The organism is Streptomyces sp. NPDC001056, assembly GCF_053598955.1.
Genome location: NZ_JBSFLI010000010.1, coordinates 57,258 through 113,137 on the forward strand (window position 1 = coordinate 57,258; position 55,880 = coordinate 113,137).

Annotated in this window: 52 protein-coding genes and 1 riboswitch (2 of these 53 cut by a window edge); of the genes, 22 read left to right on the plus strand and 30 right to left on the minus strand. The window is 70.9% G+C overall.

All coding sequences use genetic code 11. The annotated features are described in order from the left end of the window. From def to ACWDD7_RS14540, 3 genes are all read left to right on the plus strand, one after another. A protein-coding gene (gene def / locus ACWDD7_RS14530; RefSeq protein ID WP_351869933.1) for a peptide deformylase crosses the window boundary here: on the plus strand, positions 1 to 480 show its 3' portion. It extends 171 nt beyond the left edge of the window; 480 of the gene's 651 nt are visible here — the last part of the coding sequence; its start codon lies off the left edge, out of view; its stop codon occupies positions 478 to 480. 287 nt (positions 481 to 767) lie between these two features. Beyond that, the gene (gene cyc1, locus ACWDD7_RS14535) at positions 768 to 1,850 is read left to right on the plus strand and encodes an epi-isozizaene synthase (RefSeq protein ID WP_450457575.1); all 1,083 of its coding nucleotides are present in this window, start codon (positions 768 to 770) and stop codon (positions 1,848 to 1,850) included. Continuing rightward, the gene (locus ACWDD7_RS14540; protein ID WP_450457576.1) at positions 1,847 to 3,220 is read left to right on the plus strand and encodes a bifunctional albaflavenone monooxygenase/terpene synthase; all 1,374 of its coding nucleotides are present in this window, start codon (positions 1,847 to 1,849) and stop codon (positions 3,218 to 3,220) included. Before cyc1 ends, ACWDD7_RS14540 begins: the two co-directional genes overlap by 4 nt. 33 nt (positions 3,221 to 3,253) lie before the next feature. Here the strand turns inward: ACWDD7_RS14540 and ACWDD7_RS14545 are convergent, their stop codons facing one another. Next, entirely contained in the window at positions 3,254 to 4,216 is a 963-nt protein-coding gene (locus ACWDD7_RS14545; RefSeq protein ID WP_450457577.1) for a GlxA family transcriptional regulator, read from the minus strand. Positions 4,217 to 4,308: 92 nt separating this feature from the next. Between ACWDD7_RS14545 and ACWDD7_RS14550 the strand changes: the two genes are divergently transcribed. Beyond that, positions 4,309 to 4,569, plus strand: a complete 261-nt coding sequence (locus tag ACWDD7_RS14550) for a hypothetical protein (RefSeq protein WP_450457578.1) — start codon at positions 4,309 to 4,311, stop codon at positions 4,567 to 4,569. Here the strand turns inward: ACWDD7_RS14550 and ACWDD7_RS14555 are convergent. From ACWDD7_RS14555 to nagB, 7 genes are all read right to left on the minus strand, one after another. Beyond that, positions 4,482 to 5,492 carry a ribonucleotide-diphosphate reductase subunit beta gene (locus ACWDD7_RS14555; protein WP_450457579.1) on the minus strand — a complete coding sequence of 337 codons (1,011 nt, stop codon included), beginning with the start codon at positions 5,490 to 5,492 and terminating at the stop codon, positions 4,482 to 4,484. The two genes, ACWDD7_RS14550 and ACWDD7_RS14555, sit on opposite strands and share 88 nt — an antisense overlap. A 56-nt stretch (positions 5,493 to 5,548) precedes the next feature. Continuing rightward, positions 5,549 to 7,906: a ribonucleoside-diphosphate reductase subunit alpha gene (locus ACWDD7_RS14560; protein WP_450457580.1), complete on the minus strand. Its 2,358-nt coding sequence runs from the start codon at positions 7,904 to 7,906 to the stop codon at positions 5,549 to 5,551. Positions 7,907 to 8,032: 126 nt separating this feature from the next. Then, a riboswitch (cobalamin riboswitch) is annotated at positions 8,033 to 8,192 on the minus strand. Between the two features lie 18 nt (positions 8,193 to 8,210). Further along, entirely contained in the window at positions 8,211 to 8,717 is a 507-nt protein-coding gene (locus tag ACWDD7_RS14565) for a GNAT family N-acetyltransferase (protein WP_450457582.1), read from the minus strand. 134 nt (positions 8,718 to 8,851) lie between these two features. After that, on the minus strand, positions 8,852 to 10,480 hold the full coding sequence (gene mctP / locus ACWDD7_RS14570) for a monocarboxylate uptake permease MctP (RefSeq protein ID WP_450457583.1): 1,629 nt from the start codon (positions 10,478 to 10,480) through the stop codon (positions 8,852 to 8,854). Continuing rightward, positions 10,477 to 10,740, minus strand: coding sequence for a DUF3311 domain-containing protein (locus ACWDD7_RS14575; protein WP_351869908.1), 264 nt, complete (start codon positions 10,738 to 10,740; stop codon positions 10,477 to 10,479). Before ACWDD7_RS14575 ends, mctP begins: the two co-directional genes overlap by 4 nt. 140 nt (positions 10,741 to 10,880) lie before the next feature. Beyond that, positions 10,881 to 11,645: a GntR family transcriptional regulator gene (locus ACWDD7_RS14580; protein WP_351869905.1), complete on the minus strand. Its 765-nt coding sequence runs from the start codon at positions 11,643 to 11,645 to the stop codon at positions 10,881 to 10,883. A gap of 199 nt (positions 11,646 to 11,844) precedes the next feature. After that, on the minus strand, positions 11,845 to 12,630 hold the full coding sequence (gene nagB / locus ACWDD7_RS14585) for a glucosamine-6-phosphate deaminase (RefSeq protein ID WP_450457584.1): 786 nt from the start codon (positions 12,628 to 12,630) through the stop codon (positions 11,845 to 11,847). Between the two features lie 487 nt (positions 12,631 to 13,117). Between nagB and ACWDD7_RS14590 the strand changes: the two genes are divergently transcribed. Next, positions 13,118 to 14,593, plus strand: a complete 1,476-nt coding sequence (locus ACWDD7_RS14590; protein ID WP_351869899.1) for a sensor histidine kinase — start codon at positions 13,118 to 13,120, stop codon at positions 14,591 to 14,593. 241 nt (positions 14,594 to 14,834) lie between these two features. Here ACWDD7_RS14590 and ACWDD7_RS14595 read toward each other — a convergent pair whose 3' ends face one another. After that, on the minus strand, positions 14,835 to 15,092 hold the full coding sequence (locus ACWDD7_RS14595) for a WhiB family transcriptional regulator (RefSeq protein WP_003992873.1): 258 nt from the start codon (positions 15,090 to 15,092) through the stop codon (positions 14,835 to 14,837). A 320-nt stretch (positions 15,093 to 15,412) separates the two neighbouring features. Beyond that, positions 15,413 to 16,381: a diacylglycerol/lipid kinase family protein gene (locus ACWDD7_RS14600; protein ID WP_351869896.1), complete on the minus strand. Its 969-nt coding sequence runs from the start codon at positions 16,379 to 16,381 to the stop codon at positions 15,413 to 15,415. Positions 16,382 to 16,725: 344 nt separating this feature from the next. Between ACWDD7_RS14600 and ACWDD7_RS14605 the strand changes: the two genes are divergently transcribed. Further along, complete coding sequence (locus tag ACWDD7_RS14605) at positions 16,726 to 17,169, plus strand: hypothetical protein (protein ID WP_450457585.1); 444 nt, start codon at positions 16,726 to 16,728, stop codon at positions 17,167 to 17,169. 20 nt (positions 17,170 to 17,189) lie between these two features. Here ACWDD7_RS14605 and ACWDD7_RS14610 read toward each other — a convergent pair whose 3' ends face one another. The 3 genes from ACWDD7_RS14610 to ACWDD7_RS14620 form a co-directional block, all read right to left on the minus strand. Further along, on the minus strand, positions 17,190 to 18,302 hold the full coding sequence (locus ACWDD7_RS14610) for an RNA polymerase sigma factor SigF (RefSeq protein WP_450457586.1): 1,113 nt from the start codon (positions 18,300 to 18,302) through the stop codon (positions 17,190 to 17,192). A gap of 20 nt (positions 18,303 to 18,322) precedes the next feature. Beyond that, a complete protein-coding gene (locus ACWDD7_RS14615; protein ID WP_009190566.1) occupies positions 18,323 to 18,739 on the minus strand; it encodes an ATP-binding protein in 417 nt (138 codons plus the stop codon). A gap of 420 nt (positions 18,740 to 19,159) precedes the next feature. Then, a complete protein-coding gene (locus ACWDD7_RS14620; protein ID WP_351869888.1) occupies positions 19,160 to 19,420 on the minus strand; it encodes a UBP-type zinc finger domain-containing protein in 261 nt (86 codons plus the stop codon). A gap of 61 nt (positions 19,421 to 19,481) precedes the next feature. On the opposite strand from ACWDD7_RS14620, the gene ACWDD7_RS14625 reads away from it, so the two are divergent. After that, positions 19,482 to 21,077 (plus strand): Na+/H+ antiporter, encoded by a 1,596-nt coding sequence (locus ACWDD7_RS14625; RefSeq protein WP_450457587.1) that lies wholly within the window; start codon positions 19,482 to 19,484, stop codon positions 21,075 to 21,077. A 6-nt stretch (positions 21,078 to 21,083) separates the two neighbouring features. Here ACWDD7_RS14625 and ACWDD7_RS14630 read toward each other — a convergent pair whose 3' ends face one another. Further along, positions 21,084 to 21,986: a 1-aminocyclopropane-1-carboxylate deaminase/D-cysteine desulfhydrase gene (locus ACWDD7_RS14630; RefSeq protein ID WP_450457589.1), complete on the minus strand. Its 903-nt coding sequence runs from the start codon at positions 21,984 to 21,986 to the stop codon at positions 21,084 to 21,086. A gap of 216 nt (positions 21,987 to 22,202) precedes the next feature. Between ACWDD7_RS14630 and ACWDD7_RS14635 the strand changes: the two genes are divergently transcribed. From ACWDD7_RS14635 to ACWDD7_RS14645, 3 genes are all read left to right on the plus strand, one after another. Beyond that, entirely contained in the window at positions 22,203 to 23,609 is a 1,407-nt protein-coding gene (locus ACWDD7_RS14635; protein WP_351869879.1) for a family 2B encapsulin nanocompartment shell protein, read from the plus strand. A gap of 112 nt (positions 23,610 to 23,721) precedes the next feature. Beyond that, positions 23,722 to 24,858, plus strand: coding sequence for a family 2 encapsulin nanocompartment cargo protein polyprenyl transferase (locus ACWDD7_RS14640; protein ID WP_450457590.1), 1,137 nt, complete (start codon positions 23,722 to 23,724; stop codon positions 24,856 to 24,858). 159 nt (positions 24,859 to 25,017) lie between these two features. Continuing rightward, positions 25,018 to 25,350, plus strand: a complete 333-nt coding sequence (locus ACWDD7_RS14645) for a DUF952 domain-containing protein (RefSeq protein ID WP_450457591.1) — start codon at positions 25,018 to 25,020, stop codon at positions 25,348 to 25,350. 40 nt (positions 25,351 to 25,390) lie between these two features. Here the strand turns inward: ACWDD7_RS14645 and ACWDD7_RS14650 are convergent, their stop codons facing one another. Beyond that, positions 25,391 to 25,807 (minus strand): VOC family protein, encoded by a 417-nt coding sequence (locus ACWDD7_RS14650; protein ID WP_351869870.1) that lies wholly within the window; start codon positions 25,805 to 25,807, stop codon positions 25,391 to 25,393. A gap of 49 nt (positions 25,808 to 25,856) precedes the next feature. Further along, complete coding sequence (locus tag ACWDD7_RS14655; protein ID WP_450457592.1) at positions 25,857 to 26,255, minus strand: helix-turn-helix transcriptional regulator; 399 nt, start codon at positions 26,253 to 26,255, stop codon at positions 25,857 to 25,859. Between the two features lie 323 nt (positions 26,256 to 26,578). Between ACWDD7_RS14655 and ACWDD7_RS14660 the strand changes: the two genes are divergently transcribed. From ACWDD7_RS14660 to ACWDD7_RS14670, 3 genes are all read left to right on the plus strand, one after another. After that, positions 26,579 to 27,733 carry an inorganic phosphate transporter gene (locus ACWDD7_RS14660; RefSeq protein ID WP_351869864.1) on the plus strand — a complete coding sequence of 385 codons (1,155 nt, stop codon included), beginning with the start codon at positions 26,579 to 26,581 and terminating at the stop codon, positions 27,731 to 27,733. A 16-nt stretch (positions 27,734 to 27,749) separates the two neighbouring features. Beyond that, on the plus strand, positions 27,750 to 27,974 hold the full coding sequence (locus ACWDD7_RS14665; RefSeq protein ID WP_351869861.1) for a hypothetical protein: 225 nt from the start codon (positions 27,750 to 27,752) through the stop codon (positions 27,972 to 27,974). A 427-nt stretch (positions 27,975 to 28,401) separates the two neighbouring features. Then, complete coding sequence (locus ACWDD7_RS14670; RefSeq protein WP_450457593.1) at positions 28,402 to 29,130, plus strand: SDR family oxidoreductase; 729 nt, start codon at positions 28,402 to 28,404, stop codon at positions 29,128 to 29,130. 12 nt (positions 29,131 to 29,142) lie between these two features. Here ACWDD7_RS14670 and ACWDD7_RS14675 read toward each other — a convergent pair whose 3' ends face one another. Then, positions 29,143 to 29,604, minus strand: a complete 462-nt coding sequence (locus tag ACWDD7_RS14675) for a pyridoxamine 5'-phosphate oxidase family protein (protein ID WP_450457594.1) — start codon at positions 29,602 to 29,604, stop codon at positions 29,143 to 29,145. Positions 29,605 to 29,952: 348 nt separating this feature from the next. After that, entirely contained in the window at positions 29,953 to 30,348 is a 396-nt protein-coding gene (sodN, locus tag ACWDD7_RS14680) for a superoxide dismutase, Ni (RefSeq protein WP_046418451.1), read from the minus strand. Between the two features lie 145 nt (positions 30,349 to 30,493). Here sodN and sodX point away from each other — a divergent pair, with 145 nt between their 5' ends. Further along, on the plus strand, positions 30,494 to 30,928 hold the full coding sequence (gene sodX / locus ACWDD7_RS14685) for a nickel-type superoxide dismutase maturation protease (RefSeq protein ID WP_351869973.1): 435 nt from the start codon (positions 30,494 to 30,496) through the stop codon (positions 30,926 to 30,928). Here sodX and ACWDD7_RS14690 read toward each other — a convergent pair. Then, entirely contained in the window at positions 30,832 to 31,461 is a 630-nt protein-coding gene (locus ACWDD7_RS14690) for a CGNR zinc finger domain-containing protein (protein WP_351869854.1), read from the minus strand. The genes sodX and ACWDD7_RS14690 overlap by 97 nt on opposite strands. 100 nt (positions 31,462 to 31,561) lie before the next feature. On the opposite strand from ACWDD7_RS14690, the gene ACWDD7_RS14695 reads away from it, so the two are divergent. Then, a complete protein-coding gene (locus tag ACWDD7_RS14695; RefSeq protein WP_351869851.1) occupies positions 31,562 to 32,320 on the plus strand; it encodes a class I SAM-dependent methyltransferase in 759 nt (252 codons plus the stop codon). Between the two features lie 53 nt (positions 32,321 to 32,373). Here the strand turns inward: ACWDD7_RS14695 and ACWDD7_RS14700 are convergent, their stop codons facing one another. From ACWDD7_RS14700 to ACWDD7_RS14710, 3 genes are read right to left on the minus strand one after another with little or no spacing between them, the layout of a single operon-like run. Beyond that, on the minus strand, positions 32,374 to 33,126 hold the full coding sequence (locus ACWDD7_RS14700) for an amino acid ABC transporter ATP-binding protein (RefSeq protein ID WP_351869970.1): 753 nt from the start codon (positions 33,124 to 33,126) through the stop codon (positions 32,374 to 32,376). A 47-nt stretch (positions 33,127 to 33,173) separates the two neighbouring features. Next, positions 33,174 to 34,106 carry an amino acid ABC transporter permease gene (locus ACWDD7_RS14705; protein ID WP_351869849.1) on the minus strand — a complete coding sequence of 311 codons (933 nt, stop codon included), beginning with the start codon at positions 34,104 to 34,106 and terminating at the stop codon, positions 33,174 to 33,176. Between the two features lie 42 nt (positions 34,107 to 34,148). After that, entirely contained in the window at positions 34,149 to 35,108 is a 960-nt protein-coding gene (locus tag ACWDD7_RS14710; RefSeq protein WP_351869846.1) for an ABC transporter substrate-binding protein, read from the minus strand. A gap of 608 nt (positions 35,109 to 35,716) precedes the next feature. Here ACWDD7_RS14710 and ACWDD7_RS14715 point away from each other — a divergent pair. Continuing rightward, positions 35,717 to 36,940, plus strand: a complete 1,224-nt coding sequence (locus tag ACWDD7_RS14715) for an NAD(P)-dependent malic enzyme (protein ID WP_351869843.1) — start codon at positions 35,717 to 35,719, stop codon at positions 36,938 to 36,940. A gap of 204 nt (positions 36,941 to 37,144) precedes the next feature. Further along, positions 37,145 to 38,110: a zinc-binding dehydrogenase gene (locus tag ACWDD7_RS14720; RefSeq protein WP_351869840.1), complete on the plus strand. Its 966-nt coding sequence runs from the start codon at positions 37,145 to 37,147 to the stop codon at positions 38,108 to 38,110. Positions 38,111 to 38,244: 134 nt separating this feature from the next. Here the strand turns inward: ACWDD7_RS14720 and ACWDD7_RS14725 are convergent, their stop codons facing one another. Together ACWDD7_RS14725 and ACWDD7_RS14730 are read right to left on the minus strand one after the other, a co-directional pair. Further along, positions 38,245 to 39,201 (minus strand): PadR family transcriptional regulator, encoded by a 957-nt coding sequence (locus tag ACWDD7_RS14725; RefSeq protein ID WP_450457595.1) that lies wholly within the window; start codon positions 39,199 to 39,201, stop codon positions 38,245 to 38,247. Position 39,202: 1 nt separating this feature from the next. After that, positions 39,203 to 40,075 (minus strand): DUF4097 family beta strand repeat-containing protein, encoded by an 873-nt coding sequence (locus ACWDD7_RS14730; RefSeq protein ID WP_351869834.1) that lies wholly within the window; start codon positions 40,073 to 40,075, stop codon positions 39,203 to 39,205. Positions 40,076 to 40,266: 191 nt separating this feature from the next. On the opposite strand from ACWDD7_RS14730, the gene ACWDD7_RS14735 reads away from it, so the two are divergent. Beyond that, complete coding sequence (locus tag ACWDD7_RS14735; protein WP_003992906.1) at positions 40,267 to 40,446, plus strand: DUF6104 family protein; 180 nt, start codon at positions 40,267 to 40,269, stop codon at positions 40,444 to 40,446. A gap of 105 nt (positions 40,447 to 40,551) precedes the next feature. Here ACWDD7_RS14735 and ACWDD7_RS14740 read toward each other — a convergent pair whose 3' ends face one another. From ACWDD7_RS14740 to ACWDD7_RS14755, 4 genes are all read right to left on the minus strand, one after another. After that, on the minus strand, positions 40,552 to 44,337 hold the full coding sequence (locus tag ACWDD7_RS14740; protein ID WP_450457596.1) for a multifunctional oxoglutarate decarboxylase/oxoglutarate dehydrogenase thiamine pyrophosphate-binding subunit/dihydrolipoyllysine-residue succinyltransferase subunit: 3,786 nt from the start codon (positions 44,335 to 44,337) through the stop codon (positions 40,552 to 40,554). A gap of 300 nt (positions 44,338 to 44,637) precedes the next feature. Next, positions 44,638 to 45,762, minus strand: coding sequence for a HAMP domain-containing sensor histidine kinase (locus ACWDD7_RS14745; RefSeq protein WP_450457597.1), 1,125 nt, complete (start codon positions 45,760 to 45,762; stop codon positions 44,638 to 44,640). Next, on the minus strand, positions 45,759 to 46,505 hold the full coding sequence (locus tag ACWDD7_RS14750) for a response regulator transcription factor (protein WP_351872866.1): 747 nt from the start codon (positions 46,503 to 46,505) through the stop codon (positions 45,759 to 45,761). Before ACWDD7_RS14750 ends, ACWDD7_RS14745 begins: the two co-directional genes overlap by 4 nt. A gap of 111 nt (positions 46,506 to 46,616) precedes the next feature. Continuing rightward, positions 46,617 to 47,294, minus strand: coding sequence for a spermidine synthase (locus ACWDD7_RS14755; RefSeq protein WP_450457598.1), 678 nt, complete (start codon positions 47,292 to 47,294; stop codon positions 46,617 to 46,619). A gap of 182 nt (positions 47,295 to 47,476) precedes the next feature. Between ACWDD7_RS14755 and ACWDD7_RS14760 the strand changes: the two genes are divergently transcribed. Further along, positions 47,477 to 48,232, plus strand: a complete 756-nt coding sequence (locus ACWDD7_RS14760) for a rhomboid-like protein (RefSeq protein WP_450457599.1) — start codon at positions 47,477 to 47,479, stop codon at positions 48,230 to 48,232. Between the two features lie 82 nt (positions 48,233 to 48,314). Next, on the plus strand, positions 48,315 to 50,735 hold the full coding sequence (gene lon / locus ACWDD7_RS14765) for an endopeptidase La (protein WP_450457600.1): 2,421 nt from the start codon (positions 48,315 to 48,317) through the stop codon (positions 50,733 to 50,735). A gap of 139 nt (positions 50,736 to 50,874) precedes the next feature. Here the strand turns inward: lon and ACWDD7_RS14770 are convergent, their stop codons facing one another. Further along, on the minus strand, positions 50,875 to 51,699 hold the full coding sequence (locus ACWDD7_RS14770) for a lysozyme (protein ID WP_392218103.1): 825 nt from the start codon (positions 51,697 to 51,699) through the stop codon (positions 50,875 to 50,877). A 242-nt stretch (positions 51,700 to 51,941) separates the two neighbouring features. Here ACWDD7_RS14770 and ACWDD7_RS14775 point away from each other — a divergent pair, with 242 nt between their 5' ends. After that, positions 51,942 to 52,433: a MarR family winged helix-turn-helix transcriptional regulator gene (locus ACWDD7_RS14775; protein ID WP_392218101.1), complete on the plus strand. Its 492-nt coding sequence runs from the start codon at positions 51,942 to 51,944 to the stop codon at positions 52,431 to 52,433. Between the two features lie 18 nt (positions 52,434 to 52,451). Here ACWDD7_RS14775 and ACWDD7_RS14780 read toward each other — a convergent pair whose 3' ends face one another. Beyond that, the gene (locus ACWDD7_RS14780; RefSeq protein ID WP_450457601.1) at positions 52,452 to 53,240 is read right to left on the minus strand and encodes a hypothetical protein; all 789 of its coding nucleotides are present in this window, start codon (positions 53,238 to 53,240) and stop codon (positions 52,452 to 52,454) included. A 384-nt stretch (positions 53,241 to 53,624) separates the two neighbouring features. Between ACWDD7_RS14780 and ACWDD7_RS14785 the strand changes: the two genes are divergently transcribed. Further along, positions 53,625 to 55,880, plus strand: partial view of a sensor histidine kinase gene (locus ACWDD7_RS14785; RefSeq protein WP_450457602.1) — the 5' portion only. Its footprint extends 666 nt past the window's final position; only the first 2,256 of its 2,922 coding nucleotides appear in the window; it begins with the start codon at positions 53,625 to 53,627; its stop codon lies beyond the right edge, outside the window.

Consider the following 55,880-nt stretch of genomic DNA (forward strand, 5'->3'; position numbering starts at 1 on the left):
GACGTCACGGAGTTCGGCGAGGAGCTGCGGCAGCTGGTCGCCGACATGTTCGCCAGCCAGCGCACCGCCGAGGGCGTGGGCCTGGCCGCGAACCAGATCGGCGTCGACCTGAAGGTCTTCGTCTACGACTGCCAGGACGACGAGGGCACCCGGCACGTCGGCGTGGTGTGCAACCCGAAGCTGGTCGAGCTGCCCGCCGAGCGGCGCCGGCTCGACGACAACAACGAGGGGTGCCTGTCGGTGCCCGGGGCCTACGCCGAGCTGCCGCGCCCCGACTACGCCGAGGTGACCGGTCAGGACGAGCAGGGCAACCCGATCAAGGTCCGCGGCACCGGATACTTCGCTCGGTGTTTGCAGCACGAGACCGACCACCTCTACGGCTACCTCTACATCGACCGGCTGTCCAAGCGCGACCGCAAGGACGCGCTGCGGCAGATGGCCGAGAACGAGCCGCGCTACCCCGTGGTCGCCAACGACTAGTAGCCCTCGGGCCGTTGGGCGCCCCGCCGGGAACACCCCCGGCCGGGCGCCCTTCTTCTTGCCTTTATTCGCTCACCAGTGCGTCGTACAAATGGTCGCTTTTGTGGTGCCGGTGATCATTGATCGGTCACGCGAGGGGGGAATCGCGGCATCGTGGGTAGTGAGTGGCCCAAATCCGTTCCCACGAAGGCCAGTTGTGGTGCTGAATGGGAAGTGCGGGATAGGTAACGACGCGCACCGGCCCCACCCGAGCGGTGCGTATCCGGCGGCTGAGAGGGGTTTGTTCTGTGCAAGCTTTCCCACACAGCACCACAGAGGCGACGACGGTCGTGGTACCACCCTCACTGGCACTGCCGGTGATCGAGTCCGGCTTTCCCCGGCAACTGCATCCGTATTGGCCACGGCTCCAGGAGAAGACCCGCCTGTGGCTGCTGGAAAAACGCCTGATGCCGGAAGACAAGGTGCGGGAGTACGCGGACAGTCTGCGCTACACCGACCTGATGGCGGGCTACTACACGGACGCCGACGACGAGGTGCTCCAGGCCATAGCGGACTACAGCGCGTGGTTCTTCGTCTGGGACGACCGGCACGACCGGGACATCGTGCACGCCCGCGCGGGCGACTGGCGGCGGCTGCGCCACCGGCTGCACACGGCACTCGACGCACCCCGGCACCATCTGCACCACCCGGACCCGCTGGTCGCGGGTTTCGCCGACAGTGTGCTGCGGCTCTACGGATTCCTGCCGGGCGCCTGGAACCAGCGTTTCGCCCGGCACTTCCACGCGGTCATCGAGGCCTACGACCGTGAATTCCACAATCGTACCCAGGGGTACGTTCCCGGCGTCGACGAATACCTCGCCCTGCGTCGGCTGACCTTCGCGCACTGGATTTGGACGGATCTCCTGGAACCCAGTGCCGGATGCGAACTCCCCGACCTCGTGAGGAAAGATCCAGCCTACCGCCGGGCCGCACTTCTCAGTCAGGAATTCGCCGCCTGGTACAACGATTTGTGTTCGCTCCCGAAGGAACTGGCGGGCGACGAGGTCCACAATCTCGGAATAAGTCTCATCACCCATGAAGGGCTGACTCTGGGGGAGGCGGTGGACGACCTCAGGCGGCGCGTCGAGACATGCGTGGACGAGTTCCTCGAAGCCGAAAGCGAAGCCCTTCGGTTCGCGGATGCACTTGCCGACGGCACAGTCCAGGGAAAGGAATGGAGCGCCGCCGTCCGCACGTGCGTCGGCAACATGCGCAACTGGTTCAGCTCGGTCTACTGGTTCCACCACGAGTCCGGCCGGTACATGGTGGACAGCTGGGCCGACCGCTCCACGCCCCCGTACGTCACGAACGAAGCGGCAGGTGAGAAATGACCGTAGAGTCCGTCCAGCCCGAGACCTCCGCCGCCCCGGCGGAGCTGCGTGAACCGCCCCTGGCCGGCGGTGCCGTACCGGTCTTCGGACACGGCCTCCAACTGGTGCGCGACCCGCTGGACTTCATGTCCTCGCTGCGCGCCCACGGCGACATCGTGCGCCTCAAGCTCGGCCCCAAGACCGTCTACGCCGTCACCACCCCGGAGCTGACGGGCGCGCTCGCCCTCAGCCCCGACTTCAAGATCGACGGCCCGGTGTGGGAGTCGTTGGTGGGCCTGCTCGGCGAGGAGGGCGTGGCCACCGCCAACGGCCCCCGCCACCGTCGTCAGCGCCGCACCATCCAGCCCGCGTTCCGGATGGACGCCATACCCAACTACGGCTCGGTCATGGAGGAGGAGGCGCACGCCCTGACCGAGCGCTGGCGCCCCGGCGAGGTCATCGACTGCACCTCCGAGTCCTTCCGGGTGGCCGTGCGCATGGCCGCCCGCTGCCTGCTGCGCGGCGAGTTCATGGACGAGCGCGCCGAGCGGCTGAGCACCGACCTCGCCACCGTCTTCCGTGGTATGTACCGTCGGATGGTGGTGCCGCTGGGGCCCCTGTACAAGCTGCCGTTTCCGGCCAACCGCGAATTCAACCGCGCACTGGCCGATTTGCATCTGCTCGTGGACGAGATCGTCGCCGAGCGGAGGGCGTCCGGTCAAAAGCCGGACGATTTGCTGACGGCATTGCTGGAGGCGAAGGACGACAATGGGGACCCCATCGGGGAACAGGAGATCCACGACCAGGTCGTCGCGATAATCACCCCCGGTGCCGAAACGATCGCGTCCACGATCATGTGGCTGCTCCAGGCGCTGGCGGAACACCCGGAGCACGCGGAGAAGGTGCGCGCCGAGGTCGAATCCGTGACCGGCGGTCAGCCCGTCGCATTCGAGCACGTCCGCTCCCTCAGGCACACCAACAATGTGATCCTGGAGGCCATCCGGCTGCGTCCCGCCGTATGGATTCTGACCCGCCGGGCGACCGTCGACACCGCGCTCGGGGACTATCGCATTCCGGCTGGGGCGGACATCATCTACAGCCCGTACGCCATTCAGCGCGACGCCCGCTCGTACGACCGCCACCTCGACTTCGACCCGGACCGCTGGCTTCCGGACCGGGCCAAGGACGTGCCGAAGTACGCCATGAGCCCCTTCAGCGTCGGCAACCGCAAGTGCCCCAGCGACCACTTCTCGATGGCCCAGCTGAGCCTGATCACCGCGGCGATCTCGGCCAAGTACCGCTTCGAGCCGGCCGAGGAGTCGGACGGCGCCGCCCGGGTCGGCATCACGCTGCGCCCGAACAACCTGCGGCTGCGGCCGCGGCCCTGGTGAGGGACCCGGGGTGACGCCGCTACCGGCGCGTGTTCAGGCGGCCTGCGGGCCCCGGAACGCGCGCCGGTAGGCGTTCGGCGTGGTGCCGAGCGCCCGCACGAACTGATGGCGCAGCGCGGCCGCCGTACCGAACCCGGTGCGCGCGGCGATCGCGTCCACCGTCTCGTCCGTGCCCTCCAGCAACTCCTGGGCGCGCAGCACCCGTTGGCGCAGGAGCCACCGGTAGGGCGTGGTCCCGGTCTCCTGCTGGAAGCGACGGGCGAAGGTGCGCGGCGCCATGTGGGCGCGGGTGGCGAGCTGTTCGACGGTCACCTCCGCGTCGAGGTGCTCCTCCATCCACACCAGGACCTCGCCGACGGTGTCGCACGGGGCCTTGGGCAGCGGCCGTTCGATGTACTGGGCCTGGCCGCCGTCCCGGTGCGGGGGTACCACCATCCGCCGGGCGATCCTGTTGGCGACCTCCGGGCCCTGCTCCTTGCGCACCAGGTGCAGACAGGCGTCGATGCCGGCCGCGGTGCCGGCGGAGGTGATCACCGGGTCCTCGTCCACGTACAGCACGTCCGGTTCGACGGCGAGCCGCGGATAGCGCCGGGCCAACTGCTCGGCATGGTGCCAGTGCACCGCGCACCGCCGCCCGTCCAGCAGCCCGGCCGCGGCCAGCACGAAGACCCCGGAGCAGACGCTGAGCACCCGGCAGCCCCGCTCGACCGCCCGCCGCAGCGCCGCGAGCAGCTCGGGCGGATACTCCCGGTCCACATAGCTCTCGCCGGCGGGCACGGCGATCAGGTCGGCCTCCTCCAGCCGCTCCAGGCCGTGCGGCGTGGACACGGTGAACCCGCAGTGGGTGCCGAGGTCGGGCCCCTCGGCCGAGACCACGGCGAAGTCGTACACCGGCAGCCCCTCGTCGCTGCGGTCGATGCCGAACACCTCGCAGACGACGCCCAGCTCGAAGGGGTGCACTCCGTTCAGCAGCACGGCGGCCACGTTCTTGAGCATGCCCCCAGTGTGCCTCAGAGCTGGCAGTAATTCGAGGGTGTACGGCAGTCCTGCCACTCCCGGTCAGCAGTGTCCGGCAGGACAGTAGTGGCATGACTGGAAACCAGATCCAAGGCCTGATCGGAATGACCGCCACCCTCGCGATCCTCGTCCTCCTGGTCCTCCCCTCCGTGCTCGGCATCCTGCGCGACAGGCGCGTCGACCGGCAGATCAGGGAGGCCCAGGAGGCCCGGGAGACCCGGGAGACCCGCGGAGAGAAGGAGGCTCAGAAGTCCTCGTCCAGGTCGACGGTGCCCTCCACCCCCACCTGGTACGCCGACGGACGGCGCTCGAAGAAGTTGGTCAGCTCCTGAACGCCCTGGAGCTCCATGAAGGAGAAGGGGTTCTCGGAGCCGTAGACCGGCGCGAAGCCCAGCCGGGTCAGACGCTGGTCGGCCACGCACTCCAGGTACTGCCGCATCGAGTCGGTGTTCATGCCCGGGAGGCCGTCACCGCACAGGTCGCGCGCGAACTGCAGCTCGGCCGCGACGGCCTCCCGCAGCATGTCGGTGACCTCCCGCTGGAGCTGGTCGTCGAACAGCTCCGGCTCCTCCTTGCGGACGGTGTCGACCACGTCGAAGGCGAAGGACATGTGCATCGTCTCGTCGCGGAACACCCAGTTGGTGCCGGTCGCGAGCCCGTGCAGGAGGCCCCGGCTGCGGAACCAGTAGACGTACGCGAAGGCGCCGTAGAAGAACAGGCCCTCGATGCACGCGGCGAAGCAGATCAGGTTGAGCAGGAAGCGCCGGCGGTCCGCCCGCGTCTCCAGACGGTCGATCGTGTCCACCGAGTCGATCCACTTGAAGCAGAACTCGGCCTTCTCGCGGATCGAGGGGATGTTCTCGACGGCCGCGAACGCCGCCGTGCGGTCCTCCGGGTCGGGCAGGTAGGTGTCCAGCAGCGTCAGATAGAACTGGACGTGCACCGCCTCCTCGAAGAGCTGACGGCTCAGGTACAGCCGCGCCTCGGGGGAGTTGATGTGCTTGTACAGCGTCAGCACCAGGTTGTTGGCGACGATCGAGTCACCCGTCGCGAAGAACGCGACCAGGCGGCCGATCAGGTGCTGCTCGGCCGGGCTCAGCTTCGCGAGGTCGGCGACGTCCGAGTGGAGGTCGACCTCCTCCACGGTCCAGGTGTTCTTGATGGCGTCCCGGTAGCGTTCGTAGAAGTCCGGGTAGCGCATGGGACGCAGGGTCAGCTCGAAGCCCGGGTCGAGGAGATTCTGGTTACGAGTCATCGCTGTCGGCGCGAGGCGCCGTCCTCCAGGGGTGGTGGTCGGGTGACGGGCGGGCATTACTGGCAGGCCTCGCAGGACTCGGGGTTCTCCAGGGAGCAGGCGACGGCGTCGGGGTCGGCGACCTGCTGGACGGGGACGGTCTTCTGCGCCTGGGCGGCGCGGGCGATGCGGGTCGCCGGGCGCGAGCGCAGGTAGTACGTCGTCTTCAGCCCGGACTTCCAGGCGTACGCGTACATCGAGGAGAGCTTGCCGATCGTCGGCGTCTCCATGAACAGGTTCAGGGACTGCGCCTGGTCGAGGAACGGGGTGCGCGCCGCGGCCATGTCGATCAGACCGCGCTGCGGGATCTCCCACGCCGTGCGGTACAGCTCGCGCAGGTCCGCCGGCACCCAGGTGAAGCCCTGCACCGAGCCGTTGGACTCGCGCAGCGCCTCCCGGGTCTGCGCGTCCCAGACGCCGAGCTTCTTCAGGTCGTCGACGAGGTACGAGTTGACCTGGAGGAACTCACCGGACAGCGTCTCGCGCTTGAACAGGTTGGACACCTGCGGCTCGATGCACTCGTAGACGCCCGCGATGGAGGCGATGGTGGCCGTCGGGGCGATGGCCAGCAGCAGCGAGTTGCGCAGGCCGACCGCCGCGATCCGCTCGCGCAGCGCCGCCCAGCGCTCGGGCCAGGTCTCCTCGACGCCGTAGTGGTCGGGGTGCAGCACACCGCGCGCGGTACGGGTCTTGTCCCAGGCCGGCAGCGGGCCGTTGCGCTCGGCGAGGTCGGCGGAGGCCTCGTAGGCGGCGAGCATGATCCGCTCGGCGATCCGGGTGGACAGGGCCTTCGCCGCGGGGGAGTCGAAGGGCAGGCGCAGCTTGAAGAAGACGTCCTGCAGGCCCATGGCGCCGAGGCCCACCGGGCGCCACCTGGCGTTGGAGCGGCCCGCCTGCTCGGTCGGGTAGAAGTTGATGTCCACGACGCGGTCGAGGAAGGTGACGGCGGTGCGGACGGTCTCGTCCAGGCGCGCCCAGTCGATGTCCTCGTCGGCCACGAAGGCGCCCAGGTTGACGGAGCCCAGGTTGCAGACCGCCGTCTCGCCGTCGTTGGTGACCTCCAGGATCTCCGTGCAGAGGTTGGAGGAGTGGATGACCTGGCCCGGCTCGGCGGTCTGGTTGGCGGTGCGGTTGGCGGCGTCCTTGAAGGTCATCCAGCCCTGGCCGGTCTGCGCGAGGGTGCGCATCATGCGGCCGTACAGCTCACGGGCGGGCATGGTCTTCTTCGCGAGTCCCGCCTCCTCGGCCTCGCGGTAGGCGGCGTCGAACTCCGCGCCGTACAGGTCCACCAGCTCGGGCACGTCCGCCGGGGAGAACAGCGACCACGGCTCGTCGGCGTTGACGCGGCGCATGAACTCGTCCGGCACCCAGTGCGCGAGGTTCAGGTTGTGCGTACGGCGGGCGTCCTCACCGGTGTTGTCCCGCAGCTCCAGGAACTCCTCGACGTCCGAGTGCCAGGTCTCCAGGTACACCGCGGCCGCGCCCTTGCGCCGGCCGCCCTGGTTCACGGCGGCGACCGAGGCGTCCAGGGTCTTGAGGAACGGGACGATGCCGTTGGAGTGCCCGTTGGTGCCCCGGATCAGCGAACCGCGGGCGCGGATACGGGAGTACGAGAGGCCGATGCCGCCGGCGTGCTTGGAGAGGCGGGCGACCTGGTGGTAGCGGTCGTAGATGGAGTCCAGCTCGTCCAGCGGGGAGTCGAGGAGGTAGCAGGACGACATCTGGGGGTGCCGGGTGCCGGAGTTGAACAGCGTGGGGGAGGAGGGCAGGTAGTCGAGCCGGCTCATGAGCCGGTAGAGCGCGGCGACCTCGTCCACCGAGTGGGCGGAGTCGTCCTCGGCGAGCCCGGCGGCGACCCGCAGCATGAAGTGCTGCGGCGTCTCGACGACCTTGCGGGTGATGGGGTGGCGCAGCAGGTAGCGGCTGTGCAGCGTGCGCAGGCCGAAGTAGCCGAAGCGGTCGTCGGCGGCGGTGTCGACCAGGGCGTCGAGGCGGGCGGCGTGGACACGCGCGAACTCGGCCGTCCGGTCGGCGATGAGCCCCTCGCGGTGCCCCACGGCGACCGACTCGGTGAACGAGGTCACGCCCTGCGAGGCGGCCTCGGCGCGGATGGCGAGGGTGAGCAGCCGGGCGGCGAGCCGTGAGTACGCGGGGTCGTCGGAGATCAGTCCGGCCGCGGCCTCGGTCGCGAGTTCGCGCAGCTCCGCCTCGTCGGCGTGGGCCGAGCGGCCGCGCAGCGCGGCGGCGGCGATCCGGCCGGGGTCGGCGTCGGGGAGGTCCCCGGTCAGCTCGGTCAGGGTCCGCAGCAGCGCGGCACCGGGACCGTCGTTCTCCAGGCCTGGGGCTGAAGCCGGGTCTGCTGGCGCGATGGTCACGTGGGGCTCTCCCTCGCTCGGCACGGGGCCTGGCGGAGGGCAGGGGGCAGCCACGAGCGCGCACGGCGTCGCGTCCACCGGCCCACTCCACGAGGCCCGGACGTCTCAGAGCGCCCGAACCGGCCGGCCGGGCGCGCGCTGCCGGCAGGTCCTCGGACTGACTCCTGTGCACGGATGCGCACAAGTACACCGTTGCGGGACAGTTCCGGATTCCCACCGGATTCCCCTGCGACGACAGCGAGCATGAGCATACATCTAGTGCCGGGCCGTCATGCCACCCCCAGATGTTGTGTCGCCCCCGGTATCAGAGCGTCAACTCATAGGTGAGCAGAGTGATGTCGTCCAGCTCCGGGAGGGGCCGCCAGTCCCGCTCGGGCGTGCGTGTGAAGCCCAGGCGCTCGTAGATGCGGTGGGCGCTGCGCATGGTCCGCTGCGTGGAGAGCACGATGGCGCGGCAGCCTTCCCTGGCGCGCGCCCGCTCCACACAGGCCCGCACGAGCGCCTCGCCGGCACCCCGGCCGCGGGCCGCCCTGTCCACGGCCAGCATGCGGATCTCGGCCTCTTCGGGGCGGGCGATGTCGGCCATGGCGCCGGGGGAGGGGACGAAGGTGACACCGCCGAGGAGGACGTCGTCGGCGGTGGCCACGAGGACCTCGGCCGCCGAGGCCCTCTTGGCCACGTCCTTGAGTTCGTCGAGGTAGCTGTCACTCTCGCCGAAGTCCAGAAGACCGTCGTCGAGGTAGGCCCGCGCGGTGATCTCGCCGAGTGCGTCGTATTCGGCGGGGAGGGCGCGGCGGATGTGAAGGGTCATGGCGGTGAGTCTGCACGACGGCGGGCCGCCGGATCATGTGCTTTCCGGCGGCCCGCTGCGGGTTGTTCGTGGTGGGCGGCGTGCACGCGGCGGAAGCCGCGTGCCGATACCGCCCCGCGTCCCTTCGGGGTGCTCTAGTGGGTGCTTCCGGCGGTGGCCGGCGGGAGTTCCACCTCGACGCCCGGGTCGCCCGCGTCCGCCGTGTAGTCCTCGGGGCGGGTCTCGTCGATGCCCTCGGGGGCCTTGACGGCCTTGAGGACGACGGTGAGGACGACGGTGACGAGGACGTTCAGGACGAACGCCGTCATGCCGATGTAGCCGATCTGGCCGATGCCCGGGATCTCGTCGGCGGAACCGCCGAAGTGCTTCTGGGTCGGGGAGGCGACGCCGTACGCGGCGAGGGTGCCGTAGGCCATGCCGACCGCCCAGCCCGCGAGCAGCGCCCAGCGGTGGAACCAGCGGGTGAACAGGCCGCCGACCAGCGCCGGGAACGTCTGCAGGATCCAGATGCCGCCGAGGAGCTGGAAGTTGATGGCGACCGTCTTGTCCATGCCGAGCACGAAGATCAGCGCGCCGACCTTCACCAGCAGCGACACGATCTTGGAGACCTGCGCCTCCTGCTTCGGCGTGGCGTCCGGCTTGATGAAGTCCTTGTAGATGTTGCGCGTGAACAGGTTCGCTGCCGCGATCGACATGATCGCCGCCGGCACCAGCGCGCCGATGCCGATCGCCGCGAACGCCACACCCGTGAACCAGTCCGGGAACATGTCCTCGAACAGCTGCGGGATCGCCAGCTGGCCGTTGGTGACCTTCACCCCGGACGCGATCGCCATGAAGCCCAGCAGCGCCAGCAGACCGAGCATCAGGGAGTACAGCGGCAGGATCGTGGTGTTGCGGCGGATCACGTTACGGCTCTTGGAGGAGAGCGTCGCGGTGATCGAGTGCGGGTACATGAACAGCGCGAGCGCCGAGCCGAGCGCCAGCGTGGCGTACGCCCACTGCCCCGCCGGCGCCGGGGCGAGCGCCCCCCGCGGCTTGCCCGTCGCCGGGTTCACCTGGCTGAACGCGTGGGCCGCCTTCGCGAAGATGTCGTCGAACCCGCCCAGCTTGATCGGGATGTAGATGATCGCCACCGCGATCACGATGTAGATCAGCCCGTCCTTGACGAACGCGATCAGTGCCGGCGCCCGCAGGCCCGAGGAGTACGTGTACGCCGCCAGCACCGCGAACGCGATCAGCAGCGGCAGGTCCTTCACGAACGCGTTGGTGTTGTCACCGCCGCCGACGCCCATCACGTCCAGCACCGCCTGGATGCCGACGAGCTGGAGCGCGATGTACGGCATCGTCGCGAGGATGCCGGTCAGCGCCACCGCGAGCGACAGCCCCTTCGAGCCGAACCGGCCGCGCACGAAGTCCGAGGTGGTGACGTACCCGTGGCGGTGCGAGACCGACCACAGCCGCGGCAGGAAGGTGAAGATCAGCGGGTACACCAGGATCGTGTACGGCACCGCGAAGAAGCCGGCCGCGCCGGCCGCGTAGATCGCCGCCGGTACGGCCACGAAGGTGTACGCCGTGTACAGGTCACCGCCGAGCAGGAACCAGGTGATCCAGGTGCCGAACGAGCGCCCGCCCAGGCCCCATTCGTCCAGCGAGTGCTCGTTCTCGGCCCGGCGCCAGCGCGCGGCGAGGAAGCCGAGCACCGTGACGGCCAGGAAGAAGAAGATGAAGACGCCGAGCGCGACGCCGTTGACCCCGGTCTTCACTTCGCCGCACCCCCCTGCGCGTCACGGCGGGAGCGCTGGTCGCGCTGCCACAGCTTGTACGCGATCATGGTGAGGGCGGTGGAGATCAGCACCCACATCATCTGGTACCAGTAGAAGAACGGGATCCCGATGAGCGTCGGGTCCGTCTTGGCGTACGAGCCGACCCACAGCATCGCCACGAAGGGCGCGATGAGACAGACACCGATGACCACGCGGACCGGCGTCACCACCGGTGGTCTGACTTCGGGTGTTTCTGACATGCTGCGGCTCCGTCTCCTTGCTGATCACCTGTGTAATGCGCAGGCAATCTAGGTGACGGTATCCGGCCAGTGGAAGACCTTGTCCCAAGCTGTCTATATCGATTCGGCGAAGGAACGGGCGCGTCCGGACACGCCCGCGCCTAATCCATCGGGCGCTTGAGACGGGCGACGAACTTGTACCGGTCGCCGCGGTACACCGAGCGCACCCACTCCACCGGCTGGCCCTCGCGGTCCAGCGAATGCCGGGACAGCATCAGCATCGGCAGGCCGACGTCCGTACCCAGCAGGCTCGCCTCGCGCGGGGTGGCCAGCGAGGTCTCGATGGTCTCCTCGGCCTCGGCGAGGCGGACGCCGTACACCTCGGCGAGCGCGGTGTAGAGGGACGTGTACTTCACCAGCGAGCGGCGCAGCGCGGGGAAGCGCTTGGCGGACAGGTGAGTGGTCTCTATGGCCATGGGCTCGCCGTTGGCCATGCGCAGCCGCTCGATGCGCAGCACGCGCCCGCCGGCGGAGATGTCGAGCAGCTCGGCGAGCCGCTCGTCGGCGGTGATGTAACCGACGTCCAGCAGCTGCGAGGTCGGCTCCAGGCCCTGGGCGCGCATGTCCTCCGTGTACGAGGTGAGCTGCAGCGCCTGGGAGACCTTGGGCTTGGCGACGAAGGTGCCCTTGCCCTGGATGCGCTCCAGGCGGCCCTCCACGACCAGTTCCTGCAACGCCTGGCGGACGGTGGTGCGGGAGGTGTCGAACTCCGCGGCCAGCGTGCGCTCCGGCGGGACCGGCGTGCCCGGTGCCTGCGTCTCCGTCATGTCGAGCAGGTGCTTCTTCAAGCGGTAGTACTTCGGCACGCGCGCGGTACGGACGGTCGTGCCGGCCTCGTTCTCCGCACTGCTGACATCGGTGCTCATGCTCTGCCTTCCCGGCTCCGGATGCCGAAAGCGACCGACATCCCCGTCGGCCACGGCTCACATCGTGGCACGGCTTACTGTGTCAGGACTCCACCCGCACGCTCCGTGATCTCCTCTGTATACCGTCGCACCCTTGGTTGGTCTAGTCCAACAGGAGGCCGACGGGGACGCGTACAGCCGGGCCCTCGCGCGGGTGCGGCTAGATCCCCTGCCACTCCGGCTTGTTCGCGTACGCGTGCCGGAAGTAGTCCGCCAGCTTCAGCTTCGAGGCCGCCGCCTCGTCCGCGACCACCGTCGCGTGCGGGTGCAGCTGGAGCGCCGAGGCCGGGCACACGGCGGCCACCGGGCCCTCCACGGTCGCCGCGACCGCGTCCGCCTTGCCCTCACCGGTCGCGAGCAGCACCAGGTGGCGGGCCTCCAGGATGGTGCCGATGCCCTGGGTGATGACGTGGTGCGGGACCTGCTCGATCTCGCCGTCGAAGAAGCGCGCGTTGTCCACCCGGGTCTGCTCGGTCAGGGTCTTGATCCGGGTGCGGGAGGCGAGCGAGGAGCAGGGCTCGTTGAACCCGATGTGCCCGTCGGTGCCGATCCCGAGCAGCTGGAGGTCCACCCCGCCGGCCGCGGCGAGCGCCCGGTCGTACGCCGTGCACGCCGCCCGGACGTCCTCGGCGGTGCCGTCGGGGCCGAGGAAGGAGTCCATGCCGATGCCCAGCGGTTCCAGCACCTCGCGGCGCAGCACCGAGCGGTAGGACTCGGGGTGGTCGGCGGGCAGTCCCACGTACTCGTCGAGCTGGGCTATCCGGGCCCGTGAGGCGTCCACGGCGCCGCAGCGCACCTTGCCCGCGAGCGCCTGGTAGACGGGCAGCGGGGTGGAGCCGGTGGCGACGCCGAGCAGGGCGTCGGGCGTGCGTCGCAGCAGCTGCGCCATGGCCTCGGCGATCAGCTCGCCACCCGCCGCGGCGTCCGGAACGATGACAACTTCCACGCTGGGCCTGCCGTTCTGGAGAGGGCTCGTGCGTCTATGTGGTTTAGACCAATCTAACAGAGCGGGCCCCTCGTGCCGATGCCCCGGGGCGCGGGGCAACGGAAATTACCGCCACCTTCTGTCCCCATGGTCGACCCGGGCGGGCTAGGCTGCGTGGCATCGAGTGCCATGGGGTCCGCATGCCGGTAAGGGCATGGACATGCCTCATGGTCCAGTCCACAATCGAGGAGACTGTTCGAACACGTGGCGTGAGCGAACAGTACGAAGCGAACAAGCCCCGTCTTCCCCGCACAGGAAGGCGGATCGAGGAACCGGCGCTCTCTGCCCTGACTGCCCCGGCTCCTCGAACCTTCGGCCGACCGGGACCGCACACCCCACGGCCGATGATGCTCCGGGCTGCGGTGCCGGGAGGGTTGAGGGTCCCTTCCAGGCGCCGCGGCCCGCGGGTGTTTTTCGGCCACATCGAGGCCCGGGTACGCTCGCAAGCGTGCCCTCCATGAACGAGCTGGTCCGCCAGCACACCGGCCTCGACGACTCCGATCTTGAGTGGCTCCACCTGCTGGTCTCGGAGTGGCAGCTGCTGTCCGACCTCTCCTTCGCCGACCTGGTCCTGTGGGTCCCCACCCGGGACGGGACCCGGTACGTCTCGGTGGCCCAGATGCGCCCCAACACCGGCCCCACCTCCTACCAGGACGACATGGTCGGCCACCTCGTCCCGCGCGGCCGGCGGCCCATGCTGGACGTGGCCCTCGACGAGGGCCGGATCGTGCGCGAGGGCGACCCGGAGTGGCGCGAAGAGGTCCCCGTACGGATCGAGTCCATCCCGGTACGGCGCGACGGCCGGATCCTCGGGGTGATCGCCCGCAACACCAACCTGCTCACCGTGCGCACCCCGAGCCGCCTGGAGCTGACCTACCTCCAGAGCGCCTCCGACCTCGCCCAGATGATCGCGGCCGGGTCCTTCCCCTTCCCCGGCCAGCAGGTCGACATGGACGCCTCGCCGCGCGTCGGCGACGGGCTGATCCGGCTGGACGCCGACGGCATCGTCCAGTACGCCTCGCCGAACGCGCTGTCCGCCTACCACCGCCTCGGGCTCGCCGCCGACCTGGTCGGGCACCACCTCGGGCAGACCACCGCCGAACTCGCGCCCACCCGGGGGCCGGTGGACGAGGCGCTGGCCAAGGTGGCCAGCGGCTGGGCGCCGCGCGAGTTCGAGATCGAGTCGGGCGACGGGGTGATCCAGTTCCGGTCCATCCCGCTCAAGCCCAAGGGCACCCGCATCGGGGCGCTGGTGCTGTGCCGGGACGTCACCGAGCTGCGGCGCCGCGAGCGCGAGTTGATCACCAAGGACGCCACCATCCGGGAGATCCACCACCGGGTGAAGAACAACCTCCAGACAGTGGCCGCCCTGTTGCGCCTCCAGGCCCGGCGCATCGACTCCGAACGCGGGCGCGCGGCCCTGGAGGAGGCGGTGCGCCGCGTCGGCTCCATCGCCATCGTGCACGAGACGCTCTCCCAGAACCTGGACGAGCGGGTGGAGTTCGACGACATCGCCGACCGGGTGCTGTCGATGGTCGCCGAGATCTCACCGGGCAAGGTGACCGGCCGGCGCAGCGGGCGGTTCGGGATACTCGACGCCGAGGTGGCGACCCCGCTGTCCATGGTGCTCACCGAGGTCCTTCAGAACGCCCTGGAACACGGCTTCCGCGAGGGCGAGACCGGCACGGTGGAGGTCACGGCGGTGCGCGGCGGTACGACGAAGGAGGCCCGCCTCCTCGTCACGGTCCAGGACGACGGGGTCGGCCTGCCCGAGGGGTTCGACCCGCACCGCTCGGGCAACCTCGGGCTCCAGATCGTACGGACCCTGGTCGAGGGCGAGTTGGGCGGCACGTTCGACATGGTCCCGGCGCCGGGGCGGGGGACCAGGGTGATCCTCGACATCCCCGTGCGCGCGCAGAAGTAGTCAACCGGCCCCGCCGGCAGGGCCGTTGGTATCGACCAATGGCGCCGGCCGGGTCCGGGGCGGTCGGCCGGGCCCGGGGCAGCAAAAAGCCCCGGACCGGCTTCGGTCCGAGGCTCGTGCTCGTTGCTGCGCTGCTGTTCGCTGGCGGCATCGGGGATACTGCGCGCTGCTGCTCGGGGGCGGGAGATGCGTGCGCGATGCACGCGCCGCCAAGCTCAGGCTGTCAGCTGGGGTGGGTGCGTCAGGCGGAGGCCTGACGGGCCCGGTTGCGGGCGGCACGGCGCTTCATCGCGCGACGCTCGTCCTCGCTGAGGCCACCCCAGACGCCGGAGTCCTGGCCGGACTCAAGCGCCCACTGCAGACACTGCTCGATCACCGGGCAGCGACGGCAGACGGCCTTGGCTTCCTCGATCTGCAGCAGCGCGGGACCGGTGTTGCCGATGGGGAAGAAGAGCTCGGGGTCTTCCTCGCGGCAAACGGCGTTGTGACGCCAGTCCATGGCTGCTACCTCTCCTTGGTATTACGTGCAAGTTGCTTGTGAATGTGAACGCTTTCACGAATCCCCCGACAAGTGAAGGGCCGATCGCCGGGTCTTCCCCGGCGTGGTCCTTGGTATGAAGAGGGGTTCTGGTGATCAGTGGAGGCCGGTGTTGTGGGCCGTCCCGATCACCACGTAGAGACTCGCAAACCTCAGCGGCGGATACAACCCCTTCCGGAAAGTTTTTTTTGATTCCTCGGTGTCGACTGGGTCACAGCCGTACTTCCATGGGGTGGATCCTGGCCTAAACGTTCGAGTGAAAGGACTTTCGCGTCTTCCGCTCACACAATCACACGCAGTGCGCGGCGTACGCCTGTGAACGTCACGCTCCTGCGCAGCCCCAGGTGGTCACCGTCCATCTGCAGGGGTAGAGGCACCTTCGAATGCAAGGTGAAGCGGTCCAGATCATGGAGTGAGACAGCATGCCTGCCATGGGGTCCGCGCTCGGGGGACGAAGTGAGCAACTGGGTGCCATACCGGGCAACCGCGGCCGTCGACAGGCGGCTGAGACCGAGTACGTCGATGCCCGAGTCGAACGAGGCCTTAGGTGACGCGTATATAGGGCGATTGCCGAGATACGTCCAAGGGGATGTGTTCGAGACTATGGCGACAACAAGATCCTCGATCGGGTCCTCGCCGGGTCGCTCCATCGTGATCGCGCCGTGCCGCCGATTGGCTTCGCCGAGGAACTGCCGGATCACCTGGCGTACATAGAGCGCGTGGGTCGACTTCTTTCCGCGCTCGCGCTGCTGCTCCACCCGGCCGACGACGCCGGCGTCGAAACCGAGCCCGGCGTTGAAGGTGAACCAGCGCGCCGGTACGCCCTCGTCCTCGGTACCGGGGGTCCCGGAGGCGAGGCCGAGGCCCACCACGCGCTCCCGGCCCTCGCGCAGCGCGTCCAGCAGGGCGCCGGTGGCCTCGACGGGGTCGTTGGGCAGGTCCAGGGCGCGGGCGAAGACATTGGTGGAACCGCCCGGTACGACGGCGAGACCGGGGAGCCGGTCCAGATCGGGGCCGGCGTGCAGCAGTCCGTTGACCACCTCGTTGACGGTGCCGTCGCCGCCGAGGGCCACGACCAGGTCGATGTCGTCGCTCTCCGCCGCCTGCCGGCCCAGGTCCCGCGCGTGCCCGCGGTACTCGGTGGTGACCGCCTCCAGCTTCATCTCGCTGGCCAACGCGTGGATCAGCACATCACGCCTGCGTGCGCTTGTGGTGGTTGCTGCCGGATTGACCACGAGAAGAGCACGCATGCAGGCAGCGTACCTACCCAGCGGTACCGGGCCCAGCCCGAGGTAGGGATCGGGTAAGAGCGGCGCCGCTCGCCGGGGGGACTGGACGGGCCGAGCGCCGTGGGGTGCGGACGGGTTCACGGGGCGGGGCGCCGGGTGATGACGGACGGGTTCTCGGGGCGGGGCGCCGGGTGATGACGGACCGGTTCACGGGGCGGGCGCGGGGTGGCGGATCGCGCCGCTTCCCGCGCCGCCTGGACTGCGGACCGTCGCCTGCGGCAGTACCTCCGTCGTCAGGTACCCGGCCTGCGCCGGTGAGCGACCCGGCGCCCCGCCCGGGGGATGCCGGCGGCTACCCTGCTGGGGTGAGCAGTGAGCAGAAGCCTGTGCAGGATGCTGACGGCGCCGAAGGCACCCGGCCCCGTCGGCTGACGTACGCCGCCGTGCTGGCCGGCCTGGAGGGCGTCGTGCTGCTCGTCGGCGGCCTGTGGGTCCTCGTGCTCGGTATCACCGGCGCCCCCGACGACCGGCAGCAGGCCGTGACGCTCGGTATCACCCTCGCCGTACTCGCCCTGCTCCCCCTCCTCGCCACCCGCGGCCTCCTGCTGCGCCGGGGCTGGAGCCGGGGCCCCGCCGTGATCACCCAGCTGATGGCCCTGCCCGTGGCCTACAACCTGCTCAAGTCGGGAGGCGTCGCCGTCCCCGTCGGCATCGTCCTCGCGGTCGTGGCCGTCGCGGCGCTCGTCCTCCTCGTCAACCGCGAGACGACCCGGGCCCTCGGCATCAAGGGCCCGGGCCGCGCCGAGTAAGCGGTAACGGGGCAGGCGGTCTACTCCTCCACCAGCAGCTTCTCCCGCAGCTGCGCCAGCGTCCGCGCCAGCAGCCGGGAGACGTGCATCTGCGAGATGCCGACCTCCTGCGCGATCTGCGACTGCGTCATGTTCCCGAAGAAGCGCAGCAGCAGAATCCGCTTCTCCCGCGGCGGCAGATCCTCCAGCAGCGGCTTGAGCGACTCCCGGTACTCCACGCCCTCCAGCGCCTCGTCCTCCGCGCCGAGCGTGTCGGCGACCGCGGGGGACTCGTCGTCGGTGTCGGGGACGTCCAGGGACAGCGTGGAGTACGCGTTCGCCGACTCCAGGCCCTCCAGGACCTCCTCCTCGGAGATGGCGAGCTTCTCGGCCAGCTCGTGCACCGTCGGCGAGCGGCCGTGCAGCTGGGACAGCTCCGCCGTCGCCGTGGTCAGCGCGAGCCGCAGCTCCTGGAGCCGGCGCGGCACGCGGACCGCCCAGCCCTTGTCCCGGAAGTGCCGCTTGATCTCGCCGACCACGGTCGGAGTCGCGTACGTGGAGAACTCCACGCCCCGCTCCGGGTCGAACCGGTCCACCGACTTGATCAGGCCGATGGTGGCGACCTGGGTGAGGTCGTCCAGCGGCTCGCCACGGTTGCGGAACCGGCGGGCCAGGTGCTCCACGAGCGGCAGATGCATGCGGACCAGCTGGTTGCGCAGTTCCGCGTACTCCGCGCTGCCGGCGTCGAGCCCGCGCAGCTCGACGAACATCGCCCGGGCCCCGCTGCGGTCGTGCGGGTCGTGCGGTGCGGCCTGCACGGCCTCCGCGCCCAGCGCGTCGTCGTCCGCGTATCGCTCGTGCTCGCTCATCGTCCCGCCCGTAGCCCTTCCCCGAGCCCTCGCCCCCGCGCGGCCTGCGGGAGCGGCCCCGCCGCGCGCCTTCGGCGGGACCTCAGGGCCTGCGCCCGCACCGCCGGGCCGTGCGGAGTGGTCCTCCGGGTGCGGCCTGGCCTGCTCGGGGATGCCGTCGATGCCGTCCGCCATGCGCCGGGAGCCGTCGCGGGGGCTCTCCCCGGAGGTCTCGGCCGCACTCGACCAGGGGGCACCCCCGTCCCCGGTCGGCAGCTCTCGCGTGCCGCGCTCTTCGTCCCGCACCGGACCGTCCCCGTTCTCCCTCACGCCGGCCCGGGACCCGCGCCGCGCTGTTTGTAGAGGCTGATGGACACCGTCTTGTCCTCGTCGACGGCGGACGAGACCTTCCCCGCGAGGGCCGACAGCACGGTCCAGGCGAAGGTGTCCCGCGAGGGGGCATGGCCGTCCGTGGTCGGTGCCGACACGGTGACCTCCAGCGAGTCGTCGACGAGCCGGAAGACACAGCTGAGCACCGAGCCCGGCACGGCCTGCTGGAGCAGGATCGCGCAGGCCTCGTCCACGGCGATGCGTAGATCCTCGATCTCGTCCAGGGTGAAGTCCAAGCGGGCCGCCAGACCGGCCGTGGCCGTCCGCAGCACCGACAGGTAGGCACCCGCGGCCGGCAGCCGGACCTCCACGAAATCCTGGTTCGCCGCGGGTTCGCCTGCGATCTGGGACACCCTCACCTCCATGGTGGTACAAGCATTACGGGGCCGAGGGTCGCCCCCCGGGCTAACGCGTAGGTGGTTCAAGCGGTGACGCTATCGCGCGCCGAATGTTCCTGTCCCCCGGGACCCCAACCCCCTGGCGTCACTCACAGTAAAGCTGTGGATACGCTCCGTGTCTAGGGGGTGTGCGCCCCCAAATCGGGAGAGCGCGCGCCGGGTTGACGTACCCAGACGTCAGACGCCCGAACCGTCGTGCGTCCGCCGCCGCATGCAGTGTCACACGACACAGCACCCGAACGGGAACACGATCAACGATCGGATGCCGCCGCGACGCCCCTCGGGCGCGCTTCGGGCGTGATCCCCACCGGGCCTCGGCCGGGTTTCGGGCGAGATCCGAACGGGATCCGGGCGGGATCCGGGCGGGAATCGCGCTCAGACGAGTACGTGGTCCACGAAGCACCACCGCCAGTCCTCACCCGGTTCGAACGACCGCATCACCGGATGACCGGACCGCTCATGGTGCCCGGTCGCGTGCCGGCCCGGCGAGGAGTCGCAGCAGCCGACGTGGCCACAGGTGAGGCAGAGCCGCAGCTGGACCGGGTGCGTCCCGTTCGCCAGGCACTCCGGGCAGGTCGCGGACTGCGGCTCGGGTTCCGGATGCGGCAGCGCGCCGGCGTGCGTGCACTGTTTCATGATTGCCAGATTACGACGGGTGTGCGGGTGGCCGCGCGGAAAACGAGGGTGGGCGAGAGGCATGGACGTGATGCCCCTGCTGTTGCTGGTCGCGGGCAGTGCCGCGGTCGCCGGGGCCGCCCGGCGCACCCCGGTGCCCGCGCCGCTGCTCCTGGTCGCGGCGGGCCTGGCGGTGTCGTACGTCCCCGGAATCCCCGACTACACCCTCGAACCCGACGTGGTCCTGCCCCTGGTGCTGCCCCCGTTGCTCTACAAGGAGGGCACCGAAAGCTCCTACCTGGACCTGCGGGCCCAGATGCGCCCCGTGGGACTGCTGTCGGTCGGGTACGTGCTGTTCGCGACCTTCGTCGTCGGCTGGGCCGCCTATCTCGTCGTACCGGGGCTGCCGCTGCCCGCCGCACTGGTGCTCGGCGCGGTCGTGGCGCCCACGGACGCGGTCGCGGCCGCCGCGATCGCCCGCCGGGTGGGGCTGCCGTCCCGGATCACCACGATCCTCCAGGGCGAGTCCCTGCTGAACGACGCCACCGCGATCACCGCCTACAAGGTGGCCGTCGCGGCCGCCGTCGGCGCAGGCTCCACCTGGGCGGGCGGAATCGAGGAGTTCCTGCGCGCGGCGGTCGGCGGCGTGGTCGTCGGCCTGGTGCTCATGGTGCCGATCCACTGGCTGCGCACCCGCCTGACCGAGGCCCTGCTGCAGAACACCCTCTCCCTGCTGATCCCGTTCGTCGCCTACGGGGTCGCCGAACAGCTGCACGCCTCCGGTGTGCTCGCGGTCGTCGTGGTCGCCGTCTACCTCGGCCACCGTGCCTGGGAGGTCGACTTCGCCACCCGGCTCCAGGAGGAGGCGGTGTGGCGGATGGTCGCCTTCGTGCTGGAGTGCGCCGTGTTCGCCCTGATCGGCCTCCAGCTGCCGCCCATTCTCAAGGGCCTCGCCGCCTATCACGGGGCTGACGCGGCCTGGTACGCCGTCGCCGTCTTCCTGGTCGTGGTGGCGGCCCGGTTCGTGTGGACGTTCCCGGCGACCTTCCTGCCGCGCTTCCTCTCCCGGCGCGTCCGGGAGCGCGAGGAGGACCCCACCTGGCGGGCGCCGGTCGTGGTCTCCTGGGCCGCGATGCGGGGCGTGGTGTCCCTGGCCATCGCCTTCTCCATCCCGGAGACCGTGCGGGGCGGCGCGCCCTTCCCGCAGCGCGACCTGATCCTCTTCCTGACCTTCACCACGGTCATCGGCACGCTGATCGTGCAGGGCCTCACGCTCGCCCCGCTGATCCGCCTGATGAAGTTCCCCGGCCGCGACCGCCAGGCCGAGACGCTGGCCGAGGCCAACGCCCAGGCGCAGGCGTCCCTGGCCGCCGAACGCCGCCTGGACGAACTCCTCGCCGACGAGCGCAACGCCCTGCCGCCGCCGCTCGCCGACCGGCTGCGCGACGTCCTGGAGCGCCGCCGCAACGCCGTCTGGGAGCGCCTCGGCCAGGTGAACCCCGTCACCGGCGAGTCCGTGGACGACACCTACCGGCGGCTGTCCCGCGCGATGATCAGCGCCGAACGCGAGGTCTTCGTGCGGCTGCGCGACCGCCGCTACATCGACGACGAGATGCTGCGCGCCCTGCTCCGCCACCTCGACCTGGAGGAGGCGGCGGCCTACCGGGAGGCGGCGTAGGGGCCCTCAGGCGGCTTCGGGGAACGGCCGGCCGGTGACGACGGCCGCGAGTGTCGTGCCGCGCGGGAAGGCGCCCTCCTCGGCGAGGGTGACAAGTCCGTAGAGCGACTTGGCGACATAGAGACGTTCCACGGGCAGCCCGTGCCGGTCCTCGAAGTCCTCGGCGAACGCGTCGAGTTCGGGAGTCGTCCGGGCGTATCCCCCGAAGTGGAAGCGGTCGTCCAGGGACCACTCGCCGGTACGGCCGCCGAAGGCACGTTCCTGCAACGCCTGCACCTCGGCCGCCAGGAAGCCGCCCCTGAGGACCGGCACACCGAGCGCCCGCTGCCCCCGCCCCAGCCCGGCGGCGAGCCCCGCGAGCGTGCCGCCGGTGCCGCAGGCGACCGCGACGACATCGGCGTACCCGCGCAGTTCCTCCCCGAGGGCCGTGCAGCCGCGCACCGCCACGGCGTTGCTGCCGCCCTCGGGCACGACGTACGCCCCCTCGGCGCCGGCCGCGCGCAGGATCGCCGCCAGGGTCTCCGGCTCGGTCTTGCGCCGATAGGTCGACCTGTCGACGAAGTGCAGCCGCATCCCGTCGGCCGCGCACCGGGCGAGGGAGGGATTGAGCGGCCGATCGGCCAGTTCCTGCCCGCGCACCACACCGGTGGTGGCCAGTCCGAGCAGCCGCCCGGCCGCCGCGGTGGCCCGCAGATGATTGGAGTAGGCCCCGCCGAAGGTGACCAGCGCCCGCCCGCCGGCCGCACCGATGTTCGGTACGAGCTTGCGCCACTTGTTGCCGATCAGCTCGGGGTGGATCAGGTCGTCCCGCTTGAGCAGCAGCCGGAGCCCGCGCCGCTCGAACCGCTCGTCCCGCAGCTCCCGCAGGGGGGAGGGGAGGCGGGGGGTGAGGGGATCGCTGCTGGTCACGGTGCCATTGTCGCCGACGGTCGGGGAGCCGGCCACCACGCGCCCGCCCCCGGCCGACACCCCGCGGACCCCTCGACAAAATCCTCGTTTCTGCCCACTAGTCCGATGATCCATTCCCCCTCTTTCGGGTAATGGCGTGACAACCGTGCGTGATGGGACGCTCGATGCGAGACCGGCCCCTTGCGACCGGTGCGTTACATGGGAGGGCATTTCCATATGTCGGTAGGCGAAGAGCTCCGCACGGATCAGGGCAAGCCGCAGCAGTCCCTCGGGACCGCGGCAGCGCGGAACCTGGCCACCACCACCAAGTCCGTTCCGCAGATGCAGGAGATCAGCTCCCGCTGGCTGCTGCGCACGCTCCCCTGGGTGGACATCCAGGGCGGCACGTACCGGGTGAACCGCCGGCTGACGTACGCCGTGGGCGACGGCCGCATCACCTTCGTCAAGACCGGGGGCCAGGTGGAGGTCATCCCGGCCGAACTCGGCGAGCTCCCGGCCTTGCGGTCGTACGAGGACGAGGACGTGCTCGCCGAGCTGGCCCGGCGCTGCCGCCAGCGCGATTTCGCACCCGGCGAGGTGATCGCCGACTTCGGCAACCGGAACGACGGGGTGTACCTGCTCGCCCACGGCCGCGTCGAGAAGATCGGCACCGGTCCCTACGGCGACGACTCGGTCCTCGGCGTCCTCGCCGACGGCGCCTACTTCGGCGACCAGGCGCTGCTGGACCCGGACGCCATCTGGGAGTTCACGGTCCGCGCGGACACCGCCAGCACCGTGCTGATCCTCAGCCGCCAGGACTTCGAGCAGATCGCCGAGCGCTCGGACTCGCTGCGCGCCCACCTGGAGCGGCTGCGCTCGATCCCGGAGCAGCGCACCAACAGGTACGGAGAGAAGGAGGTCGACCTCGCGGCCGGCCACTCCGGCGAGCCCGACATCCCGCACACCTTCGTCGACTACGAGCCCCGGCCCCGCGAGTACGAGCTGAGCATCGCCCAGACCGTGCTGCGCATCCACTCCCGCGTGGCCGACCTCTACAACCAGCCGATGAACCAGACCGAGCAGCAGCTGCGGCTCACCGTCGAGGCGCTGAAGGAGCGCCAGGAGCACGAGCTGATCAACAACCCGGAGTTCGGTCTGCTCAGCAACTGCGAGTACGACCAGCGGATCCAGCCGCACGACGGCGTGCCCGGCCCGGACGACATGGACGAGCTGCTCAGCCGCCGCCGCGGGACCAAGCTGTTCCTCGCCCACCCGCGCGCGATCGCCGCGTTCGGACGCGAGCTGAACAAGCGGGGCCTGGTGCCGGAGACCATCGACATGGGCGGCAACCGCATCCCCACCTGGCGCGGGGTGCCCCTCTTCCCGTGCAGCAAGATCCCGATCAGCGAGGCGCGCACCACCTCGATCATCGCGATGCGTACCGGCGAGGAGGAGCAGGGCGTCATCGGCCTGCGCCAGTCCGGCATCCCGGACGAGATCGAGCCGAGCCTGTCCGTCCGCTTCATGGGGATCAACGAGCAGGCGATCATCAAGTACCTGGTCACGGCCTACTACTCGGCCGCCGTCCTGGTTCCCGACGCGCTCGGCGTGCTGGAGAACGTCGAGATCGGCCGGTGGAGGTGACGTTTCCGCACGTCGCGGCCGTGTCCCCGGCAGCCGGGAGGGGTACACCCTCGGGGTACGCGTCCGGCCGGGCCGGCACCGCCGGTGCCCGCGGACCTGTCGAGGGGGAGACATGGCCGAGTTCATGACGGAGACCGAACAGCGTCTTCCCGGTGTGCCGCACCCCGGCACACCGGGGGACCGGCCGGGGACCGGCGACACCGGCCCCGGCCCGCTCGACGGGCAGGAGGCGCCGGCGCTGCTGGAGCGGACCCGGGGCCTGGTCGACCCGGCGATGCGCGCCGCCGTCGAGTCGCTGCCCGGCTCCATGCGCCGGATCGCGCGCTACCACTTCGGCTGGGAGCACGCGGACGGCACCCCGGCCGCGGGCAACGCGGGCAAGGCGATCCGCCCGGCCCTGGTGCTCGCCGCGGCCACCGCGCTCGGCGGCCCGGCGGCCCGGACGGCCGCCGTGCCGGCCGCGGCGGCGGTGGAACTGGTCCACAACTTCACGCTGTTGCACGACGACGTGATGGACCGGGACCCCACCCGCAGGCACCGGCCCACGGCGTGGACCGTGTTCGGGGACACCGACGCGATCCTCGCCGGGGACGCGCTTCAGGCGCTCGCGCTGCGGCTGCTGGCCGAGGACCCGCACCCGGCGGCGGCCTCGGCCGCCGCCCGGCTGGCGGACTGCGTGGTGCAGCTGTGTGCCGGTCAGCACACCGACACCGACCTGGAGAACCGCCCCCCGGACGAGGTCACGCTGGACGAGGTGCTGGCCATGGCCGAGGCGAAGACCGGCGCGCTGCTGGGCTGCGCCTGCGCCCTCGGCGCGCTGTACGCGGGGGCGGGGCCCGAGGAGGTGGCCGCGCTGGACGGCTTCGGCCGGCAGGCGGGGCTCGCCTTCCAGCTGATCGACGACGTCATCGGCATATGGGGCGACCCGCTGCGCACCGGCAAGCCGGCCGGTGCGGATCTCGCGGCCCGCAAGAAGTCCCTGCCGGTGGTGGCGGCCCTCGTTTCCGGTACTCCGGCGGCGGCCGAGCTGGCGGCGATGTACGGGAAGCCGTCCATCGCCGGGGACAGCGAGGGGATCGCGCGGGCCGCGCTGGCCGTGGAGCAGGCCGGCGGCCGGGACTGGGCGCAGGCGGAGGCGGCCGACCGGATGGCCCGTGCGATGCAGGAGCTGGCGCGGGCGATCCCCGACCCGGAGGCGGCGGGCGGGCTGCTGGCCCTCGCCGAGTTCGTGACCCGGCGCAGCAGTTGAGCGCCCGGTCCCGCGCCGCCGGTCCGTCCGGCGGCCCGAGGGTCCCGGAGTCCCCGGGCCCGTGCGGCTCCTGACCCCGCACGGTGTCCCCGGGGGCTCCGGTCAGACGGGTCCCGCGCACCCCCACAGTGCGCGGGACCCGCCGTCTACCGTGGAGCCATGCCGAAACCGTCCCGCATCCTGCACATCACCGAGCGCTCCCTGTGGGAGGCGGCCCGCGAGCGCGGCACCTACGAGGTGTCGACCCGTGGCCGCACCCTTGAGCAGGTGGGCTTCATCCACCTCTCCACCCGCGAGCAACTCCCGCGCGTCGCCGCCTTCCTGTACGACGGCTACGACGGTCCGGACGAGCTGGTGGTCCTGGTGGTGGACCCGGCCCTCCTGGACGCGCCGTTGAGGTACGAGGCGGCGGAGCCGGGCGGCGAGGAATTCCCGCACCTCTACGGCCCGTTGGAGGTCGCCGCCGTTGTGGATGTGGAGCCCTGGGAGTGAAGTACCGCGTGCCGCGCGGGAGTCCGGGGCGCCGGGCCGTTCAGTCCGCCGGGCGCTGGAAGCAGCGCAGCAGGTTGCCCGCCGGGTCGCGGAAGGCGCAGTCGCGGACGCCCCACGGTTGGTCGGTCGGCTCCTGGAGCACGTCGGCGCCGGACTCGCGCAGCCGTTCCCACAGCGCGTCGCAGTCGTCGGTGGCCAGGATGACACCGCGCAGCATGCCCTTGGCGAGCAGTTCGGCGAGCGCCTGCCGGTCGGCCGGGGAGGCGTCCGGGTTGGCGCCCGGGGGCTCCAGCACGATCTCCACGTCCGGCTGGAGCGGTGAGCCGACGGTCACCCACCGCATCCCCTCGAAGCCCACGTCGTTGCGGACCTCCAGACCGAGGACGTCGCGGTAGAAGGCGAGGGCCTTGTCGTGGTCGTCCACGGCGATGAAGCACTGCGCGAGTCGTACGTTCATGCGCTCACGCTAAGCCGCTGAGGACGTCGGTGCGCGCGGCTCGGGAGGATCAGTAAGGGCGGCGGCTGGGCCGGGTGAACGTGCGCGCCACGCAGGACGGGATCACCGCGGCCGGCTCGTGCGAGGCCGCCCGATAGGCGCTCGGCGTCTGGCCGACCAGCTCGGTGAAACGGGAACTGAAGGACCCCAGCGACGTACACCCCACGGCGAGGCACACCTCGGTCACCGTGAGATCGCCCCGGCGCAGCAACACCTTCGCCCGCTCGATCCGGCGCGTCATGAGATAGCTGTACGGCGTCTCCCCGAACGCCTTGCGAAAGCTGCGCTGGAAGTGCCCGGCCGACATCAGCGCGCCACGGGCCAGCTCGCTCATCTCCAGCGGTTCGGCATACTCCCGGTCCATCCGATCCCGCACCCGCCGCAACCGCCGCAGATCCTCCACGTCCACACCCCCAGCTTGGCACAGCCCACTGACACACCGCCCTCCCGGCACCCGCCGCTCCCGCACCGCAGCCGACACCGCCCGCCGCCACGGCCGCGCCCCACGGCCCCGCCCATGGCTCGCCGCACCCCTCGTATCCCCCGCCACCACCCTGGGCCGCCGGAACCGTCGTGCACCCCCGCAGAGCACGCGCCGGCCCGTCGACACCGCCGTACCCGCAGGCCAGCCGCCGTCCCGGCGCCGGAGACCGCGCGCCGCACCCCCGCACCCCCGATGGGCGTTCGGTCCCCGTTCGCGCGGAATCGGTGCGGGCTTGGTTGGCTGGAGTCATGGACCACATCACGTTGCTCGTGGCGGTCGTCATCGTGACGGCGCTGGCGTTCGACTTCACGAACGGGTTCCATGACACCGCGAACGCGATGGCCACCTCCATCGCCACCGGCGCGCTGCGGCCCCGGGTCGCGGTACTGATCAGCGGGGTTCTCAACATCGCGGGAGCGTTCCTGTCCACCGAGGTGGCCCGGACGATCTCCGGGGGCATCGTGGACGACGCCCTCGTCACCCCCGCGATGATCTTCGCCGGGCTGGTCGGGGCGATCCTGTGGAACCTGGTGACCTGGCTCGCCGGGCTGCCCTCCAGTTCCTCGCACGCCCTGTTCGGCGGGCTGATCGGCGCGGTCTGGGTCGGCGCGGGGTCCAAGGGCGTGCACTTCGGGCAGGTGGTCGACAAGGTGCTGCTGCCCGCCCTGATCTCCCCGGTGGTGGCCGGCGCCGCCGCCTGTGCCGCCACCTACCTCGCCTTTCTGCTGGCCGCCCGCGCCCGCCAGGACCAGGTGACCAGGGGATTCCGGCTCGGCCAGGTCGCCTCCGCCTCCCTGGTCTCCCTCGCGCACGGCACCAACGACGCGCAGAAGACCATGGGCGTGATCACGCTGACCCTGATCTCCGCGGGCGCGCTCGGCCATGACGCCGGACCGCCGGTCTGGGTGGTCGGCGCCGCGGGGGTCGCGATCGGTCTCGGCACCTACCTCGGCGGCTGGCGGATCATCCGCACCATGGGCAAGGGCCTGACGGAGATCCAGTCACCGCAGGGCTTCGCCGCCGAGACGGCCTCCACCGCGGTGATCCTCACCTCCGCCCACCTCGGCTTCGCCCTCTCCACCACCCAGGTCGCCTCGGGCAGCATCCTCGGGGCGGGCCTCGGCCGCCGCCTCGCGGAGGTCCGCTGGGGCATCGCCGGGCGGATGGCGCTGGCCTGGCTGATCACCCTGCCGTTCGCCGCGCTGGTCGGCGGCCTCGCGGCCGGGGTGGTCAAGCACGGCGGCGACATCGGCACGGTCGTCGTCGCCCTCGTGGCGCTGGCGCTCGCCCTGGGCCTCGTCGCCGTCTCCCGCCGCAACCCGGTGCACGCCGACAACGTCAACGACCACCACGAGGTCACCCTCCGCGCCCAGCCCCCGACCGACGTCGGCTCGGCCGTCTGAACCCCGGGAGTCCGCCATGCACATCGACTGGTCCGCCCTCGTCCGGGTCGCCGTGGTCAGCCTCGGCGTCACCGTCGCCGTGGTCGTCGTCTTCACCCTGGGCGTGCTGGGCCTCTCCCGCGCCGCCGACCGTCGCGCGGGCGCCGCCACGACGGCCCGCGCCCAGGCGGGGCTGTGCTTCCTGGCCTGCGCGGCGGTGGTGGGCTACGGGATCTACCTGCTCGTGCCCCAGTTCCACTGACCGCCGCTCCCGCACGGCGGGTCGTACGGCCTGCCCGGCGGACACTGCCGCCGACGGACGCGGCGCGGCGCGCGGTGAGGGCCTGGTGCAACGCGGCGAAGGACAGGGCCTGGTGGGTGGCGAGACCCGGGGTGAGCAGGTCGGTGGCGCGGGCCGCAGGTACAACTCCCCGTCGGCGTCGAGCAGTCCGTGCCCGACGAAGTGGACGAGCAGCACGCTGCCCGCCTTCCGGGTCTCCTCGGCGACCGCCTGGGCCATGGACCTGGCGTCCGGCGGGTCGAGATCATGACAGCTCGCGGCGCTCGGCGTTCCCACCCGTCGGGCTTCGGCCCCGCCCGGCCCGGCGCCCTTGCTTGTCCCGTCCACCTAGCCCGGCGTATGGCATATTCCGCATATAGCCCCTAAGGGCCCCTATGGGAGGTATGCCATGAAGGTCGCGGTCATCGGCGGTACCGGTCTGGTCGGGTCGCAGGTCGTCGAGAAGCTGAACGCCGCCGGGCACGAGGCGGTGCCGTGCTCGAAGTCCACCGGCGTCGACGTCCTCAGCGGTCAGGGACTGGACGAGGCGGTGGCGGGAGCGGACGTCGTCGTCAACCTGACGAACTCGCCGACCTTCGACGAGGCCTCTCTCGCCTTCTTCCGGACCTCGATGGACAACCTCGTGGCCGCCGCGAAGAAGGGCGGCGCGGGCCACTTCGTCGTCCTCTCGATCGTCGGCGTGGACCGGGTGCCTGAGCTGGACTACTACCGCGCCAAGCTGCTCCAGGAGAACATCCTCGCGGCCGGGGGAATCCCCTATTCCATTGTCCGGGCGACCCAGTTCATGGACTTCATGGACGCCGTCATCTCCATGACCGCCGACGCCGACTCCGTCCGGCTGCCCGCCACGCCCATCCAGCCCATCGCTTCCAGGGACGTGGCCGCCGCGGTGGCGGACGTCGCCGCGGGCCCCCCGCTCGACGGCATCCGCAACATCGCGGGACCCGACGTCTTCCCCCTGGACGAGCTGGGCCGGTTCACCCTGTCCCGCAAGGGCGACAGCCGTACGGTCGTCACCGACCCCGCGGCCGGCATGTTCGCCGTTGTCAAGGGGGACGTCCTCACGGACCGCCAGGCCCGACTCGCCCCCACCCACTACAGCGACTGGCTGTCCTGACCCCCGGTGCCCCTATTCCAGCCACGTCCCGTCGCGCATGATGACTCTGCCGCGCAGTTCCGGCTCGCCGCGCCAAGCGCTCACACTCCTCGGCACCACGCGCACGTACAGGAACGAACCCTCCTCCGCGCGCGGGTCCCACCCGAACTTGGCGGCGAACGCCTCCGCCGCGCCTCCGGGCACCTCCTCGTCGGGGAAGCACTCCGCCTCACCCTGGAGAATCACCACATCGAAGGTGTCCGGCAGCGCCAAGCGCACGCGCGGCTCCTCGCGGACGTTCCGCGCGGTCACGGAAGTGGCACTGGTGCACATCCACACCGCTCGGCCGTCCCACAAGAACCACAGCGGCACCTGATGCGGCCCGCGGTCGGGATGTGCCGTCGACACCCACACATCCCGCTCGGTGACGAGCCGTTCCAGAGTCTCGCGCCTACGCTCCGCCGCCCGACGGCGGACAACCCCCGTGTTCTGCATGGGCACAGACCCTAACCGGCGGCCTCGAAGCGCGCATGAGGCGAGGGACCTACTCCCGGCGACCGATGAACCCCTCAGCCCCCAGACCGGGGTGCCCGGCGGCCGGAGGGAGCGCGGGGCGCTCCGGCGTTCTCGGGGGTTCGGAGAGGTCGGGCGCTACGAGCGCGAGGTACGGCGTGTTCGCGCTGCTGCGGGGGCGGGAGTACCGGGGCTCCACGACCTGTGCCGCGGGTGAAGAAGACCGCACCCGGACCGTCATGGACGCCGTTCTCGGCGGCCTGCGGGCCGGGTGCGGACCGGATGACCGAGCGACCAAGGAAATCGCAGGTCAAATGGCATGATCGAAGATCAGGCCTTCTTGGTCTCCCAGAAGATCTTGTCGATCTGGGCGATGTAGTCGAGCGCCTTCTGGCCCGTCGCCGGGTCGGTGGACGCCTTGGCGGCCGAGAGGGCCTTCAGGGTGTCGTTGACCAGCTGGTGCAGCTCGGGGTACTTCTCGAAGTGCGGGGCCTTGAAGTAGTCGCTCCAGAGGACGGAGACGTGGTGCTTCGCGAGCTCCGCGCGCTGCTCCTTGATGATGGTGGCGCGGGCCTGGAAGTGGGGGTCGTCGTTGCCGGCCATCTTCTCCTGGACGGCCTTCACCGACTCCGCCTCGATGCGGGCCTGGGCCGGGTCGTACACGCCGCAGGGCAGGTCGCAGTGGGCGCTGACCTTGACCTTGGGGGCAAACAGGCGGGAAAGCATGGAGCATTCCTTCCTCGTGATCGTCTTCTCAGGTGCGACATTACTCCCTGGGGGGCCTGTTTTCCCGAGTGCCCCCTAGGGCTTAGGACAAAAGTCCGGGGTCAGACTGGGACTGGTGGAGGAACGGACCGGGGAGGTGCCGGGAATGCCGGAGCTGTCGCAGGAGAGCCAGCGGGGGAGGTCGCCCGCGCCGTTCGGGCTGGCCGAGGTGACGGGGCCGTCCATGGTGCCCACGCTCCGGCACGGCGACCAGCTGCTGGTGCGGTACGGGGGCGTGGTCGGGCCCGGTGACATCGTCGTGCTGCGGCACCCGTTCCAGCAGGACCTGCTGGTCGTCAAGCGGGCCGTGGAGCGGCGCGAGGGCGGCTGGTGGGTGCTCGGGGACAACCCGTACGCCGGTGGGGACAGTACCGACTACGGGGTCGTGCCCGAGGAGCTGATCCTCGGGCGGGCCTGGCTGAGGCTCCGGCCGTTCGAGGCCGGTCAGCGCTCGCCGCTGGCCGTGCTGCGCTGGGCGGTCTCCGCCGTGCGGCCGCTGCTCGGCGACCGGTCGGCCTCCAGGCGCTTGCGGGCCCGGTAGGCGGCCACGTTGGCGCGGGTGGCGCAGCGGTCGGAGCAGTAGCGCCGGGAGCGGTTGGTCGAGGTGTCCAGGTAGGCGTTGCGGCACGGGGCCGCCTGGCACAGGCCGAGGCGGTCCACGCCGTACTCGGTGAGGTGGAAGGCGAGGCCCATCGCGGCGATCGCCGCGTAGCCCGCGGTGGCGTTGGAGGGGTGGTCGGCCAGGTGCATGTGCCACAGCGGGCGGTCGTCCTCGTCCCGGTGGTCGTGGCCGGAGATCTGGGGGCTGACCGGGAACTCCAGCAGGAGTGAGTTCAGCAGGTCCACGGCCAGCGTCTCGTCGCCCCCGTCGGCCGCCTCGAAGACCGCGCGCAGCCGGCCCCGCACCGAGCGGAAACGGGTGACGTCCGCGTCGGTGGCACGGCGTGCCGCGGACGTGTTGTCGCCGAAGAGGTCACGGACGGCCTCGACCGAGGTCAGGCAGTCCTTGCCCCGGCTCGGTTCCTCGGTGTTGACGAGTCGCACGGCGTAATCCGAGTAATAGGCCAGTTCCACTTGTAGTCCTTACTGGGGCGCTCTATCGTCATACCAGCGGTCGGGTAACAGCCGATCGTGCTTCCAGGGTATTACGCGACCGCGGGGAAAGGCGGGCTCCATGACCACGGGTACCGGAACCGACTGGGCGGCCTGGCAGAACAGCTGGGACCGCCAGCAGGAGTGGTACATGCCGGACCGCGAGGACCGCTTCAGGATCATGCTCGACATGGTCGAGGCCCTCGTCGGTACGGCCCCACGCGTGCTCGACCTCGCCTGCGGCACCGGCAGCATCACCGCCCGGCTGCTGGCGCGGTTCCCTGAGGCCACCAGCACCGGCGTCGATCTCGACCCGGCCCTGCTCGCCATCGCGCGCGGCACCTTCGAGGGCGACGACCGGGTCTCGTTCGTGACCGCAGACCTCAAGGACCCCGACTGGGCGGCGCGGCTGCCGTACGACTCGTACGACGCCGTACTGACCGCGACGGCCCTGCACTGGCTGCACAGCGAACCCCTCGCGGCCCTCTATGGCCGGCTCGCGGAACTCGTCCGCGCCGGCGGTGTGTTCATGAACGCGGACCACATGATCGATGAGAGCACGCCCCGGATCAACGCGGCCGAGCGGGCCCAGCGCCACGCCCGTATGGATCAGGCCAAGCGGGACGGCGCCCTCGACTGGGCCGAGTGGTGGCAGGTCGCCGCGAAGGACCCGGTCCTGGCCGAGCCGACCGCCCGCCGCTACGAGATCTACGGCGAGCACGCCGACGGCGACATGCCCTCCGCGGACTGGCATGCCCGGGTCCTGCGGGAGAAGGGCTTCGCCGAGGCCAGGGCCGTGTGGTGTTCCCCGTCGGACAGTCTGGTCCTCGCTCTCAAGTAGGCGGGGCACGGGAGAGGGGCGGTGCGCGCACCGCCCCTTCGCCGTGCGTCCGCCTACAGCACCTTCGAGAGGAACGACTGCGTCCGCTCGTGCTGCGGATTCGTCAGCACATCCCGCGGATGGCCGGATTCGACCACGACACCGCCGTCCATGAACACCAGGCTGTCGCCCACCTCGCGGGCGAAACCCATCTCATGGGTGACGACGACCATCGTCATGCCGGACTCGGCGAGGTCGCGCATGACGTCCAGGACGTCGCCGACCAGCTCCGGGTCCAGCGCCGAGGTCGGCTCGTCGAACAGCATCAGCTTGGGGTCCATCGCGAGCGCACGCGCGATCGCGACCCGCTGCTGCTGACCGCCGGACAGCTGCGAGGGGTAGTTGCCGGCCTTGTCGGCCAGGCCCACCCGCTCCAGGAGCTGCATGGCCCGCTCCCGCGCCGCGGCCTTGGTCACGCCCTTGACCTGGATCGGCGCCTCCATGACGTTCTCCAGCGCCGTCATGTGCGGGAACAGGTTGAAGCGCTGGAAGACCATGCCGATGTCCCGGCGCTTCATGGCGACTTCGCTGTCCTTGAGCTCGTACAGCTTGCCGCCCTTCTGGCGGTAGCCGACCAGCTCGCCGTCGACGTACAGCCGCCCGGCGTTGATCTTCTCCAGGTGGTTGATGCACCGCAGGAAGGTGGACTTGCCGGAGCCCGAGGGACCGATGAGGCAGAACACCTCGCCCGGCCGCACCTCCAGGTCGATGCCCTTGAGCACCTCCACATGCCCGAACGACTTGTGGACGCCCTCCGCCTTGACCATCGGGGCGGTGCCCGCGGTCGCGGAGTCCTGCTTGCTCAGCTTGTCGCTCATGCCATGACCTTCCTGCTGGAGAAGGTCGTCAGATGCGCCCTGACCTTCTGCCACGGGGTGGGCGGGAGGCTGCGACTGGAGCCGCGGGCGTAGTACCGCTCGATGTAGTACTGGCCCACGCTGAGCACCGAGGTCATGATCAAGTACCAGGCCGCGGCCAGGAAGTACATCTCCACCGGCGCACCGGAGTTCTGGCCGATGTCCTGGGCGTAGCGGAACAGCTCGGGATACTGGACGGCCGCCACGAGCGAGGTCGTCTTCAGCATGTTGATGACCTCGTTGCCGGTCGGCGGCACGATCACCCGCATCGCCTGCGGGATGACCACCCGGCGCAGCGTCTTGCCGTGGCTCATGCCCAGGGCGTGGGCCGCCTCGGTCTGGCCCTCGTCCACCGCGAGCAGGCCCGCGCGGCAGATCTCGGCCATGTACGCCGCCTCGTTCAGACCCAGGCCGAGCAACGCCGTCAGCAGCGGCGTCATGAAGTTCGACCAGTAGTCCTTGTAGAAGGGCATCAGGTTGATGTACTCGAAGACCAGGCCCAGGTTGAACCACAGGAACAGCTGGACCAGGACCGGGGTGCCGCGGAAGAACCAGATGTAGAACCACGCGATGGACGAGGTCACCGGGTTCTTCGACAGCCGCATGACGGCCAGGACGATGCCGCCGACGATGCCGATGAGCATCGACAGGACCGTCAGCAGAAGCGTCTTGCTGACACCGGTCAGGATCCGGTGGTCGAAGAAGTAGTCCGGCACCGCGTGCCAGTTGATCTTGCCCTGGCTGAACGCGTAGATGATCGCGACGAGGATCGCGATGGCGACGACTGCGGACACGTAGCGCCCGTAGTGCCGCACCGGGATGGCCCTGAGGGTTTCCGGGCCGGCCGGGGGAGTGCCCTGCTCCCCGGCCGTCTTCTCTATGTCAGTCACGGATATGTGCTGCCTCTCGGTGGCCGCTGGCTACGCCGCGGGTCACTTGCCGCCGTTGATCACGGATTCCTTGACGGCGCCGTCCTGGGCGCCCCACTTCTGGAGGATCTTCTGGTACTCGCCGTTCTTGATGATCGCGTTCATCGCGGCCTGGAGCGCGTCGCGCAGCTGGGTGGCCTCCTTGGAGACCGCGATGCCGTACGGCGCCGCCGAGACCTGGTCGCCGACGAGCTGGAAGTCCTTGCCGCCGCCCGAGGTCTTCGCCGCGTACGCCGCCACCGGGAAGTCGGAGGAGGCCGCGTCCACGCCGCCCGAGCGCAGCCGGGTCTGGGACTGCTGGTCGTCGTCGAAGGGCTCGATGGACAGCTTCTTGCCGGCCGGACACTTCTTGGCCTCGGCCTTGGCCAGGTCCTCCGAGACGGTGCTGCGCTCGACGGCGATCTTCTTGCCGCACAGGTCGGGCCAGCCGGTGATGCCCTGCGTGTCGCCCTTGCGCGTGTAGATGGAGACACCGGCGGTCAGGTAGTCGACGAAGTCGACGCCCTCGCCGACCTTCTTGCCGGTGTCCGGGTCGACACCCTGCTGGCGGTTCTTGCTGTCGGTCATCGCCGACATCGCGATGTCGTAGCGGCCCGAGCGCAGGCCGGTGAGCAGGGAGTCGAAGGTGCCGTTGCGGAACTCGAACGTCACGCCGAGCTGCTTGCCCAGCGCCGCCGCGAGGTCCGGGTCGAGGCCGACGGCCTTGCCGCTGGAGTCCTTGAACTCCACGGGGGCGTACGCGATGTCCGAACCGACGAGGATCTTGCCCTTGCCGCGGATGGACTGCGGGAGCTTGCTCGCGAGCGGGGCGCCGGCAGAGGCGCCGCCGCCGGAGTCGTTGGTCTTGTCCTTCGTCTGGTCACCGCAGCCGGTGAGCAGCAGGGCGCCCGCGACCGCGATCGCACCGACCGCAGCCAGCCGGGGGTGCGTGGCGGTCGAACGACGGGTGGAGCTTGCGGTCATGGTGGATTCCTCCGGCGTATGCGAAGAGTTTGCCGCTGGGTAGACGAGAACACACACCATTGGGTGGCGCGACCTCGCGGGTTTACGGCATCTTGCCATTCGGACTACGCCATTCAGGGGCGCGGATATGTCAAAATCGGATAACGGGTGACCCCCGAACCCCACCAGGTCGGTACATTCTTGGTCTGCCGGTGCCGTACCGCACCGGACCATCTGCGCGAATCCCGTCCCTCCGCCGGAAAATCTTCGGCACATCTCGAAATGTGGACGGCCGGACAGGTGGGTGTCGTACGACACCCCTCCGTCCGGAGCCCCGCCGAGTCCCTCTGGACCTCCGCGCCGCCGGTGCCGCGCCCGTCAGTGGCGTGTCACCTCCGTGTGGCTTTCTGGTTCCGAGATGTGACCTTGCACCTATTGGACTCGTCGTGGGCGCCGTCCGTCCGGTAAGAAGGTTCTTTACACCCCTCATCCGGGGCTCAGGGCGCGTGTGCGGCGCGCCCGTCGCGCATGACCCGTGCGTATCCGCAATCGGGCCCTGCGCGGTGCCCGCCCACCCCTCACCAGGAGTGGTCGACCCTCAAACCATGCATACCTAAGGGGTAGAACAAGTGGCAGCGGAGATCGTCAATCCTCGCAGCGACGTCGGTACGGACCAGGACGGCGGGGCGGAGCCCCTCGACTCCTTCGATCCGGTGTTCGCTCTGCACCGTGGCGGCAAGATGGCTGTGCAGGCCACCGTGCCGATCCGCGACAAGGACGACCTTTCCCTCGCGTACACGCCCGGCGTCGCTCGCGTGTGCACCGCGATCGCGGAGCAGCCGGAGCTGGTCAACGACTACACATGGAAGTCCTCCGTCGTCGCCGTCGTCACCGACGGTACGGCGGTGCTCGGACTCGGGGACATCGGTCCCCAGGCCTCCCTCCCCGTGATGGAGGGCAAGGCGATCCTGTTCAAGCAGTTCGGCGGCGTCGACGCGGTCCCGCTCGCGCTCGACTGCACCGATGTGGACGAGATCGTGGAGACCGTGGTCCGGCTCGCTCCCTCCTTCGGCGGAGTCAACCTTGAGGACATCTCGGCGCCCCGGTGCTTCGAGATCGAGCGCCGCCTCCAGGAGCGTCTCGACATCCCGGTCTTCCACGACGACCAGCACGGCACGGCCGTGGTGACGCTCGCGGCACTGCGGAACGCGGCGCGGCTCAGCGGCCGGGAGATCGGGCAGCTGCGCGCCGTGATCTCGGGCGCCGGCGCGGCCGGCGTCGCCATCGCCAAGATGCTGATCGGGGCCGGCATCGGCGATGTGGCGGTCGCGGACCGCAAGGGCGTCGTCTCCGCCGACCGCGAGGACCTGACCCCGGTCAAGCGCGAGGTGGCCGGCTTCACCAACAAGGCCGGGATCAGCGGCACGCTGGAGCACGCGCTCAAGGGCGCGGACGTCTTCATCGGCGTCTCCGGCGGTACGGTCGCCGAGGAGGCCGTGGCTTCCATGGCCGAGGGTGCCTTCGTCTTCGCGATGGCCAACCCGAACCCCGAGGTGCACCCCGAGGTCGCGCGCAAGTACGCGGCGGTCGTCGCCACCGGGCGCTCGGACTTCCCGAACCAGATCAACAACGTGCTGGCCTTCCCCGGGATCTTCGCGGGCGCGCTCCAGGTGCGGGCCTCGCGGATCACGGAGGGGATGAAGATCGCGGCGGCGGAGGCGCTGGCCGCGGTCGTCGGGGACGATCTCGCGGCGGACTACGTGATCCCGTCGCCGTTCGACGAGCGCGTCGCCCCGGCGGTCACCGCGGCGGTGGCGGCAGCCGCCCGCGCGGAGGGCGTCGCCCGTCACTGACGTCGGCTGAGACGGCCCCGCCCGTTCGGGCGGGGCCGTTTCTTTTCCATCCATCCGCCCGCCCACCCGCCGGAAACTCGTGTGACGAGGTGCCCCTGGGGGGCTCGTGGCGGGCTGCGCCGCCCGGGTGCCCTTGGGCAAGAGGGCATGTGTCACAGAGCGGCCAGGTTCCGTCGGGGCGCCGACGCACCTATCGTCGGCAGCATGTTCGCTGTCTACGCCGCCCGAATCGACCGCGACCAGCCGCTCACCGGCCTTGAGTTGGGGGAGCGTCCGGCTCCCGAGGCCCGTCCCGGCTGGAGCACCATCGATGTGCGCGCCGCCTCCCTCAACCACCATGACCTCTGGTCCCTGCGGGGCGTCGGCCTCCCCGAGGACCGCCTGCCGATGATCCTCGGCTGTGACGCCGCCGGGGTCGACGCGGACGGCAACGAGGTCGTCCTGCACTCCGTCATCGGCCAGACCGGTCACGGCGTCGGCCCGAAGGAGCCGCGGTCCATCCTGACCGAGCGCTATCAGGGCACCTTCGCCGAGCAGGTCGCCGTGCCGACCTTCAATGTGCTGCCCAAGCCGAAGGAGCTGTCCTTCGCCGAGGCCGCCTGTCTGCCGACCGCGTGGCTGACGGCGTACCGGATGCTGTTCACCAACGCCGGGGTACGCCCCGGGGACTCGGTCCTCGTGCAGGGCGCGGGCGGCGGGGTCGCCACGGCCGCGATCGTGCTCGGCAAGGCGGCGGGGCTGAAGGTGTTCGCCACCAGCCGTGACGAGGCGAAGCGGAAGCGGGCGCTGGAGCTCGGGGCGGTGGAGGCCGTGGAGAGCGGGGCGCGGCTGCCGCAGCGGGTGGACGCCGTGATCGAGACGGTGGGCGCGGCGACGTGGTCCCACTCGGTGAAGTCGCTGCGGCCCGGCGGGACGATCGTCATCTCCGGCGCGACCAGCGGGGACCGGCCCTCGCACGCCGAGCTGACCCGGATCTTCTTCCTGGAGCTGAAGGTGGTCGGCTCCACCATGGGCACCAAGGACGAGCTGGAGGACCTGCTTTCCTTCTGCGCCACGACCGGGGTACGGCCCGTCATCGACGAGGTGCTGCCGATGGACCGGGCGCGGGAGGGCTTCGAACGGATGGAGTCCGGCGGGCAGTTCGGGAAGATCGTGCTGACGACGTCCTGAGGTTCCTCGGGGGAGCCGTGGGCGGGTCCGGGGGTTCCGGACCCGCCGGGGGCGGCGGTGAGCCCGCGTCGCCGGATTCGGCCGACCGGGGGCCGGTCCCCTTCCGGCGCGGTACGTGACCGCCGGCCCGCGAACTACCCCTTCGTCGGCCGCAGGATCGACGCGATGTCCGCCGCCGCCCGCGACAAGTGCTCCCGGCTCGCCCGGAGTTGGTCCGGGGTCACCCCGTGGTCGCGGGACAGGTCGCGGATGTCGTCGCGGAAGCGGTCGAGCAGGCGGTCGAGATCGCGGGCGGGATCGTCGGTGGTGGGTTCGTGGGCCCAGGCGGGGGTGTAGTCGGCGGGGAAGTCGGTCGTCGGGGCGGTGTAGGCCGGGGTGGGGCGGGGTGCCGTCCAGTCCTTGCTCAAGTCGCCCAGTTCCCTGGCCAGTTCGGTGAGGCCCTCGCGGACGCCCGCCGGCCAGTTGCCGCGCGCGAAGTGGTCCTGGACACGGCGGGCGACGCGCTGCATCTCCTCCTGCGCCTGGGCTCGGGCGCGGGCCTGGGCCTCCTGGGCCTGGTGGCGGGCGCGCTGGGCCTCCTCGCGGGCCCGGCGGCTCTCGTCCTTGGCGCGGCGGGCCTGCTCCTTCCACTCCTGCCGGACCCGACGCATCTCCTCCTTGGCGACGCGCCAGGCGTCCTTGTCGTCCCCGGCCGCTCCCCCCTCGCGAGCCTCGGACGCCGCGGCCCGCATCTCGCGGCGCAGATCGCCCGCCGCCCCGCGCACGTCGGCCTTGATCTCGGCCGCCAGTTCCGCCACCGACTCGCGGATCTCCAGTTCCAGGTCGGCCAGCTCGCCGCCGCGGTCCGCCAGTTCGGCGCGGCCCGTGTCCGTGATGGAGTACACCTTGCGGCCGCCCTCGGAGGTGTGGGTGACCAGGCCCTCGGCCTCCAGCTTGGCCAGGCGGGGGTAGACGGTGCCGGCCGAGGGGGCGTACAGCCCCTGGAAGCGCTCCTCCAGGAGGCGGATCACCTCGTAGCCGTGGCGCGGGGCCTCGTCCAGCAGCTTGAGCAGGTACAGGCGCAGGCGGCCATGGGCGAAGACGGGGGGCATGTCAGAGCACCTTCTTGTCGGTCGGGCCGTCGGTCGGGCCGTCGGTCGGGCGGGTGTCCTGCCAGTCCTCGGCGGACGGGCGCCGTAGCAGAGCGATCGCACCGGAGACCGTGGTGGCCCGGAGGCGGCCCGTGCCCGCGCCCAGGCGACCGGTGATCTTGTGGGCGCCCCACTGGCCGTGCACCCGCAGCCCCTCGAAGGCGTTGGAGATCCGGCCGCTCGCCGTGTTCGCCTCCACCTCGGCGTCCGCCGGGTGCGGCAGCCGGATGGCGATCTCGCCCGAGACGCTGGTGAGATGGACGTCCGTCGGGCCGTCCGGGTCCAGGTCCACGATCATCGAGCCGCTGACCGAGTCCGCCCGGACCGAGGGGCCCGAGCCCTCTATGACGGTCAGGTCGCCGGAGACCGAGGCGAAGCGCAGCTCGCCGGTGACCGCCTGCGCCTCCAGGTTCCCCGACACGGTGTTCGCCTGGACCGGCCCGGAGAGGCCGACCAGGGCGGTGTCGCCGGTGACGCCCCTGACCACCGTCGTGCCCCGGATGCCGGAGACCACGGCGCCGGCGCCGACCGCGCCCACCTCCACCCGGGCGTCCGCGGGGACCGTCAGGGAGACGACCGCGCTGCGGCGCCAACTGCTGCGGTCCAGGAGCTTCGTGAAGCCCTGCCAGGTCAGGTCCTCGTACCCCACCGTCAGGACCTCGCCCTCCTGGGTGACCGTCAGCGGCGGGCCCTTGATGTCGGACACCTCCAGACGTGCGGGGCCCTCCTCCACCCCCACCACGTTCACCGTGCCGCCCGCGATGCGGACCTGGACGGTGCCCACGGGGGCGTCGAAGGTCAGCTTCTGCGGCTCGGCGACGGACCACTCGGACATGGGGGACCTCCTCGGCCGTACGGCGTCTGGACGCGCCATATCGCGTCCACCAGAAACACGATATATCGTGGACTCGCGAAGTCAAGACACTCTTGGGGGTGAGCCGCCCCGCGCATTGCATACGCTGGTGACGACGCCGACGCCTGTCCCGCCGGCTCGGACGCATACGCACACCCAGGAGACGCAATCCCATGTACTTCACCGACCGCGGCATCGAGGAGCTGGAGAAGCGGCGTGGCGAGGAGGAGGTCACCTTCGAGTGGCTCGCCGAGCAGCTGCGCACCTTCGTGGACCTCAACCCAGACTTCGAGGTGCCCGTGGAGCGCCTGGCCACGTGGCTCGCCCGCCTCGACGACGAGGACGACGAATAGACGGGCAAGCGGGAGAGGAAAACGGGAGGGGAAAGCGGGAGAGGAAGCAGACGAAGGGCCCGGTTCCGTGCGGAACCGGGCCCTTCGTCGCTGCCGTGCCGAGGCCTACGCCTCGAACACCTCACGCACCAGCTGCTCCTGCTCGGCCTGGTGGCGCTTGGCGGAGCCCACCGCCGGGGACGAGGAGTGCGGGCGCGAGATGCGCCGCAGCCGCTCGCCGGCCGGGATGTCCGCGCCGACCGCCAGGTCGAGGTGGTCGATCAGGTTGAGCGCGATGAACGGCCAGGCACCCTGGTTCGCCGGCTCCTCCTGGACCCACAGGTACTTCTCGGCGTTCGGGTACTTGTTGACCTCCGCCTGGAGCTCGGCACCCGGCAGGGGGTAGAGGCGCTCGATGCGGATGATCGCGGTGTCCGTGGCGCCGCGCTTCTTCCGCTCGTTCTCCAGGTCGTAGTAGACCTTGCCCGCGCAGAAGACGACCCTGCGGACCGCGGCCGGGTCGGCCGAGGCGTCGCCGATGACCGGGCGGAAGCCGCCGGTCGTGAACTCCTCCGCCTTGGAGGCGGCGGCCTTCAGGCGCAGCATCGACTTCGGAGTGAAGACGACCAGCGGCTTGTGGGCCGGGTTGTGCACCTGCCACCGCAGGAGGTGGAAGTAGTTCGACGGCGAGGTGGGCATGGCCACCGTCATGTTGTTCTGGGCGCACAGCTGGAGGAACCGCTCCGGGCGCGCGGACGAGTGGTCCGGGCCCTGGCCCTCGTAGCCGTGCGGCAGCAGCAGGACGACGCCGGAGGTCTGGCCCCACTTCTGCTCGGCCGAGGAGACGAACTCGTCGACGACCGTCTGGGCGCCGTTGACGAAGTCGCCGAACTGGGCCTCCCACATCACCAGCGCGTCGGGACGCGCGAGCGAGTAGCCGTACTCGAAGCCCATGGCCGCGTACTCGGACAGCAGCGAGTTGTAGACGTTCAGCCGCGCCTGGTCCTCGGAGAGGTACTGGAGCGGGGTGTACTCCTCGCCGGTCTCCCGGTCGATCAGCACCGCGTGGCGCTGGCCGAAGGTGCCGCGCTGGGAGTCCTGGCCCGCGAGGCGGACCGGGGTGCCGTCGAGCAGCAGGGAGCCGATGGCCAGCGTCTCGCCCATGCCCCAGTCGATGGTGCCGTCCTCGACCATCGCCGCACGGCGCTGCAACTGCGGCAGCAGTCGCGGGTGCACGGTGATGTGCTCGGGGATGTTGACCTGGGACTCGGCGATCCGCTTGACGACCTCGGCGGACACGGCGGTCGGCACGGTGGCCGGGAAGCCGTCCTGGGCCTCCTGGGGGGCACCGGCGGCCGGCTGCGAGGTGGCCTCGCGGACCTCGGTGAAGACCTTCTCCAGCTGGCCCTGGTAGTCCTGGAGGGCCTGCTCGGCCTCTTCCAGGGTGATGTCGCCACGACCGATCAGGGACTCGGTGTAGAGCTTGCGCACCGAGCGCTTCTTGTCGATCAGGTCGTACATCAGCGGCTGGGTGAAGGCCGGGTTGTCCGACTCGTTGTGACCGCGGCGGCGGTAGCAGATGAGGTCGATCACCACGTCCTTGTTGAACGCCTGGCGGAACTCGAACGCCAGTCGGGCGACGCGGACGACGGCCTCCGGGTCGTCGCCGTTCACGTGGAAGATCGGGGCCTCGATCATGCGGGCCACGTCCGTCGCGTACATGGAGGAACGCGAGGACTCGGGGGCCGCGGTGAAGCCGACCTGGTTGTTGATGACGATGTGCACGGTGCCGCCGGTGCGGTAGCCGCGCAGCTGCGACATGTTCAGGGTCTCGGCCACCACGCCCTGGCCCGCGAAGGCCGCGTCGCCGTGGATCGCCACCGGCAGGACGGTGAAGTCCGTGCCGCCCTTGTTGATGATGTCCTGCTTGGCGCGGGCGACGCCCTCCAGGACCGGGTCGACCGCCTCCAGGTGGGAGGGGTTGGCGACCAGCGAGACCTTGATCTGCTCGCCGTCCAGGCCGGTGAAGGTGCCGTTGGCGCCCAGGTGGTACTTGACGTCGCCGGAGCCGTGCATCGACTTCGGGTCGAGGTTGCCCTCGAACTCGCGGAAGATCTGCGCGTACGACTTGCCGACGATGTTGGCGAGCACGTTCAGGCGGCCGCGGTGGGCCATGCCGATGACGACCTCGTCCAGGCGGGACTCGGCGGCGGAGTCGATGACCGCGTCGAGCAGCGGGATGACGGACTCGCCGCCCTCCAGGGAGAAGCGCTTCTGGCCGACGTACTTGGTCTGCAGGAAGGTCTCGAACGCCTCGGCGGCGTTCAGCCGGCGCAGGATGCGCAGCTGCTCCTCGCGCTCCGGCTTGGCGTGGCCGCGCTCGACCCGGTCCTGGATCCACTTGCGCTGCTTGGGGTCCTGGATGTGCATGAACTCGATGCCGGTGGTGCGGCAGTACGAGTCGCGGAGCACACCGAGGATGTCGCGCAGCTTCATCATCGACTTGCCGGCGAAACCACCGACGGCGAACTCGCGCTCCAGGTCCCACAGGGTGAGGCCGTGCTCGACGATGTCCAGGTCGGGGTGCTTGCGCTGGCGGTACTCCAGCGGGTCGGTGTCGGCCATGACGTGGCCGCGGACCCGGTAGGAGTGGATCAGCTCGAAGACGCGGGCGGCCTTGGTGACGTCGTCGTCGTGGGACGCGTCGATGTCCTTGAGCCAGCGGACCGGCTCGTAGGGGATGCGCAGCGCCTCGAAGATCTCGTCGTAGAACTTGTTCTCGCCGAGCAGCAGGTTGGCGACCTGGCGCAGGAACTCGCCGGAGGCGGCGCCCTGGATGACCCGGTGGTCGTAGGTCGACGTGAGGGTCATGACCTTGGAGACACCGAGCTTGTTCAGGGTGTCCTGGCTGGTGCCCTGGAACTCGGCCGGGTAGTCCATGGAGCCGACGCCCATGATCACGGACTGGCCGGGCATCAGGCGCGGCACGGAGTGCACGGTGCCCAGGCCGCCGGGGTTGGTCAGGGAGACCGTGACCCCGGTGAAGTCGTCCATGGTCAGCTTGCCCTCGCGGGCGCGGCGGACGATGTCCTCGTAGGCCTGCCAGAACTCGAAGAAGTTCAGCGTCTCGGCCTTCTTGATCGCCGCGACGACGAGCTGGCGGTCGCCGTTGGGCTTGACCAGGTCGATGGCGAGACCGAGGTTGACGTGCGCCGGCTTGACCAGGGTCGGCTTGCCGTCCTTGACGGCGAACGAGTGGTTCATCGCCGGCATGGCCTTGATGGCCTGCACCATCGCGTACCCGATGAGGTGCGTGAAGGAGATCTTCCCGCCGCGGGCGCGCTTGAGGTGGTTGTTGATGACGATGCGGTTGTCGAACAGCAGCTTCACCGGGACGGCGCGGACCGAGGTGGCGGTCGGCATCTCCAGCGAGGCGTCCATGTTCTTGGCGACCGCGGCGGCCGGGCCGCGCAGGGTGACCTGCTCGGGGCCGGCGGGGGCCTCGGCGGCGGGAGCGGCCTTCGCGGGCGAAGCGGGCGCCTGTGCGGGTTGCGCCGGCTTGGCCGGGGAGGGGGCCGCCTTCGCCGCGGGAGCCGCGGGAGCGGGCGCCGGAGCAGGGGCCGCGGCGGGCTTCGGGGCCGCCGGGGCCGCGGGCGCCGGGGCGGCCTGGGCGGGGGTCTCCGTGACCCCCGCGGCCGCAGTACCCGCCGGAGCGGGCGTGGCGGGCGCGCCCGGCTTGTAATCGGCGAAGAAGTCCCACCAGGCGCGGTCTACCGAATTCGGGTCCTGGAGGTACTGCTGATAGATCTCGTCGACGAGCCACTCGTTCGCGCCGAACGAGGCCGCGGGGTTCTTCCCGGCGGCTTGGTCGTCGGTGGAGATGCTCGAATTACTGGGGGACTGTGGCGACACGGCGGCAACCGCCCTCTTCCGCTTCACAAGGTGATGGACAGCGGGAATAAAGGCTACGCCTTGGAGACGGGGAAGGTCAGGTCGGGCCCGTTCATCGTCGTGTAAGTCACACCGAGAATCTTGTTTCAGGGCTTGAAATGGCGGGAAACAAGCGTGGTTCCGGACGTGCGAGGGTGCACCGGTCCAGCCCTGCGCCCCCGGCTTCTGCGGGCGGCGCGGGCTTGCGCCGATCACACGTGTCCAGCTGCGCGGGAAGGGCGCGGACGCTGGTGGATCTTGCGCTTCCGCGGGAACTTTACGTCAACTTGAAGGGGAGTCCAGCCCCGGAAGGGTGACGATGATCCGGCAGCCCCGCTCGGATTCGGCCACGCCGATCCGGCCGCCGTGCAGATCCACCGCCCAGCGGGCGATCGCGAGCCCGAGGCCCGTGCCGCCGTCGCTGCCCGGACCGTGCGGCCGGGTCACGGCGCCCCGGTTGAACCGCTCGAAGACGCGGTGCCACTCCGAACGCGGGATTCCCGGGCCCTCGTCCAGGATCTCCAGCTCCAGCGACTGGGGCTGGGGCCCGCGCCGGGCCTTCACGGTCACCCGGCCGTGCGGCGGGCTGTGCTTGACCGCGTTGTCGATCAGGTTGGCGACGACCTGGTGGATCCGCTCGGGGTCCGCGTGCGCGGTCAGCTCCGGCGGGGAGACGTCCAGGTGCAGATGGACGTCGGTACGCGTGTGGCTGCCGGAGCCGGTGGCCATGCCCGCACGCGCCGAGGCGACCATGTTGGCCTCCTTGAGCACGCCCGACAGGTACGGCCACACCTCGAAGCGCCGCATCTTCAGCGGTACGACGCCGTTGTCGAGCCGGGACAGGTCCAGCAGGGTCTCCACCAGGCGGCCGAGCCGCTCGGTCTGCCTCAGGGCCGTCCGCATGGTCTCCGGATCGGCCTCGGTGACCCCGTCGACGATGTTCTCCAGCACGGCGCGCAGCCCGGCGATGGGGGTGCGCAGTTCGTGCGAGACGTTCGCGACCAGTTCCTTGCGCTGGCGGTCCTGGGCCTCCAGCTCGTCGGCCATGACGTTGATCGTCTGCGCCAGGTCGCCCAGCTCGTCCCGCCGGGTCTCGCGCACCCGGCGGGTGTAGTCGCCCTCCGAGATGGCACGGGCGACCGTGTTCATCTCGTCCAGCGGCATGGTGAGCGAGTGCGCCACGAACTGGGTGATCAGCAGGGTGGCGATCATCGAGAACACCGTGATGAAGCGCAGCTCCGTCTTGGTGTGCACGGCGACGATCGACAGACCGGTGGTGATCAGCACCGCGATGACGACGAGCGCGCCCAGCTTGGTCTTGATCGAGAACGGGCGTACGCCGCCCCAGGGCTCCTCCGTGCGGGCCCCGGGGCTCCTCCGTGCGGCCTGGCGCCCGCTCGCGCTCACGGGTTCGGTGTCTCCAGCGCGTAGCCCACACCGTGCACGGTGCGGATGCGCTCGGCGCCGATCTTGCGGCGCAGCGCCTTGATGTGGCTGTCGACGGTGCGGGTGCCGGAGGCGTCCGCCCAGTCCCACACCTCGGCCAGCAGCTGCTCCCGGGAGAGGACCGCGCGCGGGGTGTTGGCCAGGCACACGAGCAGGTCGAACTCCGTCGGGGTCAGGTGGACGTCCTCCGCCTTCACCCGTACCCGGCGCTGCGCGTGGTCGATCTCCAGCTCGCCGAGGCGCAGGATGCCGGAGCGCGGCGTGGAGGCGGCGATGGCGGCCCGCTCCACCCGGCGCAGCAGCACGTGCACCCGCGCGGCCAGCTCGCGCATGGAGAACGGCTTGGTCATGTAGTCGTCGGCGCCGACCCCGAGCCCGACCAGCATGTCCGTCTCGTCGTCCCGCGCGGTCAGCATCAGCACCGGCACCGGGCGCTGGGCCTGCACGCGCCGGCAGACCTCCAGGCCGTCGAAGCCCGGCAGCATGATGTCGAGGATCAGCAGGTCGGGCTGCCATGCCTCGGCCGTGTCCACGGCGGCCGGTCCGTCGGCCGCCGTCTGCACGAGGAAACCCTCGGCACGGAGCCGGGCCGCGATGGCGTCGACGATCGTGGGATCGTCCTCGACGACCAGCACCCGGCGCTGGGCGCCCGGGGTGGTGGTCGGCGCCGCCGCGCCGCTCTGGGAGGTGTGTGTCTGCTCCATCGCCCGCCCCTGCTTGTTGCTTTCCGGAACCCGTGGGGTGATCCCATGTCTGCGATCGACGCGAAAGATCCGCGTCAGGGCAGCACATTACGGGGATCGGCCGTGCCGTCGCTATCCAGGGCGGACACCGAGGTGCACGGCGTCCGGAACTCCCCGGGCAACGGGCACCTCTTCGGTACGCACCCGATGGAACCCGGCATTCCGCAAGGTTCCTTCAAATTCCGGAGACGGCTCGGCCGACCATACGGCAAGTACCCCGCCGGGCCTCAACACCCGTGCGCAGGAGGCCAGTCCGGCCGGTGAGTACAGGCTTTCGTTGTCCTCGGTGACCGTCCATCCGGGGCCGTTGTCGATGTCCAGACACAGGGCGTCGAACGTGTCCGATGTCTCATTGACGTAACGGACCAGATCGGACTCAAGGATCTCGGTGCGGGGGTCGGCGAGGGCGGCGGAGGTCAGCTCGGACAGGGGGCCCGCGCGGTGCCAGCCGATGACGGCGGGCTCCCGCTCCACGACCGTGATCCGCCCCCAGCGGGGGTCCTCGGACGCGTGTGCGAGTGAGAATCCGACGCCCAGGCCGCCGATCAGCACGGCCGGTGCCGGGCGCCCGTCGAGGGCGCCGTACGCCGCGTCGATCAGCAGCCGCTCCGAGCGGCCGTCCGAAGTGTCCATGAGGAAGCAGCCGTTGGCGATGATCTGGAGCAGCGCGCCGTGTCTGCGCAGCGCCACTTCGCCGTACGGCCCCACGCGCCGGTCCAGCACCACGGGGGAGTCGTCTGGGGCAGCCATGGGTCCATCCTGCTTGAACAAGGCTTTGCTTTCACGGCAATTACGGATGTCGGGCCGGGGGCACGGGCCCCGGACGCCGCCGAAACGTATGAGGTTGCCGTGAAACCGCTCTCCCGTGACGCCGGTCATGGACAGCGGCTTCCCGCGGCCCCGAGGGTGGGGGCGACGGAAGGAGCGCCACCGTGGAACGGATCGCGCCGGACCCCGTGGGCGCCGACCTGCTGGACGGTGTGCCCCGCCAGCGGGCCGCCATGCCCTCGGCGCCGCCGGCCCGCCGCCTCGCGGTGCCGCGCGTACGACCCTGGCTGCTGCTGCCGACGCCCGCCGGGACGCCGTTCACCTTCGGCTACGCGGCCCTCCTGGCCTTCACCTCCCTGATCGCCGCCCTGGCGCCCCCCTCCCTGGTGTACGCCCTCTACCAGGGCTCCAGTACGGACGTTTCCCATCTGGTGCGCTCGCCCGCGGTGGTGCTGGTGGCCAGCGCGCTGTGGATCGCGGGCGGCCTCGTCTCGCCGTACGCCGTCGCGTTCGTCCTCGTGCTGACGGCCCTGGAGCGGCGCATAGGCGGTGGCCGGGCGGCCTGCGTCTTCCTGGCCGGGCACGTCCTCGCGACCCTGGCCACCGAGGTCCCGGTGGGCCTCGCGGTCCTGGCCGGCCGCCTCCCGGTCACCTCCCTGCACCGCCTGGACTACGGCATCAGCTTCGGCGTGGCCGCGAGCACCGGCGCCCTGGCCGGTCTCCTGGCCCCGTGGCTCCGCTGGCCCCTCCTCGCCTTCGCGGCGGGCGTCCTCCTGGACGACCTGCTGGCCTACGAGGACCCCATGACGAACTGGGGCCACCTGATCGCCCTGACGATCGGCGTGTCGGCCTGGCCCGCCACACGCCGTTGGGCGGGCGTTCGAAACCCCTCCCGCCTGCGCGAACGAAGTGATCGCTGACAGCGAACAGCCGCCTGGGAACATTCCCCGTGCATCAAACATTGAGTCGGCATAGCTCAAGTTGACTGCCGAAGGGGAGATCATGGCTGCTGAGTCACCGGCGTTCACGCTTGTCCTGCCCGTGCTGCCGCTCGACGACGAGGTCGTGCTGCCCGGCATGGTGGTCCCGCTGGACCTGAGCGATGCCGAGGTCCGCGCCGCGGTGGAGGCCGCGCAGGCCGCCGCGCGCTCGGAACCCGGCAAGCCCAAGGTGCTGCTGGTGCCACGCGTCGACGGCACGTACGCCAAGACCGGTGTGCTGGGCACGGTCGAGCAGGTCGGCCGACTCGCCGACGGCGACCCCGGCGCGCTGATCCGCGGCCGCAGCCGCGTCCGCATCGGCGCCGGAACCACCGGACCCGGCGCCGCCCTGTGGGTCGAGGGCGCCCAGGTGGACGAGACCCTGCCCGACCCGCTGCCCGGCCAGGTCGCCGAACTCGTCAAGGAGTACAAGGCGCTGGCCACCAGCTGGCTGCGCAAGCGCGGCGCCTGGCAGGTCGTGGACCGCGTCCAGGCCATCGACGGCGTCGCCGCGCTCGCCGACAACTCCGGCTACTCGCCCTTCCTGACCACCGAGCAGAAGGTCGAACTCCTGGAGACCGCCGACCCGGTGGCCCGCCTCAAGCTCGCCACCCAGCTGCTGCGCGACCACCTCGCCGAGCAGGAGGTGGCCGAGACCATCGCCAAGGACGTCCAGGAGGGCGTCGACAAGCAGCAGCGCGAGTTCCTGCTGCGCCGTCAGCTGGAGGCCGTCCGCAAGGAGCTGCGCGAGCTGAACGGCGACCAGGGGGGCGAGGAGTCCGACGACTACCGCGCCCGCGTGGAGGCCGCCGACCTGCCCGAGAAGGTCCGCGAGGCCGCGCTCAAGGAGGTCGACAAGCTGGAGCGGTCCTCCGACCAGTCTCCCGAGGGCAGCTGGATCCGTACCTGGCTGGACACCGTCCTGGAGATGCCCTGGAGCGAGCGGACCGAGGACGCGTACGACATCCGGGGCGCCAAGTCCGTGCTCGACGCGGAACACGCGGGCCTGGAGGACGTCAAGGAGCGCATCACCGAGTACCTCGCCGTGCGCAAGCGGCGCGGCGACCGCGGACTCGGCGTGATCGGCGGCCGGCGCGGGGGTGCCGTGCTCGCGCTCGTCGGCCCGCCCGGCGTCGGCAAGACCAGCCTGGGCGAGTCCGTCGCGCACGCCATGGGCCGCAAGTTCGTCCGCGTCGCGCTCGGCGGCGTCCGCGACGAGGCCGAGATCCGCGGTCACCGCCGTACGTACGTCGGCGCGCTGCCCGGCCGGATCGTGCGCGCCATCAAGGAGGCCGGGTCGATGAACCCGGTGGTGCTCCTGGACGAGATCGACAAGGTGGGCTCGGACTTCCGGGGCGATCCGGCCGCCGCCCTCCTGGAAGTGCTCGACCCGGCGCAGAACCACACGTTCCGCGACCACTACCTGGAGGTCGAACTCGACCTGTCCGACGTCGTCTTCCTGGCCACCGCCAACGTCCTGGAGGCGATCCCGGAGGCCCTTGCCGACCGAATGGAGATCGTCCGCCTGGACGGCTACACCGAGGACGAGAAGGTCGTCATCGCCCGGGACCACCTGCTCCCGCGCCAGCTGGAGCGGGCCGGTCTCGACGAGGGCGAGGTCACCCTGGAGGAGAGCGCGCTGCGCAAGCTCGCGGGCGAGTACACGCGCGAGGCGGGCGTGCGCACTCTGGAGCGCTCGATCGCCCGGCTGCTGCGCAAGGTGGCGGCCCAGCACGAACTGGGCGAGCGGGAGCTGCCGTGCGCCATCGCCGACGAGGACCTGCGCGGCCTGATCGGGCGGCCGCACCATGTGCCCGAGTCGGCGCAGGACCCGGCCGAGCGCCGTACGGCCGTCCCCGGGGTGGCGACCGGGCTCGCGGTCACCGGCGCGGGCGGCGACGTGCTCTTCGTGGAGGCCTCCCTCGCCGACCCGGAGACGGGCGCGGCGGGCCTGACCCTCACCGGTCAGCTGGGCGACGTGATGAAGGAGTCGGCGCGGATCGCGCTGAGCTTCCTGCGCAGCCACGGCGCCGAACTGGGGCTCCCGGTGACCGACCTGAAGGACCGGGGCGTGCACATCCACTTCCCGGCGGGCGCGGTCCCGAAGGACGGTCCGAGCGCGGGTGTCACGCTGACCACCGCCCTGGCGTCGCTGCTCTCGGGGCGCCAGGTGCGCACGGACGTGGCGATGACCGGCGAGGTCTCGCTGACCGGCCGGGTGCTGCCCATCGGCGGCGTGAAGCAGAAGCTGCTCGCCGCCCAGCGTGCCGGGGTGACCACCGTGATCATCCCCAAGCGCAACGAGCCCGACCTGGACGACGTCCCGGCCGAGGTGCTGGACAAGCTCGACGTCCACACCGTGACCGACGTCCGCCAGGTCCTGGAGCTGGCGCTCGCGCCCGCGGCCGACGGCGCGGCGCCGGAGGTTCCCCTGGCGGCGTGACGCGGAGACCGCGGGCGGGGGACGGGCGGGACCCGGGTCCCGTGAGGGAGGCCCGGGTCCTCGCCGCGCGCACGCCCGGCTCGGTGAGCCGGGCGTGGCGGGGCGTGGCGGAGGGAGCCCGAGGGCTGCCGTCGGGCCGTCAGCCGTTGGCGAGCGCCTGGACGCGGTCGAGCGCGCCGTTGAAGTAGTCGTGGTCGCCGACGGTCGGGCCGGAGGAGGTGTACTGCCACATCGTGTAGTACGACCATCCGGCCGGCAGCGTCCCCACGGTCGAGGCGTAGCGGGCGACCCACAGCGGGTTGCTGCTCGCGAAGCCCGCGTAGTTGCCGGTGCACTCGGTCCACCAGCTGGTGGCGGTGTAGATCACGGCGTCACGACCGGTGAGGGACTTGTAGGTGTTGAGGAAGTCCGCGATCCAGCTGACCATCTGGCCGGCCGTCTTGCCGTAGCAGTCGGCGCCGTACGGGTTCCACTCGATGTCGAGCACGCCCGGCAGGGTCTTGCCGTCCTTGGACCAGCCGCCGCCGTGCGCGACGAAGTAGCTCGCCTGGGTGGCGCCGCTGGTGGTGTCCGGGGTCGCGAAGTGGTACGAGCCGCGGATCATGCCCACGTTGTACGAGCCGTTGTACTGCTGGGCGAAGTACGGGTTCGTGTAGTACGTGCCCTCCGTCGCCTTCGTGTACGCCCAGCGGACACCGCTGTTGTACAGGGTGGACCAGGCGACGTTGCCCTGGTAGCCGGAGACGTCCACACCCTCGGTCTGGGTGGCGTCGGCGCCCGTGGGGGTGCCGTGCGTGCCGTCGTGGGCCGCGACGGTCTCGCCCATGTAGGCGGTGCCGCGGGCGGGCGTGGACGCGGCCTGGGCGGTGGTGAGGGGGAGTGCGCAGGCCGCCGCCGCGAGCAGGGCCGTGACCAGGACGGCCAGTGGGCGCGGGCGGAGTGAACGGGGTCTGGGCGCGGACATGACGTGCCTCCGGGGAGGGTGGGGTGTAAGTGGGGGGGACCATGGCAGTGACCTCGGAAGAGGTGCACTGTCGTGGGCATGTCATTCAATGCCTGACGAAAAAGCTACGCACGTAGATAGCGGCGTGGGAAGGGGGTCCGGCCGCCGCCGTTGGTCTACGCCTGCGAAATACTTACGGAGCTGCGGCAATGGCGGCGTCGGGCAGAAACTTTCAGGACCGCGAAACCGATCAGGGGTGTGACGTGCACGAGGACGGAAACGGCGCAGAGACTCGCGTCGCCGGGCAGGTGACGCCCAGTGGTGCGGACCAGGAGTTCCTCGCGCTCGAACGGGAGTTGACCGTACTGCTGCGACGCGCCCGCGCCAACCAGGGCGAGATGGCCCGGGAGGTCCACCCCGACCTGGAGTCCTCCGCCTACGGGCTGCTGATCCGGCTGAACGAGCACGGCGGCCGGCGGGCCACCGAACTCGCCGGTTACTTCGGCGTCGGCAAGGCCACCATGTCCCGCCAGTTGCGCGCCCTGGAGGAGCTGGGCCTGATCACCCGCGAACCCGACCCCGCCGACGGTCGCGCCTGGCTCGTCACCCTCACCGAGGAGGGCCGCCGCCGCGTCGACACGGTCCGCGAGGCCCGCCGCGCCCGGTACGTCAGCCAGCTCGCCCACTGGGACCGCCGGGAGGTGGCCGAGCTGGCCCGGCTGCTGCACCAGTTGAACGGGGTCATGGAGAAATAGCCCGCGCCGTCCGGGGGGTCACAGCTCGACGTACACCACCGTCGCGTCGTCGTGCGTCTTGCTCCGGCCCAGGAACGCCCGCTCCTCCCGGTCCGCCGTCTCCAGCTGCCGTACCCGGTCGACCAGTGAGCGGGCGCCGTCCTCGGCGAGGACGCCGAACAGGTCCGTCCAGTCGCCCTGGCGGAACTTCTCCGTCCAGCGGGTCGCGCCGTCCGTCAGGGCGGCCAGCGCGCCGACCTCGCTCCGGGGCACGGCGCCGGTCACCGCGCGGGCGGCCACGGAGGGGTCCGCGGCGGCCGTGAAGAAACCGCCCTCCTTGTTGCGCAGGTTCGCGTCCACCAGGGCGTCGGTGGCGAGGGCCGAGCGGGGGAGCCGGGCGAGCCGGTCGTCCAGGACCGGGGTGACCTCGCCGGAGGGCGAGCGCAGCAGCAGCGCCGAGTCGGAGAGCACCAGGTACTCGACCGTCTCGGCGGACCAGCGGGTCAGCACCACGGTTGCCTGCGGGGTGCGCGGGTGAGAAAGGTCACAGGTATCCGCATGGGCGTGCGCGGTGCGCTCGATCGCCCGGGAAAGGATGTCCGCCGGCCTCAGATCTCGGCCGGAAACGGTCAGTTCGGTCAGCGCGCCGCCGAGCCGCGCCGTGAACCAGGGGACGGAATGCAGACAGCCCGTCTCCCCGGCGGGCGGCGTCACCCCGTCCAGCAAGATCACGCAACCGCCCTGTCCGGAGGCGGGTAGTCCGACATCCGCGAAGTCCTCGTTGGGTCGGGTCGCGTCGCCGGGTTCCGAAACGAGATCAGTGCGCATCCAGCCAGTCTGCACGAGCCCTTCACGGCATCCCCCAAAGGCTGGCAATCGCCGTCGGATTGGCGTGCTCACGCAGGTCAGGCGCCTGGTTTGGGTGGGAATGGGGCACTCCGAAAAAGCGCGGTGGCGAATACTGCCAAACCCTGCCGCGCGCGTCCAACCGGCCTGCCGTGCGACGGCCCCGCACACGCCAGAGGAACTTGCCCGTCAACTCCCCTCCGATGTTCACTCCTTCGGGTGGCGGGTCAGGTGATGCGCGACCACCGCCCACCGGCGCTGGGAGGGTCGGGAACCGTACGAACCGGGTGCACGCACCACTTGGCACCGAGCTGACGGGGCGCCACCCGGGCCCTTGGGTAGACGAGTTCAGGAATGCGAGCACCGGTGCAGAAGAAGCGGCCTCGGCGCACAGGCAGGCAGACGGCCCCCGAGAAGGCCGTCCCCGAGACTCCCGTGGGCACCGGCCGGCCCACGCATGTGCGCAACCGGCTGATCGTCGCCGTGGCGGTCGTGGCCGCCGCGGTCGCCGCCGCCGGAGTCCCCTCCCTCCTCACCGCGTCCTCGGACGTCAGTGACTCCCAGGAACTGGTGACGCTGGCCGCCCGCACCCAGGACGCCCTCGCCCTCGCCAATTCCCTGGCCGACGAGCGCGACGAGGTCACCTCCTACATCGCGGCCGGGCGCCCCGAGTCGAAGGCGCCCTCCAAGGACCGCAGCACCCGTGTCGACCGCCAGGTGGAGGACCTGCGCGCCGACAGCGGCACCCCGGCGGACCTGCGCGGCGACCTCGACCGCATCGCGACCGTCCGGCGCGCCGCCCTCACCGGCAAGAGCACGGCGCTCCAGGCCCACCAGGCGTACTCGGCGACGATCACCGAGCTGCACCGGGTCGCGGAGCAGCTGGCCGAGCAGATGCCGCCGCGGGCCGGTTCCGGCGCGTACGCGCTCGCCGAACTGGACAGCGCCGTACAGCAGTCCGCCGCCGCCCGCGGCCTGCTGCTCGCCGCGCTCGACGTCCCGGCCACCACCCAGACGGTGATCAACCCCGTCACCGGCCTGCCCACCACCACCTCCGTGCCCACCGAGGCCGGCCGCAAGCAGCGCGACGCGCTCACCGCCGCCGCCCAGCAGGCCCGGCTGCGCTCCGACGCGGCCCTCGCCGACTTCCGCGAGACCGCGCCCAAGGCGGCCGTCGACGCGTTCGACTCCACGGTCACCGGCGCCGACGTCAACTCGGCCGAGAAGTACCTGGACACCTTCACCGCCCAGCCGACCTTCCCCGACGGCGCGCCGGCCGTCAGCGCCGCCAAGCTGGACGCGGCCCTGTCCGGCCGTATCGACCTGATGCGCGGCGCGGAGTCGGCCCTCTACGAGCACCGCACCCAGGCCCTGGAGAAGCTGCGCGACGACGACGTCACCGCGCTGGAGATCCGTGTCGCCGTCCTCGGCGCGCTGATGCTGGTCGCGGTCGGCCTCGCCACCGCCATGGCCCGCACCCTCACCCGCCCGCTGTCGGTGCTGCGCCGCGGCACGGCCCGGCTCGCCGAGCCCGGCGACGCGGCCACCCGCGAACCCATCGCCTTCACGGGCCGCAACGACGAGTTCGCACAGGTCGTCCGCTCCGTCAACGCGCTGCACGCGCACGCCGTCGCCCTGCACGAGCGGGTCGCCACCCTGGAGACCGACCGCAAGCACCTGGTCGGGCAGCGGCAGAAGATGGCCGACGCCCGCGAGGAACTGCGCGCCGAACTCGCCGAGGCGTCGGCCGCGCTGGGGCGGGTGCGCGCGAGCATCGGCGGCACCTTCGTCAACCTGGCGCTGCGCACCCTCGGCCTGGTCGAGCGCCAGCTCGCCGTCATCGAGGGCCTGGAGGACCGCGAGCAGGACCCCGAGCGCCTGTCCACCCTCTTCAAGCTGGACCACTTCGCCACGGTGATGCGCCGGCACAGCGAGAACCTGCTGGTCCTCGCGGGCACCGAGCATGTGCAGCAGCACCACGGGCCGGTGCCGCTGGTCGACGTGGTGCGGGCCGCGGTCAGCGAGATCGAGCGGTACGAGCAGGTGCGCATCGCCGCGCTGCCGCCGCACGCGCACATCGCCGGCTTCGCCGCGGACGACCTCTCGCACCTGCTGGCGGAACTGATGGAGAACGCCACCACGTTCTCCCCGCCGGAGGTGCCGGCCGAGGTCTCCGGCTGGCTGCTGGAGTCCGGCGAGGTCATGCTCTCCGTCCAGGACGAGGGCATCGGCATGGCCGAGGACCGCCTCACCCGGCTCAACGCGCGCCTCGCCGACTTCGACCCCGACTCCGCGTACGACCAGGAGGGCGACGACGGCCTCGGGCTCGGCCTGTACGTCGTGGCCCGCCTCGCCCACCGGCACGGGGTGCGGGTGCAGCTGCGCGAGCAGAAGCAGGGCGGGGTCGCGGCGGTCGTGGTCCTGCCGGCCCCGATCCTCGCCGAGGCCCCCGCCGCCGTACCCCCGCGGACCGTCACCTCCACCACCGGGACGTTCTCGCTGCCGGGAGCCACCGCCGAGGCCGACTCCAACGTGCTGCCGACGCGGCCGAAGGACGGGGCCGAGCAGCAGGACCCGCTGGTGGCGCTGGCGGAGAAGGCGGTGCGGGACGCCGGCGTGGAG

Coding starts and splice junctions, on each gene's coding strand:
- ACWDD7_RS14540 (WP_450457576.1), top strand. CDS start 1,847: ATGACCGTAGAGTCCGTCCAGCCCGAGACCTCCGCCGCCCCGGCGGAG.
- sodX (WP_351869973.1), top strand. CDS start 30,494: ATGCCGGAGCTGTCGCAGGAGAGCCAGCGGGGGAGGTCGCCCGCGCCG.
- ACWDD7_RS14620 (WP_351869888.1), bottom strand. CDS start 19,420: ATGAAACAGTGCACGCACGCCGGCGCGCTGCCGCATCCGGAACCCGAG.
- ACWDD7_RS14645 (WP_450457591.1), top strand. CDS start 25,018: ATGCCGAAACCGTCCCGCATCCTGCACATCACCGAGCGCTCCCTGTGG.
- ACWDD7_RS14665 (WP_351869861.1), top strand. CDS start 27,750: ATGCACATCGACTGGTCCGCCCTCGTCCGGGTCGCCGTGGTCAGCCTC.
- ACWDD7_RS14600 (WP_351869896.1), bottom strand. CDS start 16,381: ATGCGTGCTCTTCTCGTGGTCAATCCGGCAGCAACCACCACAAGCGCA.
- ACWDD7_RS14575 (WP_351869908.1), bottom strand. CDS start 10,740: ATGTCAGAAACACCCGAAGTCAGACCACCGGTGGTGACGCCGGTCCGC.
- lon (WP_450457600.1), top strand. CDS start 48,315: ATGGCTGCTGAGTCACCGGCGTTCACGCTTGTCCTGCCCGTGCTGCCG.
- ACWDD7_RS14670 (WP_450457593.1), top strand. CDS start 28,402: ATGAAGGTCGCGGTCATCGGCGGTACCGGTCTGGTCGGGTCGCAGGTC.
- ACWDD7_RS14545 (WP_450457577.1), bottom strand. CDS start 4,216: ATGCTCAAGAACGTGGCCGCCGTGCTGCTGAACGGAGTGCACCCCTTC.
- ACWDD7_RS14700 (WP_351869970.1), bottom strand. CDS start 33,126: ATGGTCAAGGCGGAGGGCGTCCACAAGTCGTTCGGGCATGTGGAGGTG.
- ACWDD7_RS14780 (WP_450457601.1), bottom strand. CDS start 53,240: ATGCGCACTGATCTCGTTTCGGAACCCGGCGACGCGACCCGACCCAAC.
- ACWDD7_RS14710 (WP_351869846.1), bottom strand. CDS start 35,108: ATGACCGCAAGCTCCACCCGTCGTTCGACCGCCACGCACCCCCGGCTG.
- ACWDD7_RS14565 (WP_450457582.1), bottom strand. CDS start 8,717: ATGACCCTTCACATCCGCCGCGCCCTCCCCGCCGAATACGACGCACTC.
- ACWDD7_RS14735 (WP_003992906.1), top strand. CDS start 40,267: ATGTACTTCACCGACCGCGGCATCGAGGAGCTGGAGAAGCGGCGTGGC.
- ACWDD7_RS14595 (WP_003992873.1), bottom strand. CDS start 15,092: ATGGACTGGCGTCACAACGCCGTTTGCCGCGAGGAAGACCCCGAGCTC.
- ACWDD7_RS14730 (WP_351869834.1), bottom strand. CDS start 40,075: ATGTCCGAGTGGTCCGTCGCCGAGCCGCAGAAGCTGACCTTCGACGCC.
- ACWDD7_RS14695 (WP_351869851.1), top strand. CDS start 31,562: ATGACCACGGGTACCGGAACCGACTGGGCGGCCTGGCAGAACAGCTGG.
- ACWDD7_RS14640 (WP_450457590.1), top strand. CDS start 23,722: ATGGCCGAGTTCATGACGGAGACCGAACAGCGTCTTCCCGGTGTGCCG.
- ACWDD7_RS14725 (WP_450457595.1), bottom strand. CDS start 39,201: ATGCCCCCCGTCTTCGCCCATGGCCGCCTGCGCCTGTACCTGCTCAAG.
- ACWDD7_RS14770 (WP_392218103.1), bottom strand. CDS start 51,699: ATGTCCGCGCCCAGACCCCGTTCACTCCGCCCGCGCCCACTGGCCGTC.
- ACWDD7_RS14720 (WP_351869840.1), top strand. CDS start 37,145: ATGTTCGCTGTCTACGCCGCCCGAATCGACCGCGACCAGCCGCTCACC.
- ACWDD7_RS14625 (WP_450457587.1), top strand. CDS start 19,482: ATGGACGTGATGCCCCTGCTGTTGCTGGTCGCGGGCAGTGCCGCGGTC.
- ACWDD7_RS14580 (WP_351869905.1), bottom strand. CDS start 11,645: ATGAGCACCGATGTCAGCAGTGCGGAGAACGAGGCCGGCACGACCGTC.
- ACWDD7_RS14755 (WP_450457598.1), bottom strand. CDS start 47,294: ATGGCTGCCCCAGACGACTCCCCCGTGGTGCTGGACCGGCGCGTGGGG.
- ACWDD7_RS14660 (WP_351869864.1), top strand. CDS start 26,579: ATGGACCACATCACGTTGCTCGTGGCGGTCGTCATCGTGACGGCGCTG.
- ACWDD7_RS14550 (WP_450457578.1), top strand. CDS start 4,309: ATGACTGGAAACCAGATCCAAGGCCTGATCGGAATGACCGCCACCCTC.
- sodN (WP_046418451.1), bottom strand. CDS start 30,348: ATGCTTTCCCGCCTGTTTGCCCCCAAGGTCAAGGTCAGCGCCCACTGC.
- ACWDD7_RS14635 (WP_351869879.1), top strand. CDS start 22,203: ATGTCGGTAGGCGAAGAGCTCCGCACGGATCAGGGCAAGCCGCAGCAG.
- ACWDD7_RS14555 (WP_450457579.1), bottom strand. CDS start 5,492: ATGACTCGTAACCAGAATCTCCTCGACCCGGGCTTCGAGCTGACCCTG.
- ACWDD7_RS14650 (WP_351869870.1), bottom strand. CDS start 25,807: ATGAACGTACGACTCGCGCAGTGCTTCATCGCCGTGGACGACCACGAC.
- ACWDD7_RS14675 (WP_450457594.1), bottom strand. CDS start 29,604: ATGCAGAACACGGGGGTTGTCCGCCGTCGGGCGGCGGAGCGTAGGCGC.
- ACWDD7_RS14750 (WP_351872866.1), bottom strand. CDS start 46,505: ATGGAGCAGACACACACCTCCCAGAGCGGCGCGGCGGCGCCGACCACC.